At 64.5% G+C, this 56,885-nt stretch carries 53 protein-coding genes, 1 tRNA gene and 1 riboswitch (2 of these 55 cut by a window edge); of the genes, 38 read left to right on the top strand and 16 right to left on the bottom strand.

Features of this window, described 5'->3' with window-relative positions:
- On the top strand, positions 1-978 hold the 3' portion of the coding sequence (locus tag QUV11_RS07630; protein ID WP_300881372.1) for an NAD(P)/FAD-dependent oxidoreductase. It extends 696 nt beyond the left edge of the window; 978 of the gene's 1,674 nt are visible here — the last part of the coding sequence; the start codon falls outside the window, past its left edge; it ends in the stop codon at positions 976-978.
- 88 nt (positions 979-1,066) lie between these two features.
- On the opposite strand, the gene QUV11_RS07625 is transcribed toward QUV11_RS07630, so the two are convergent.
- Together QUV11_RS07625 and folK are read right to left on the bottom strand one after the other, a co-directional pair.
- A tRNA-Lys gene (locus QUV11_RS07625) sits at positions 1,067-1,142 on the bottom strand.
- A gap of 91 nt (positions 1,143-1,233) precedes the next feature.
- Complete coding sequence (folK, locus tag QUV11_RS07620; RefSeq protein ID WP_300881371.1) at positions 1,234-1,728, bottom strand: 2-amino-4-hydroxy-6-hydroxymethyldihydropteridine diphosphokinase; 495 nt, start codon at positions 1,726-1,728, stop codon at positions 1,234-1,236.
- Positions 1,729-1,750: 22 nt separating this feature from the next.
- Here folK and QUV11_RS07615 point away from each other — a divergent pair, with 22 nt between their 5' ends.
- A complete protein-coding gene (locus tag QUV11_RS07615) occupies positions 1,751-2,449 on the top strand; it encodes a uracil-DNA glycosylase (protein ID WP_300881370.1) in 699 nt (232 codons plus the stop codon).
- Between the two features lie 113 nt (positions 2,450-2,562).
- On the opposite strand, the gene aguB is transcribed toward QUV11_RS07615, so the two are convergent.
- From aguB to QUV11_RS07595, 4 genes are all read right to left on the bottom strand, one after another.
- Positions 2,563-3,411, bottom strand: a complete 849-nt coding sequence (aguB, locus tag QUV11_RS07610) for an N-carbamoylputrescine amidase (protein WP_300881369.1) — start codon at positions 3,409-3,411, stop codon at positions 2,563-2,565.
- A 10-nt stretch (positions 3,412-3,421) separates the two neighbouring features.
- On the bottom strand, positions 3,422-4,273 hold the full coding sequence (locus QUV11_RS07605; protein WP_300881368.1) for a methyltransferase: 852 nt from the start codon (positions 4,271-4,273) through the stop codon (positions 3,422-3,424).
- Between the two features lie 93 nt (positions 4,274-4,366).
- Positions 4,367-5,365, bottom strand: coding sequence for an agmatine deiminase family protein (locus QUV11_RS07600; protein WP_300881367.1), 999 nt, complete (start codon positions 5,363-5,365; stop codon positions 4,367-4,369).
- A 10-nt stretch (positions 5,366-5,375) separates the two neighbouring features.
- Positions 5,376-7,025: a M28 family metallopeptidase gene (locus QUV11_RS07595; protein WP_300881394.1), complete on the bottom strand. Its 1,650-nt coding sequence runs from the start codon at positions 7,023-7,025 to the stop codon at positions 5,376-5,378.
- A gap of 273 nt (positions 7,026-7,298) precedes the next feature.
- Here QUV11_RS07595 and QUV11_RS07590 point away from each other — a divergent pair, with 273 nt between their 5' ends.
- From QUV11_RS07590 to QUV11_RS07535, 12 genes are all read left to right on the top strand, one after another.
- A complete protein-coding gene (locus QUV11_RS07590) occupies positions 7,299-7,943 on the top strand; it encodes a sigma-70 family RNA polymerase sigma factor (protein ID WP_300881366.1) in 645 nt (214 codons plus the stop codon).
- A gap of 66 nt (positions 7,944-8,009) precedes the next feature.
- Positions 8,010-10,712, top strand: a complete 2,703-nt coding sequence (locus tag QUV11_RS07585) for a bifunctional [glutamine synthetase] adenylyltransferase/[glutamine synthetase]-adenylyl-L-tyrosine phosphorylase (RefSeq protein ID WP_300881365.1) — start codon at positions 8,010-8,012, stop codon at positions 10,710-10,712.
- Between the two features lie 32 nt (positions 10,713-10,744).
- On the top strand, positions 10,745-11,209 hold the full coding sequence (locus QUV11_RS07580; protein ID WP_300881364.1) for a peroxiredoxin: 465 nt from the start codon (positions 10,745-10,747) through the stop codon (positions 11,207-11,209).
- A gap of 437 nt (positions 11,210-11,646) precedes the next feature.
- On the top strand, positions 11,647-12,315 hold the full coding sequence (locus QUV11_RS07575; RefSeq protein WP_300881363.1) for a M23 family metallopeptidase: 669 nt from the start codon (positions 11,647-11,649) through the stop codon (positions 12,313-12,315).
- 212 nt (positions 12,316-12,527) lie between these two features.
- The gene (locus tag QUV11_RS07570; protein ID WP_300881362.1) at positions 12,528-14,066 is read left to right on the top strand and encodes an acyl-CoA synthetase; all 1,539 of its coding nucleotides are present in this window, start codon (positions 12,528-12,530) and stop codon (positions 14,064-14,066) included.
- Positions 14,067-14,069: 3 nt separating this feature from the next.
- Positions 14,070-15,362 carry a cytochrome P450 gene (locus QUV11_RS07565; RefSeq protein ID WP_300881361.1) on the top strand — a complete coding sequence of 431 codons (1,293 nt, stop codon included), beginning with the start codon at positions 14,070-14,072 and terminating at the stop codon, positions 15,360-15,362.
- Positions 15,363-15,472: 110 nt separating this feature from the next.
- Positions 15,473-16,900 carry an aldehyde dehydrogenase family protein gene (locus QUV11_RS07560; protein ID WP_300881360.1) on the top strand — a complete coding sequence of 476 codons (1,428 nt, stop codon included), beginning with the start codon at positions 15,473-15,475 and terminating at the stop codon, positions 16,898-16,900.
- Between the two features lie 258 nt (positions 16,901-17,158).
- Positions 17,159-18,331, top strand: a complete 1,173-nt coding sequence (locus QUV11_RS07555) for an acetyl-CoA C-acetyltransferase (protein WP_300881359.1) — start codon at positions 17,159-17,161, stop codon at positions 18,329-18,331.
- Between the two features lie 177 nt (positions 18,332-18,508).
- Positions 18,509-19,291 (top strand): SDR family NAD(P)-dependent oxidoreductase, encoded by a 783-nt coding sequence (locus tag QUV11_RS07550; RefSeq protein WP_300881358.1) that lies wholly within the window; start codon positions 18,509-18,511, stop codon positions 19,289-19,291.
- Between the two features lie 48 nt (positions 19,292-19,339).
- Positions 19,340-20,209 (top strand): crotonase/enoyl-CoA hydratase family protein, encoded by an 870-nt coding sequence (locus QUV11_RS07545; protein WP_300881357.1) that lies wholly within the window; start codon positions 19,340-19,342, stop codon positions 20,207-20,209.
- Positions 20,202-20,843 (top strand): TetR family transcriptional regulator, encoded by a 642-nt coding sequence (locus tag QUV11_RS07540; RefSeq protein ID WP_300881356.1) that lies wholly within the window; start codon positions 20,202-20,204, stop codon positions 20,841-20,843. The genes QUV11_RS07545 and QUV11_RS07540 overlap by 8 nt, the downstream gene beginning before the upstream one ends.
- Before the next feature lie 100 nt (positions 20,844-20,943).
- A complete protein-coding gene (locus QUV11_RS07535) occupies positions 20,944-21,282 on the top strand; it encodes a hypothetical protein (protein WP_300881355.1) in 339 nt (112 codons plus the stop codon).
- Between the two features lie 189 nt (positions 21,283-21,471).
- On the opposite strand, the gene QUV11_RS07530 is transcribed toward QUV11_RS07535, so the two are convergent.
- The gene (locus QUV11_RS07530) at positions 21,472-21,894 is read right to left on the bottom strand and encodes a DUF2147 domain-containing protein (protein ID WP_300881354.1); all 423 of its coding nucleotides are present in this window, start codon (positions 21,892-21,894) and stop codon (positions 21,472-21,474) included.
- 104 nt (positions 21,895-21,998) lie between these two features.
- On the opposite strand from QUV11_RS07530, the gene QUV11_RS07525 reads away from it, so the two are divergent.
- From QUV11_RS07525 to QUV11_RS07515, 3 genes are all read left to right on the top strand, one after another.
- A complete protein-coding gene (locus tag QUV11_RS07525; protein ID WP_300881353.1) occupies positions 21,999-23,204 on the top strand; it encodes a parallel beta-helix domain-containing protein in 1,206 nt (401 codons plus the stop codon).
- Positions 23,201-24,226, top strand: a complete 1,026-nt coding sequence (locus tag QUV11_RS07520; protein ID WP_300881352.1) for an SO2930 family diheme c-type cytochrome — start codon at positions 23,201-23,203, stop codon at positions 24,224-24,226. Before QUV11_RS07525 ends, QUV11_RS07520 begins: the two co-directional genes overlap by 4 nt.
- Before the next feature lie 66 nt (positions 24,227-24,292).
- The gene (locus QUV11_RS07515) at positions 24,293-25,165 is read left to right on the top strand and encodes an S-methyl-5'-thioadenosine phosphorylase (RefSeq protein ID WP_300881351.1); all 873 of its coding nucleotides are present in this window, start codon (positions 24,293-24,295) and stop codon (positions 25,163-25,165) included.
- Positions 25,166-25,168: 3 nt separating this feature from the next.
- Here the strand turns inward: QUV11_RS07515 and QUV11_RS07510 are convergent, their stop codons facing one another.
- Complete coding sequence (locus QUV11_RS07510; RefSeq protein ID WP_300881350.1) at positions 25,169-26,029, bottom strand: oxygenase MpaB family protein; 861 nt, start codon at positions 26,027-26,029, stop codon at positions 25,169-25,171.
- A gap of 146 nt (positions 26,030-26,175) precedes the next feature.
- On the opposite strand from QUV11_RS07510, the gene QUV11_RS07505 reads away from it, so the two are divergent.
- The 5 genes from QUV11_RS07505 to QUV11_RS07485 all read left to right on the top strand — a co-directional run bounded on the left by QUV11_RS07505 (position 26,176) and on the right by QUV11_RS07485 (position 33,912).
- A complete protein-coding gene (locus QUV11_RS07505; RefSeq protein ID WP_300881349.1) occupies positions 26,176-28,830 on the top strand; it encodes an EAL domain-containing protein in 2,655 nt (884 codons plus the stop codon).
- Positions 28,831-28,927: 97 nt separating this feature from the next.
- The gene (locus tag QUV11_RS07500) at positions 28,928-30,748 is read left to right on the top strand and encodes an arylsulfatase (RefSeq protein WP_300881348.1); all 1,821 of its coding nucleotides are present in this window, start codon (positions 28,928-28,930) and stop codon (positions 30,746-30,748) included.
- 25 nt (positions 30,749-30,773) lie between these two features.
- Positions 30,774-31,832 (top strand): glutathione S-transferase C-terminal domain-containing protein, encoded by a 1,059-nt coding sequence (locus tag QUV11_RS07495; RefSeq protein WP_300881347.1) that lies wholly within the window; start codon positions 30,774-30,776, stop codon positions 31,830-31,832.
- The gene (locus tag QUV11_RS07490) at positions 31,829-33,490 is read left to right on the top strand and encodes a sulfatase (protein WP_300881346.1); all 1,662 of its coding nucleotides are present in this window, start codon (positions 31,829-31,831) and stop codon (positions 33,488-33,490) included. The genes QUV11_RS07495 and QUV11_RS07490 overlap by 4 nt, the downstream gene beginning before the upstream one ends.
- Complete coding sequence (locus QUV11_RS07485; RefSeq protein WP_300881345.1) at positions 33,490-33,912, top strand: hypothetical protein; 423 nt, start codon at positions 33,490-33,492, stop codon at positions 33,910-33,912. Before QUV11_RS07490 ends, QUV11_RS07485 begins: the two co-directional genes overlap by 1 nt.
- Here the strand turns inward: QUV11_RS07485 and QUV11_RS07480 are convergent.
- The 5 genes from QUV11_RS07480 to QUV11_RS07460 all read right to left on the bottom strand — a co-directional run bounded on the left by QUV11_RS07480 (position 33,869) and on the right by QUV11_RS07460 (position 39,226).
- A complete protein-coding gene (locus QUV11_RS07480) occupies positions 33,869-34,801 on the bottom strand; it encodes an SUMF1/EgtB/PvdO family nonheme iron enzyme (protein ID WP_300881344.1) in 933 nt (310 codons plus the stop codon). The genes QUV11_RS07485 and QUV11_RS07480 overlap by 44 nt on opposite strands.
- Positions 34,802-34,806: 5 nt before the next feature.
- A complete protein-coding gene (locus QUV11_RS07475) occupies positions 34,807-35,403 on the bottom strand; it encodes a TetR/AcrR family transcriptional regulator (protein ID WP_300881343.1) in 597 nt (198 codons plus the stop codon).
- 32 nt (positions 35,404-35,435) lie between these two features.
- Positions 35,436-35,918, bottom strand: coding sequence for a DUF1330 domain-containing protein (locus QUV11_RS07470; protein WP_300881342.1), 483 nt, complete (start codon positions 35,916-35,918; stop codon positions 35,436-35,438).
- Between the two features lie 75 nt (positions 35,919-35,993).
- The gene (recQ, locus tag QUV11_RS07465) at positions 35,994-37,769 is read right to left on the bottom strand and encodes a DNA helicase RecQ (protein WP_300881341.1); all 1,776 of its coding nucleotides are present in this window, start codon (positions 37,767-37,769) and stop codon (positions 35,994-35,996) included.
- A gap of 65 nt (positions 37,770-37,834) precedes the next feature.
- Positions 37,835-39,226: a sigma-54 dependent transcriptional regulator gene (locus QUV11_RS07460; protein WP_300881340.1), complete on the bottom strand. Its 1,392-nt coding sequence runs from the start codon at positions 39,224-39,226 to the stop codon at positions 37,835-37,837.
- A 204-nt stretch (positions 39,227-39,430) separates the two neighbouring features.
- Between QUV11_RS07460 and QUV11_RS07455 the strand changes: the two genes are divergently transcribed.
- From QUV11_RS07455 to gcvPB, 11 genes are all read left to right on the top strand, one after another.
- Entirely contained in the window at positions 39,431-39,565 is a 135-nt protein-coding gene (locus QUV11_RS07455; protein WP_300881339.1) for an aa3-type cytochrome c oxidase subunit IV, read from the top strand.
- A 12-nt stretch (positions 39,566-39,577) separates the two neighbouring features.
- Entirely contained in the window at positions 39,578-40,705 is a 1,128-nt protein-coding gene (locus QUV11_RS07450; RefSeq protein ID WP_300881338.1) for an NAD(P) transhydrogenase subunit alpha, read from the top strand.
- A gap of 275 nt (positions 40,706-40,980) precedes the next feature.
- Entirely contained in the window at positions 40,981-41,196 is a 216-nt protein-coding gene (locus QUV11_RS07445; RefSeq protein ID WP_300881337.1) for a type II toxin-antitoxin system HicB family antitoxin, read from the top strand.
- A gap of 21 nt (positions 41,197-41,217) precedes the next feature.
- Positions 41,218-41,502: an NAD(P) transhydrogenase subunit alpha gene (locus QUV11_RS07440; protein ID WP_300881336.1), complete on the top strand. Its 285-nt coding sequence runs from the start codon at positions 41,218-41,220 to the stop codon at positions 41,500-41,502.
- 68 nt (positions 41,503-41,570) lie between these two features.
- Positions 41,571-43,031, top strand: coding sequence for an NAD(P)(+) transhydrogenase (Re/Si-specific) subunit beta (locus tag QUV11_RS07435; protein ID WP_300881393.1), 1,461 nt, complete (start codon positions 41,571-41,573; stop codon positions 43,029-43,031).
- Positions 43,032-43,036: 5 nt separating this feature from the next.
- Positions 43,037-43,732, top strand: coding sequence for an aspartate/glutamate racemase family protein (locus QUV11_RS07430; RefSeq protein WP_300881335.1), 696 nt, complete (start codon positions 43,037-43,039; stop codon positions 43,730-43,732).
- A 134-nt stretch (positions 43,733-43,866) separates the two neighbouring features.
- A complete protein-coding gene (locus tag QUV11_RS07425) occupies positions 43,867-45,036 on the top strand; it encodes a deoxyguanosinetriphosphate triphosphohydrolase (RefSeq protein WP_300881334.1) in 1,170 nt (389 codons plus the stop codon).
- Between the two features lie 88 nt (positions 45,037-45,124).
- A riboswitch (glycine riboswitch) is annotated at positions 45,125-45,217 on the top strand.
- A 175-nt stretch (positions 45,218-45,392) separates the two neighbouring features.
- On the top strand, positions 45,393-46,529 hold the full coding sequence (gene gcvT / locus QUV11_RS07420) for a glycine cleavage system aminomethyltransferase GcvT (RefSeq protein WP_289619623.1): 1,137 nt from the start codon (positions 45,393-45,395) through the stop codon (positions 46,527-46,529).
- Positions 46,530-46,556: 27 nt separating this feature from the next.
- On the top strand, positions 46,557-46,928 hold the full coding sequence (gene gcvH / locus QUV11_RS07415; protein WP_289619624.1) for a glycine cleavage system protein GcvH: 372 nt from the start codon (positions 46,557-46,559) through the stop codon (positions 46,926-46,928).
- Positions 46,929-46,987: 59 nt separating this feature from the next.
- Entirely contained in the window at positions 46,988-48,346 is a 1,359-nt protein-coding gene (gene gcvPA / locus QUV11_RS07410) for an aminomethyl-transferring glycine dehydrogenase subunit GcvPA (RefSeq protein WP_289619625.1), read from the top strand.
- Entirely contained in the window at positions 48,343-49,920 is a 1,578-nt protein-coding gene (gcvPB, locus tag QUV11_RS07405; RefSeq protein WP_300881333.1) for an aminomethyl-transferring glycine dehydrogenase subunit GcvPB, read from the top strand. Before gcvPA ends, gcvPB begins: the two co-directional genes overlap by 4 nt.
- A gap of 57 nt (positions 49,921-49,977) precedes the next feature.
- On the opposite strand, the gene QUV11_RS07400 is transcribed toward gcvPB, so the two are convergent.
- Positions 49,978-50,475, bottom strand: coding sequence for an isoprenylcysteine carboxylmethyltransferase family protein (locus tag QUV11_RS07400; RefSeq protein ID WP_300881332.1), 498 nt, complete (start codon positions 50,473-50,475; stop codon positions 49,978-49,980).
- Between the two features lie 83 nt (positions 50,476-50,558).
- Between QUV11_RS07400 and QUV11_RS07395 the strand changes: the two genes are divergently transcribed.
- The 3 genes from QUV11_RS07395 (at position 50,559) to QUV11_RS07385 (ending at position 53,983) form a co-directional block, all read left to right on the top strand.
- Positions 50,559-51,203: a DUF938 domain-containing protein gene (locus tag QUV11_RS07395; RefSeq protein ID WP_300881331.1), complete on the top strand. Its 645-nt coding sequence runs from the start codon at positions 50,559-50,561 to the stop codon at positions 51,201-51,203.
- Between the two features lie 203 nt (positions 51,204-51,406).
- The gene (locus tag QUV11_RS07390) at positions 51,407-51,994 is read left to right on the top strand and encodes a hypothetical protein (RefSeq protein WP_300881330.1); all 588 of its coding nucleotides are present in this window, start codon (positions 51,407-51,409) and stop codon (positions 51,992-51,994) included.
- Positions 51,995-52,399: 405 nt separating this feature from the next.
- Positions 52,400-53,983 carry a fatty acid--CoA ligase gene (locus QUV11_RS07385; RefSeq protein ID WP_300881329.1) on the top strand — a complete coding sequence of 528 codons (1,584 nt, stop codon included), beginning with the start codon at positions 52,400-52,402 and terminating at the stop codon, positions 53,981-53,983.
- Here the strand turns inward: QUV11_RS07385 and QUV11_RS07380 are convergent.
- Together QUV11_RS07380 and QUV11_RS07375 are read right to left on the bottom strand one after the other, a co-directional pair.
- Complete coding sequence (locus tag QUV11_RS07380) at positions 53,971-54,918, bottom strand: DMT family transporter (RefSeq protein WP_300881328.1); 948 nt, start codon at positions 54,916-54,918, stop codon at positions 53,971-53,973. The genes QUV11_RS07385 and QUV11_RS07380 overlap by 13 nt on opposite strands.
- A 34-nt stretch (positions 54,919-54,952) precedes the next feature.
- Positions 54,953-55,123, bottom strand: a complete 171-nt coding sequence (locus tag QUV11_RS07375) for a hypothetical protein (protein WP_300881327.1) — start codon at positions 55,121-55,123, stop codon at positions 54,953-54,955.
- Here QUV11_RS07375 and QUV11_RS07370 point away from each other — a divergent pair.
- Both QUV11_RS07370 and QUV11_RS07365 read left to right on the top strand, forming a co-directional pair.
- Positions 55,122-56,267, top strand: coding sequence for an acyl-CoA dehydrogenase family protein (locus QUV11_RS07370; protein ID WP_300881326.1), 1,146 nt, complete (start codon positions 55,122-55,124; stop codon positions 56,265-56,267). The genes QUV11_RS07375 and QUV11_RS07370 overlap by 2 nt on opposite strands.
- A gap of 11 nt (positions 56,268-56,278) precedes the next feature.
- On the top strand, positions 56,279-56,885 hold the 5' portion of the coding sequence (locus QUV11_RS07365; RefSeq protein ID WP_300881325.1) for an enoyl-CoA hydratase/isomerase family protein. It continues 449 nt past the right edge of the window; the window shows 607 of its 1,056 coding nt (coding positions 1-607); the start codon lies at positions 56,279-56,281; its stop codon lies beyond the right edge, outside the window.

Raw genomic sequence — 56,885 nt, 5'->3', positions numbered from 1 at the left:
GTCGATGGCATCGATATCACCACCGATGCGCAGGGCGAGCGCCACGTTCGCGGAGTCCATTTGAGCACCGGCGACTATCTCGAGGCCGACCATGTCGTGCTCGCCATCGGTCACAGCGCGCGCGACACCTTTGCGATGCTGCATGCGGCAGGCGTTCATGTCGAAGCCAAGCCGTTTTCGATCGGGGTAAGGATCGAGCACCCGCAATCGTGGATCGACAAGGCGAGGTTCGGGCACGACGCCGGCCATCCGATCCTGGGTGCGGCCGAATATCACATCTCGCACCACTGCAAGAATGACCGGACCGTCTACAGCTTCTGCATGTGCCCCGGCGGCACCGTGGTGGCGGCAACGTCCGAGGAAGGCCGCGTCGCCACCAACGGCATGAGCCAGTATTCGCGCAACGAGCGCAACGCGAACTCCGGGCTGGTCGTCGCGATCGATCCGGCGCGCGACTTTCCCGGCGATCCGCTCGCGGGAATCGCGCTGCAGCGCCACTGGGAATCCTTGGCCTATGTCGCGGGCGGATCGAACTACCAGGCCCCGGCGCAAAGACTGGGCGACTTCCTTGCAGGACGCCCCTCAGAAGCGCTTGGGTCGGTCGTTAACTCCTACAAGCCGGGCGTGCACATGACCGATCTGGCGCAGTGCCTGCCCGACTATGCGGTCACCGCGATGCGCGAGGCACTGCCCGTCTTCGGCCGCCAGATCCCGGGCTATGACCATCCCGACGTGCTGATGACCGGTGTCGAGACCCGCACCTCCTCACCGATCCGCTTCACCCGCGGCGACAATCTGCAAAGCCTGAACACACGCGGGCTGTTTCCTGCCGGCGAAGGGGCAGGCTATGCCGGCGGCATCCTGTCGGCAGCGGTGGATGGCATCAAGATCGCCGAAGCCGTGGCCTTGAGCCTCGGCGCCAGCCTTGCCCCCTCGGCCGACCGCGCCGCCCGCCCCGCACGATCCTCGAACGTCTGAAAATTGCGCGCTCTGCGCACGCGGCAAGAGCGACGCGGGCAGCGCCCTTGTGCCCGATTGCCTGAGTGCTTGCCTTGCAGAAACGATATGGTGAGCCCTGCTGGGTTCGAACCAGCGACCTACTGATTAAAAGTCAGTTGCTCTACCGACTGAGCTAAGGGCCCGTAAGGGGTGGCGCAGCGGTGTGGCGCCATCGGATGTCGACCGGGGCGCGCCCCGGTGCGGCGTCTCCCCTAGTCGGGCAGCCGGGATGGGTCAAGCCCGCGTGAGCCGGTATAGCAACTGGGCGACACTGCGCCCGCTGACCGGATCACGCAGGCGCGGTGCGATCACCGCCGCGGGCTGCAGCACGAAGCGGCGCTCGCGAAAGGCGAGGTGCGGGATGATCAGCTCGGGATGGCGCGAATGCCAGGTGCCGCCCGACCACCAGATGATGTCGAGGTCGAGTGTGCGCGCCGACCAGCGCTGGCCGCGCCGGGTCCCGAAGCGGGCCTCCAGCGTCTTGAGCAGCGCCAGCAAGGCATCCGGGGCGAGCGCGCTGCGGATCAGCGCGGCGCTGTTGGCATAGAGCCGTTGCGATGGGCCGATCGGGCGGCTGCGGATGGGCGGCGCAAGCGCAAGGATATCGATATCCTGCGCCGCCAGCGCCGCCATCGCGGCTTCCAGCACCCGCTCGGGCGGGCCGATGCGATGGTGCCGACGGTTCGATCCCAGCGCGATCAGATAGGTGGCATGGGTTGTCTCGCGCATGCCCAGCACCTAGCTGGTACGGGTGATCAACGTAAGCCCGATTCCCGATACCGAGCCGCCGCGCGATTGTCCCTTGTGCCCCAGGCTGGTGGCCCTCCGGCACGCGTGCCAGACCGAATATCCCGATTGGTGGAACGCTCCGGTGGCAGCCTTTGGCGATGCCGACGCCTGGCTGGGGATCGTCGGGCTGGCGCCGGGCAAGCACGGTGCCAACCGCACCGGACGCCCGTTCACCGGCGACTATGCCGGCGACCTGTTGTTCGCGACGCTGGCCAAGTTCGGGCTGAGCAACGATTGCTATGACAGCCGGCTGGACGACGGGCTTGCGCTCACCGGCGCGGTGATCATCAACTCGGTCAAGTGCCTGCCGCCGCAGAACAAGCCGACCCCGCAGGAGATCAACACCTGCCGCCGGTTTCTGACCGCACAGATCGCCGCGCTCCCCAGCCTGGGCGTGTTCGTCGCGCTGGGACGGATCGCACACGACAGCTTCCTGCGCCACTGGGGGCTGCGGCTCGCCGATCACCCCTTCGGCCATGCCGCGGTGCACGATATCGGCGAGGGCAGGGTGCTGATCGACAGCTATCACTGCAGCCGGTACAACACGAACACCGGACGGCTGACTGCGCCGATGTTCGAACAGGTGTTCGAAATCGCCTGCGGCGTGCGCGACGGCCGTGCAGCGGGATCAACCCTGGGTCCCGGATCAAGTCCGGGATGACGATTGAAACTTCCGTCACCCCGGACTTGATCCGGGGCCCAGGGCTGCGGAGAACCGATTGCGCAACCGAGGCGTGGTTTGCCAACGGCTGCCGGATCCTCGATGACGTTATGTCAAACGTCCTGCGCCAGCCGCCCGTAAAGCTCCGGCCGGCGGTCGCGGAAGAAGCCCATTCCGGCGCGGTGCATGCGGGCGAGGTCAAGGTCTAGCGTCGCGACCAGCACGCCGGTTTCCTCCGCGCCGTATTCGAGCACCTTGTCGCCCCATTGGTTGGTGATGAAGCTGTGACCGTAGAAGCTCTGGTCGCCTTCCTGGCCGATGCGGTTGCTGGCGATCACCGGCATGCAGTTGGAGACCGCATGGCCCTGCATCGCGCGCTGCCACATCCGGCTGGTGTCGAGGCTGGAGTCATAGGGTTCGGAGCCGATCGCGGTGGGATAGAACAGCAGCTCTGCCCCCATCAGCGCCATCGCGCGGGCGCATTCGGGGTACCATTGGTCCCAGCAGATGCCGACGCCGATCCGCGTGCCGCAGACATCCCACACCTTGAACCCGGTGTTGCCGGGACGGAAATAGTATTTCTCTTCATAGCCCGGACCGTCGGGGATATGGCTTTTGCGGTACACCCCCATGATCTCGCCTTCGGGGTTGATCATCGCCAGCGAGTTGTAATGGTGCGGCCCGTCGCGCTCGAAGAAGCTGGTCGGGATCGCGACCTTGAGCTGCTTGGCCAGCTTGGCCATCGCGCGCACGCTGGGGTGCTCGGCGGTCGGGCGCGCCGACGCGAACAGGGCTTCGTCCTCCACCCGGCAGAAATACGGCCCCTCGAACAGCTCGGGGGGCAGGATGATCTGCGCCCCCTTGTCGGCTGCATGGGCGACCAGATCCGTCACCGCCTCGATGTTTTCGGCTTCGCTTGCGCCCAGCGCGAGCTGCAAGGCGGCGACGGTGATCTCGGTCATCAGTGCAGGCTTACTTCTTCTTGAACAACAGGGTCATGCGGTCGGATTCGCCGATCGCGGCGTACTTGGCCTTGTCCACGTCCTTGAGCGCGTAATTGGGCGGAAGCGTCCAGACGCCCTGCGCGTGGTCGGCCGGGTCCTTGGGGTTGGCGTTGATCTCGCTCTTGCCCGCGAGCACGAAGCCGTGCTTTTCGAACATGGCGATCACATCGGCTTCTTTGAGATAGCCCTTGGATCCATCGACATAGGCGGCAGGCGCATCGGCCTTGGCGCGATGCTGCACGACGCCGACCATGCCGCCGGGGGCCAGCGACGCGTGGATTGCGTCAAGCTCGCTGCCCAGGATGCCCGAACGCTGCAGATTGTGCAGCATGCGGAAGATCAGCACGCGGTCGATCTTGCCCTGCATCTCGGCGGGTACCGCGTTCGCGACATAGGCGTGGATCTTGTCCGCACCCACTCCGGTCGCCTTGGCGGCGCGCTCGGGATAGGCGGTTGGATACGCTGCCATCGTGGCCTTGCGCTCGGCGCTCAGCGAAGGGCTGCTGGGCGATACGCCGAGCGCGACATATTTGCCGTTGGTCGCGGTCAGCGGCGCCAGGATCTTGCTGTACCAGCCGGCATCGGCGGCATATTCGGCGACCACCATGTCGGGCTTCACCTGGAAGAACGCGAGCGTCTCCTTGGGATGGCGATACTGGTCGCGCGCCTTGTCGTCACCACGCAGATCGGCGGCGACGGCGGCGTCAATGGCCGATGCAGCAGCAGCGTCGGTCGCCTGGGCGGCGAAGGCGGGCTGGGCAAAAGCGAGGCAGGGCAGGGCGGTGCCCGCAATCAGGGCAGGGATGATCAAATGGCGCATGGGGGCAATCCTCTTTTAGGTTCTGGGGAATATAGGCAGTAACCTGACCGGCGCTATACCCCGGCCGGGCGAGGCGATCAATCGATCTGCGGGCTAGGCGGAGGTGGGCATCTGCTGGCTGGCGCAATGGAAACTGCCGCCGCCGGCGAGCACCGCATCGGCGCGCAGCCCGATCGTCTTGCGACCGGGGAAGCACGCGGCGATTGCCTCGACCGCGCGCTGGTCGGACGCGGTGCCGTACGTGGGCACGATCACCGCGTGCGTGGTGATCGCGAAGTTCATGTGGCTTGCGGGCTGGACCTTCAGTTCGCCTTCGGCATCGACGCGCTCGACCAGGCCGGGCGAGGGGATGGGCACGACCGTCAGCCCGAAGGCCTCGGCGCGCGCCTTGGCATTGGCATAGACCGCCGCATTGGGGTCATCACCGCCCGCCGCCACCGGCAGCGCCAGCGTCCCCGGCGCGACGAAGCGCGCAAGATTGTCGACATGGCCATCGGTGTGATCGTTGAGCAGCCCGTCGCCCAGCCACAGCAGCCGCTCGATGCCCAGATCGCGATGCAGCCGCGCCTCGATGTCGGCGCGCGACAGATGCGGGTTGCGGTTGGGGTTGAGCAGGCACTGTTCGGTGGTCACGCCCAGCCCTTCGCCATCGACATCGATCGCGCCGCCTTCGAGCACCCAGTCGGCCATCGACTGCGGCAGCCCCGCCTCGTTGGCGAGCGCGTCGCCGATCTCGGTATCGCCCGGCATGACATATTTGCCGCCCCAGCCGTTGAAGCCGAAGCGCCGGGCGTGCAGCACGCCGGTACTGTCGCTGACCACCAAAGGTCCGGTGTCGCGCAGCCAGATGTCGCCGTAATGACGGATGCGGATATCCACCTTATCGCCCGCCATCGCGCGCGCCAGGGCGGCGCACGCCTCATTGGGACACACCAGGCGCGCGGGCTGGCCGCTTTCGGCAACGGTGCGCGCAAACGCTGCGATCTCGGCCTGCGCCGCTGACAGGAAACCCTGCCACTCATCGGCAAGATGCGGAAAGCCGATCCACAGCCAGGATTGCGGCGCCCATTCGGGGGGCATGCGGTACGTCACCGGATTGTCCTTACTGTGCGGTTGCGCGGCTGGCGTCGCGGGTGGCGCGGAATTCGTCGCCTTCGTTCCAGTTGGGCCAGCTTGTCGACATCGCCAGCGAACGCCCGATGCGGTAATAGAGCGAGAGGTCGGCCATCACGCCCGACCAATCCCAGTTCGGATTATATTCGTCCTTGGGGCCGTGATAGCGGTTGGCCGAATAGTCCTTCGATGCCGCCGCGCCTGCCGCAGTGCCACCGTCGATCAGGTCCTCGCCGCCATCGATGTACAGCATCGGGACGCCCTGCTTGGCGAGGCTGAAATGATCCGAGCGGTAGTAATAGCCGTTCTGCGGCATCGGATCGGCGGTCGCGACGCGGTTGGCCGAAGTGAGCGCGGCATCGAGATAATCCTCGAGTTCGGACTTGCCCTTGCCGACCACCGTGACATTGCGCGCGGGCCCTGCCACCAGAAACGCATCCATGTTGATGCCGCCGACCGTCTTTGCCAGCGGATAGACCGGGTTCTGACCATAATAGGCCGAACCCAGCAGCCCCGATTCCTCGGCGGTCACCGCCAGGAACACCACGCTGCGGTCGGGCGCGCCCGCCTTGGCGAAGGTTTCGGCGAGCGCCACCAGCGCTGCGGTGCCGGTCGCATTGTCGACCGCGCCGTTGCAGATGTCATCGCCATCGGCCGCTGGCTTGCAGCGGCCGAGGTGATCCCAGTGCGCGGTGTAGAGCACATATTCGTCGGGGCGCTTGGCACCGGGCAGGATGCCGATGATGTTGTTGGACATCGTCGTGTCGATGGCGTTGGCGAAGGATACCGAGGCCTTGACCCCCAGCGGCACCGGCTTGAAGCCCTTGGCCTTGGCAGCCTGGCTCAACACGGCGAAATCCTTGCCCGCGCTCGCGAACAGCTGTTCGGCGGCGGACTTCTGGATCCAGCCATTGGCCTGGGTCTGGCTGGCGCCCTGGTCGGCGCTCTGCGCGAAGAACTGCGGACCGGTCCAGCTCGATTCGACCACGCCCCAGCCATAGGCGGCGGGCACGGTATCGTGCACGATCAGCGCGGCGGCGGCACCTTGGCGCGCGGCTTCTTCGTATTTGTAGGTCCAGCGGCCATAATAGGTCATCGCCTTGCCGCCGAAGTCGCCGGTCAGGTCCGGGCTGTCGTAATCGGGATCGTTGACGAGGATGACCACGGTCTTGCCCTTGACGTCGAGCCCTTCGTAATCGTTCCAGCCCTTTTCGGGTGCGTTGATGCCATAGCCGACGAACACGACATCGCTGCCCGCAAGGTCGGTGGTCGGTGTCTGGCGGTAGCTGCCGATGACCATGTCGGTGCCATAAGCGAACGACAGCGGGGTCTTGCCGCCTGTGATCGTCAGCGGGCTGACCTTGCCCGCCTCGATGCTGACCAGCGGCACCGCCTGCAACCAGCTATCGCCATTGCCCGGCTTCAGCCCCGCCTTGGCGAAACGCTCGGTCAGCAGCGCGATCGTTTTCTGTTCACCGACGCTGCCGGGCGCCCGACCTTCAAATTCGTCCGAGGCAAGCATCCGGGTCACGTCCTGCATCGTAGCTTGCGATACGGGTTGGGGGGAGACATCCGGGATATCAAGCGATGCCGTCCCCTGCGCGCCAGCCTGGGCAGCGCCAAACAGAACAAGCGTCATGGGAGCGAACTTGAGCAGCGTTTTGATCATGGCAGGCAGGCCTTCCGACCGGAGGACAGGGGTCCGGATGGGCAATCCGGCTGGGCGGCATCTGTGCCAGCTTGCCCCTCGGCAGGCAAGAGGAGCGGGACGAACCGTTCAGGGCCATGCTTGTGATATGCAACGAATTTCCCTATCGCTCGTATCGAAGTTAACATGCGTCAATACGGCGCGGGTCGGACGTCATGTTCATGACCCCGTACAACCCATGCGTGAAGGTCAGGCCCAAAGCTGATGGCGGTTGATAGCCCAGCAGAAACAACGCCGGAAATCGGCGGTGCTCCACTCGACGACGGAGCCTTCAAGGCGCAACTGGCTGCGCTGATCCCGCATCTGCGCGCCTATGGCCGGTCGCTCAGCGGCAACCGCGATGTCGCCGACGATCTTGTGCAGGACACGATGCTCAAGGCTTGGGCGGCGCGCGAACGCTTTGCGGCGGGCACCAACATGCGCGCCTGGACATTCATTATTCTGCGCAACTCGTTCCTGTCACAGCGCCGCCGTGCGCGGTTCACCACCGAGTGGGACGATGTCGTCGCCGATCGCATCCTGTCGATGCCCGCCGACCAGGGCGACCAGCTCCATCTCGCCGATGTCCAGCGCGCGTTGATGCAGCTTCCCGAGAGCCAGCGCGAGGCGCTGATCCTGGTAGGGGCGGGCGGCTTTTCTTATGAGGAGGCGGCCGAAATCTGTGGGGTTGCGCTCGGCACGATCAAGAGCCGGGTCGCACGCGGCCGCGCGGCGCTGCTGGCGCTGATCGACGAGGTGGTCAGCAACGACAGCCGCGGCGAGCGCACCGCCGATCCGATGGCGGCAATTATGGCCGATGTCGACCGGATGAGCGGCGGGCTTCCGGGACGCGGAAACGACAACGATTGAGCCGCCCGGGCATCATCAGCCGATCGATGATTGCGAAGACGCCGGTGGGCGATTAGCACCGCTGGCATGACCACGCCCGACGCTTATACCGACGCCATCGACCGCGCGTGCCGCCATTCGCCGTTTCTCGCGCTCGCGATCGAACGGCACCCCGATTTTCTGCAGCGGCTGCGGCGCGAAGGCGTGGATGCTGCGATCACGGCGATCATGGCCGCTTTTGCCGACACCCCGGTGAGCGAGGCGTTGCGCCGACGCAAGAACGCGCTGGCGATGGTGCTGGCTGTGGCGGATCTCGCCGGCGTGATTGGTGTCGACCAGGTGACGCGCTGCCTGTCAGACTTTGCCGATGCGGCGCTCGATGCCGCGCTGGGCGATGTCTTCGCCAAGCGCACGCCGGGTGAGCCGGTGCGCGGTTTTGCCGTGATCGCGCTGGGCAAGCATGGCGGGCAGGAGCTCAATTACTCGTCGGATATCGATCCGATCTTCATCTACGATCCCGAGACGCTGCCGGTGCGCCCGCGCGAGGACCCCGCCGATGCTGCGCAGCGGATCGCGCGGCAACTGATCGACATGATGAGCGCGCGCGACGGCCATGGCTATGTCTTCCGCATGGACCTCAGGCTGCGCCCGGCGGCCGAGGTCACGCCGCTGGCGATCCCGGTCGATGCCGCGCTGTCGCATTATGAATCGCAGGCGCTGACCTGGGAGCAGGCGGCGTTCATCCGCTCGCGCGCGGCGGCGGGGGACCCGGAGCTCGGGCCCTATTTCATGGAGGCGCTGCGGCCCTTTATCTGGCGGCGCTCGCTCGACTTCGGCACGATCGACGAGATCGCCGCGCTCACCCGGCAGATCCGCGACCATTACAGCAAGGGCCAGCTGCTGGGGCCCGGGTTCGATCTCAAGCGCGGGCGCGGCGGCATCCGCGAGGTCGAATTCTTCACCCAGGCGCATCAGCTGATCCATGGCGGGCGCAACCCCGCATTGCGAGCCCGCTCGACCCTCGACGCGCTGGATGCGCTGTCGGCGCAGGGTATCGTCCCGCGCGAGGAGGCCGCGATGCTGGCAGGGCATTACCGCAGCTTGCGCACCTTCGAGCACCGGCTGCAGATGGTCGATGACCAGCAGACCCACAGCCTGCCGCAGGACCCGGCGGCGCTGGACAATGTCGCTATGCTGCATGGCCTGGCCGATGGGGCTGCGATGATCGCCGCGCTGGAGGGCGTCACGGGCGATGTCGCCGGTGTCTATGACGGGCTGATCGCGTCGCAGCGGGCGGGCAGCGACGATGCTGCGATCACGCTGAGCAGCGATCCTGAACTGCTGGTCGATGCGCTCGCCAGCGCCGGGCTGGAAGCCCCCGAAGCTCTCGCGGCGCGGGTGCAGGCCTGGCGCGGCGGCGCGGTGCGCGCGTTGCGCAGCGCGGCGGGGCGCAAGGCGTTCGAGGCGGTTCTCCCGGCGCTGCTCGAAGCCTTTGCCGAGGCCCCCGACCAGGCGGGCGCGCTCAACCGGTTCGACGATCTGCTGCGACACTTGCCCAGCACGGTCAACGTCTTCCGCCTGTTGCAGGCGCGGCCGGCGCTGATGCAGACGATGGTCGACATCCTGAGCCACGCGCCGCCGCTCGCCGAATCGCTGGCGCGGCGCGGCGACCTGCTCGACGGGCTGATCGATGCCAGCGCCTATGATCTGGTGGGCAGCGTCGAGGAGATCGCAAAGCGCCTGTCGCGCGAGGAGCCGGGCGACGATTATCAGCAAAGGCTTGATGCGGTGCGGGTGCGGGTGGGCGAGATGCGCTTTGCGCTCGGCGTCCAGCTGATCGAGGGGCGACACGATCCGGTCGCGATCGCGGGCGGGTATGCGCGGGTGGCGGAAGCCGCGATCATCCGATTGGCCAATTGCGCGGTGCACGAGTTCACGCAGGTGCACGGCACGATTGCGGGCAGCGAGCCGGTTATTCTCGCGCTCGGGCGGCTGGGCGGCGGGGCGCTTACCCACGCATCCGACCTCGATCTCATCTTCCTGTTCAGCGGCGAGATCGGCACCGAATCGGACGGCGGGCGCCCTTTGGGCAGTACGCAATATTACAACCGGCTGGCGCAGCGGATCATCGCCGCATTGAGCGTGCCGACCGCAGCGGGTGCGCTGTACGAAGTCGATACCCGGCTGCGACCCAATGGCGCGCAGGGACTGCTTGCGGTCTCCTTCGCCAGCTTTGCCGAGTATCAGCGCGATCAGGCGTGGACCTGGGAGCATATGGCGCTGTGCCGGGCGCGCGTGGTCTATGGGTCTGACGAAGCGCGCGCGCGGCTGCAGGGGATCATCGACGAGGTGCTGCACACGCCGCGCGATGCGGGTGAGATCGCTGCCGCCGCGCTCAAGATGCGCACCGACATCGCCAACCACAAACGCCCTTTGGGTCCGCTCGATGTCAAACTGCTCCCCGGCGGGCTGGTCGACGTCGAGTTCATCGTCCACACCCTTCAGCTCCAGCACCGGACCGGCTTCCATCCGGATCTGCGGGCGGCGCTGGCGGCGTTGACCGAGGCCGGGCTGGTTGATGCCACGCTGGCTCCGGCGCACGATCTGATGACGCGGTTGCTGGTGACGCTGCGGCTGGTCGCACCCGACTGCACCGAGCCGCCGCCCGCCAGCCAGGTGCTGATCGCCCGCGCCTGCGGCTGCGAATCATGGAGCGGCTTGCTGGCCGAAATCGACACCGCGCGCGGTCATGTGCAACAGATCTGGCACACGGTTTTTACGACCGGCTGACACGCTCGGCCGGACACAGGAAAGGAAAGACGATGACCGATATTGGAGACACGATCCCCGACGTGGCACTTACCCGGCCCGATGGCAGCGAGGTGCGCGCCAGCGATTATGCGGGCAAAACCTGGGTGCTGTATTTCTATCCCAAGGACGACACCACCGGCTGCACCAAGCAGGCGCAGGAGTTCAGCGCGCAACTGGCCGCATTCGACGCGGCAGGCGTGTCGGTGCTTGGCGTGTCCAAGGATCCACCCAAGAAGCACATCAAGTTCATCGAGAAATACGGCCTGACGGTGCCACTGGCCAGCGACGCGGAAACCGACGGTCTGGCCGAAGCGATGGGCGTGTGGATCGAAAAATCGATGTACGGCAAGAAGTACATGGGCATGGACCGCTCGACATTCCTGGTCGGCAAGGACGGCAAGGTCGCCCGCGTCTGGCGCAAGGTGAAGGTTGCAGGCCATATCGACGATGTGCTCGCAGCGGCGAAGGCGCTGTAAAAGGCTGATCGGCATTTTCGAATCGGACGCGCGATTCTCAGTGGCTCGCTGGGTTTCCAGCGGGCCATTTTTCTGTCGCGCACCGGGGGAAATGGCAGATCCGTGCAATACGCGCGGGAACGGCGGGCTTAGATGAGCCGTGCCGATTCACGCCGGATGGATGTTCAATCCGCGCGCAAGTCCTGAAAATCGGCCCTTTTCGTGTGCGACTAAACGACTCAACGCGTCAACCAAGCGCTTCAACGCGCGATTGGTCGGGACGGGTTGCGGCGCACAAACTTTTGCCTCTACTCACAATCCAACGAAGTCGGAGGGAAGGGGTTCCAACGATTTTTCGGTTTTCTACCCCAGCCTCAATTGAGGTTGGTGGAAAGAAGGGCAGACGCCAAGGCCAACAAGCCGGGTGATTTGCCCGATAAACAAGGTGCTGAATATTCATGGTCGCAACCAGAATCGTCGCAACGGTATTTACCACATCCGCAGCCACCCTGTTGTGCGCTGCATCACCGGCTCTCGCTGACAGTGGTTCAACCGATGTCGCCTCCACCGTTCCCTCGGTCGCCAGCGAAACCCAATTGGGCGCACAGGACACCGAATTCCGCGCGTTGTTCGCGAACTGGAAATCTCTCGAAAATCGCGAAACCGGCCGCATCGCCATTCCCTCGCGCAAACCCGTCGATCATTTCAAGCTGACCAGCCAGTACGGCTTCCGCGCCGATCCCTTCGCCGGCCGCCGCGCCCGCCACAAGGGCGTCGATATGGCAGGCCCGATCGGCACCCCGATTTACGCCACTGCCGACGGCATTGTCGGCCGCGCCCAGTGGGTTGGCGGTTACGGCAAGTATGTCGAGGTCGAGCACGGCGGCGAAATCCAGACCCGCTACGGCCATATGTCGGAAATCCTGGTTCAGCCGAACCAGCGCGTCACCAAGGGCCAGGTCATCGGCCTGATGGGCTCGACCGGCCGCTCCACCGGCAGCCACCTGCATTACGAAGTGCGCATCGCCGGCAACTCGGTGAACCCGATGCCCTTCATCTCCTCGCGTGATTATCTGCTGGCGATCAACGACGGTGGACGCGTGGCCCAGGGCGGCCCCGCCGAATAATCGGAGCGCAGCGCAGCCTGCAACCAGTATTCAGATCCTTCGAGAAGGGCGCCGGATTTCCGGCGCTTTTTTCGTTTGGGCAGCCCGAAATGCGCAGTTTGGCGTTGCTTTAACCGCTCGATTAAACGATGCTCCTGACAAGAACGGGAATCGCCACCGGACCGCGTTGAGCGCCGCGTGAAGAGATTTCGCGAACAGGAGGGAATGTCGCAATGCATCCATCGGTCCATGCCGGGGCGGACGGCGCCAAGGCTGCTGTCATCATGGCAGGTTCGGGGCGTGAGATCAGCTATGACCAGCTGGATCGCCGATCGAACCAGATTGCGCAGTATCTGCGCGGTCAGGGAATCGGCATCGGCGATACGGTGGCGTTGTGCCTGGAAAACCGAGCGGAATATTTCGATGCCGTCTGGGGCGCGCAGCGCTCGGGGCTGATCTTCGTGGCGATATCCAACCGGCTCACCACCGACGAGATCGCCTATATCCTGCAGGACTCGGGCGCCAAGCTGCTGTTCACCTCAAACACGCTCAGCGCGCAGCTGGACGCGATCCGCGGTCATTGCCCCGGCATTCCGATCGCCAATCTGGATGATGCGGCAACGCTGGCCGCCATCGACGCGATGCCCGATACACCGATTGCCGACGAGCGCGCGGGATCGGACATGCTCTACTCGTCCGGCACCACCGGACGCCCCAAAGGGGTGCGGCTGCCGCTGCCCGAGGACGGCAATATCGCCGCCACCAACTCGCTGGTCGCATTGGCCCAGGGCGCGTTCGGTTTCAGCGGCGACAGCATCTATCTGTCGCCCGCGCCGCTGTATCACGCTGCACCGTTGCGCTGGTGCATGACGGTGCACAAGCTCGGCGGCACCGTGATCGTAATGGAAAAGTTCGATCCGGAAAACGCGCTGGCGCTGATCGAAAAATACAAGATCAATGTCAGCCAGTGGGTGCCGACGCACTTCACCCGGATGCTCAAGCTGCCCGAAGAGGTGCGGCTGCGCTACGACGTCTCGAGCCTCAGGTCCGCGGTCCATGCCGCAGCGCCGTGCCCGGTGCCGGTCAAGCAGGCGATGATCGACTGGTGGGGCCCGGTGCTCAAGGAATATTATGCCGGGACCGAGGGCAACGGCTTCACCTTCATCTCGAGCGAGGAGTGGCTGACGCACCCTGGATCGGTCGGGCGCGCCTTGCTCGGGGTCGTCCATATCTGCGACGAGGAGGGCAACGACGTGCCCGCGCGCAGCGAAGGCACGGTCTATTTCGAAGGCGGCGGCAAGTTCGAATATCACAACGACACCGCCAAGACCCGCGAGGCGACGCACCCGCAAGGCTGGACGACCTTGGGTGATGTCGGCTGGGTCGATGAGGACGGCTATCTCTATCTCACCGACCGCAAGAGCTTCATGATCATCTCGGGCGGGGTCAACATCTACCCGCAGGAGATCGAGAACCTGCTGGTCAGCCACCCGCGCGTCGCCGACGCCGCAGTGATCGGCGCGCCGTGCCCGGACATGGGTGAGCGCGTCGTCGCTATCGTCCAGCCGCTCGATCTGGACGATGCAGGCGAGGCGCTGGCGGATGAACTCAGCGGCTATCTGCGCCAGTCGCTGTCCGGCGTGAAGATGCCGCGGCAGATCGATTTTCGCGACGAATTGCCCCGCCATGCCACCGGCAAGCTCTACAAACGGCTGCTGCGCGACGAATATTGGGCCAAGGCCAAGGCCGACGCCGAAATGGCAGGAGGCTGAGCCATGGCGACGATCGCACCTGCCACGCTGCCGGGCGAGATTGCATCGGCGATCGTCAACCCGGTGGCCTATGGCCAGTGGAGCGAGCTCAAGGACAAGTTCCGCTGGGCGCGTGACAACATGCCGGTCGCGCTGGTGCAGGCCGAGGGCTATATGCCGTTCTGGGCGGTGACCCGGCACGAGGATATCCTCGCCATCAGCAAGGACAATGCGCGGTTCTTGAACGCGCCCAAATCGGTGGTGCTGTCACCGGTGGCGGTGCAGATGCTCACCCATATGATCACCGGCGGCAGCCCGCATCTGGTGTCCTCGCTGGTCACCATGGATGCCCCCGAGCACATGGACTATCGCAAGCTGACGCAAAGCTGGTTCATGCCCAAAAACCTCGCGAACATCGAGGCGCGGGTGCGCGAGATCGCGCGCAGTTCGATCAATGCGATGATCGCGACCGGCGGGACCTGCGATTTCGTTCGCGAGGTCTCGGCGCTGTATCCGCTGCATGTCGTGATGCAGATCCTGGGCGTGCCCGACGCGGACGAGCCGCTGATGCTCAAGCTGACCCAGGAGATGTTCGGCGGCGAGGACCCCGATCTCAATCGCGCCCGCTCGGTAGAGCTGACGCCTGAGCAGATATCGCAACTGGTGGTCGACGCGGTGCGCGATTTCGAGAGCTATTTCATGGCGATGGCCGCGGATCGGCGCACCCATCCGCGCGATGATGTCGCCAGCGTCATCGCCAATGCGACCATCGACGGCGAACCGATCAGCGACCGCAATGCGGCGGGCTATTACATCATCGTTGCAGCGGCCGGGCACGATACCACCTCGGCCTCGACCGCAGGCGCGATGTGGGCGCTCGCCGACGATCCCGAACAGTTTGCCCGGATCAAGGCCGACCGCAGCCTGCTGCCCGGGCTGATCGAGGAGGCGATCCGCTGGACCACGCCGGTGCAGCATTTCATGCGCACCGCAGCGGAAGACTGCGAGATCGCAGGCCAGGCCATCGCCAAGGATGACTGGCTGATGCTGTGCTATGTCTCGGGCAATTACGACGAGCGGGTGTTCGACAGTCCCGATCGGTTCGATGCCGCGCGCGGCCCCAACCGGCACGTTGCCTTCGGGGCGGGCGTCCACCAGTGCCTGGGGCTGCATTTGGCGCGGATGGAGATGCGGATCCTGTTCGAGGAATTGCTCGACCGGGTGGAGTCGGTTGAACTCGCAGGCACCCCGCAACGCGCTTCCAGCACCTTTGTCGGCGGGCCCAAGACGCTGCCGATCCGGTTCGTCGCGCGATGACAGTCCCCGGCAAGAGCCAGCCGAATAGTTAGTGGCTTGCGACCGGCAGGCGATGTAGCTTCGCGGCAAAGGCCCATATGCAAACAGACCTCACAGGAAAGGAACATCTCATGGTTCAGCAGTACAGCGTGCTCATCGATGGCAAGCTCGAAAAGCCCGGCAAGTGGATCGACGTGGTCAATCCCGCCAACGAGCAGGTGATCGGCCAGGTGCCCGATTGCGGCGAGGAAGAGCTGAACCGCGCCGTTGCCGCCGCGCGCAAGGCGTTCAAGACCTGGTCGAAGACACCCATCGACGATCGCCGCGCGGTGATCATGAAGATATCGGCCGCGATCAAGGAAAACGCCGATGAGCTGATGCGGCTGCTGACGGCTGAGCAGGGCAAGCCGCATGCGCAGGCGACCGGCGAGATCTACGGCGCCGCCGGGATGGCTGCAGCCCAGTCCACGCTCACCCTGGAAGACGAGATCAACGAGGACAGCGAGACCCGGCTGTCGCGGACGCGGCGCGTTCCGGTGGGCGTGGTCGGCGGTATCGTGCCGTGGAACTTCCCGGTGATGATGGCGATCCAGAAGATCGTGCCCGCTTTGCTCTCGGGCTGCACCATCGTGCTCAAGCCCTCGCCGTTCACCCCGCTGGCGACGCTGCGGATCATGGAACTGGTCGCCGATCAGGTGCCTGCAGGCGTGCTCAACGTGATCACCGGCGGCGACGACCTGGGCCCGATGATCACCGCGCACCCCGATATCAACAAGATCACCTTCACCGGTTCGACCGCAACCGGCAAGCGGGTGATGGAATCGGCGTCGAAGGACCTCAAGCGCATCACGCTCGAGCTGGGCGGCAACGATGCTTCGATCGTGCTGCCCGATGCCGACGTCAAGAAGGTGGCCGAGCAACTGTTCTGGTCGAGCTTCACCAACGCCGGGCAGATCTGTGTCGCGGCCAAGCGCATCTATATCCACGAGGATATCTATGACGAACTGTCCGCCGCCATCGCCGAATACGCCCGCCACGTGAAGGTCGGCGACGGCGCCGAGCAGGGCACCGCCGTGGGCCCGATCCAGAACAAGAAGCAGTATGAGCGCGTGCTGGAGCTGATCAAGGACGCCAAAGACAATGGCTACAAGTTCCTGGTCGGCGGCGATCACGATCCTTCGGTGCCGGGCTATTACGTGCCGATCACCATCCTCGACAACCCGCCCGAAGACGCACGCATCGTCGCCGAGGAGCAGTTCGGCCCGGTGATGCCTTTGATGAAGTTCGCCACCGTCGACGAGGCCATCGCGCGCGCCAATGCGTCGGATTACGGCCTGGCCGGCGCGGTGTGGACCAGCGACACCGACGAGGGCGTACGCGTTGCCGAGCAGCTCGAGACCGGCACGGTGTGGATCAACGAGTTCCTTCACCTGTCGCCGTTCGCGCCGTTTGGTGGGCACAAGCAGTCGGGCTTCGGCGCCGAATACGGCAAGGAAGGCCTGCTCGAGTTCACCTACCCGCAGGTGATCACGGTCAAGCGGGAGAAGGCGGCGGCGTAAGGACTTAGCCCTCTCCCCTTGAGGGGAGAGGGTTGGGAGAGGGGCCTGAACGGTGGTTTCAAAAAGCGACCTTCACTTCGGCCCCCTCTCAACTCCGCCTAATCGGCAAGCCGATAAGGCTGCGTATCTCTCCCCTGAAGGGGAGAGAGCTGCACGGTGCGCCGTTGACGGATATTCCATATCGCTTTAACCGTTCGATTAAATCCGGTGCCGGAGTCGACCCGACACCCTTTGTGCTATTCAATCAGGAGAGACCCCATGGCCCATGCATATATCGTAGACGCGGTCCGCACCGCAGGAGGCCGTCGTGGCGGCCGGCTGGCGGGGGTTCACCCCGTCGATCTCGGCGCGGCGGTGTTCGATGCGATCGCCAGCCGCAATGATTTCGATACCAAGGCGATCGACGACGTCATCACCGGCTGTGTCGGCCAGGGTGGCGAACAGACGATGGATCTGGGCCGCAACGCGGTGCTGGCATCGAAGCTCCCCGACAGCATTCCTGCCGTCACGATCGACCGCCAGTGCGGCTCCTCGCAGCAGGCAATGCAGTTCGCTGCCCAGGCGGTGATGAGCGGCACGCAGGATATCGTGCTGGCGAGCGGCATCGAAAGCATGACCCGCGTGCCGATGGGCAGCCCCGCGGTGCTGTACATGAAGGCCGGCCTTGGCAACTATAAGTCGGCGCGGCTCGAAGAGGCCTTTCCCGGCGTGATGTTCAGCCAGTTCGATGGCGCCGAAATGATCGTCAAGAAGCACGGCCTGACCAGGGAGCAGCTCGACGGCTATTCGCTCGAGAGCCACCGCCGTGCGGCGGCTGCCACCGAGGCCGGCGCGTTCGACAACGAGATCGTTCCGATCGAGATCGAGACCCCCGAGGGCAAGGAATGGCACAAGGTCGATGAGGGCATTCGCTTCGATGCGACGCTCGAAGGCATTGCCGGGGTCAAGCGCATCTCGGAAACCGGGCTGCTGTCGGCTGCCAACGCCAGCCAGATCTGCGATGGCGCCTCGGCGGTGCTGATCGTGTCGGAGCAGGCGCTCAAGGATCATGGCCTGACCCCGCGTGCACGCATCCACCACGTGTCGGTGACCGCGGGCGATCCGGTGATCATGCTCGAAGAGCCGCTGTTCGCCACCGAGCGCGCGCTCAAGCGCGCGGGCATGTCGATCGGGGACATCGATCTGTACGAGGTCAACGAGGCGTTCGCGCCGGTGCCGCTGGCCTGGCTGTCGTATCTTGGTGCCAGCCACGACCGGCTCAACGTCAACGGCGGCGCGATCGCTCTGGGCCATCCGCTGGGCGCCTCGGGCACCAAGCTGATGGCGACGTTGCTCAATGCGCTCGAAAAGCGCGGCGGCAAGTACGGCCTGCAGACGATGTGCGAAGGCGGTGGCCAGGCCAACGTCACGATCATCGAACGTCTGAGCTGAGCTCTATCAATCCTCCCCGGAACGGGGAGGGGGACCGCGGAGCGGTGGAGGGGAAGCGTCCAGGCGCTGTCGCGACTGTTGGCATGACCCCGCTGCCCCTCCGTCAGTCCTGCGGACTGCCACCTCCCCGTTTCGGGGAGGATTGAAATTCGATTCCACTTTCAGGAGAGACCCAACATGATACTCGATTCCAGCATTTCCGCCGTCGTCACCGGCGGCGCCTCGGGCCTGGGTGCGGCCACCGCGCGCGCGCTCGCCGCCAAGGGCGTCAAGGTCGCGATCTTCGACCTGCAGGAAGAAAAGGGCACTGCGCTCGCCAATGAAATCGGCGGCGTGTTCTGCGAAGTCAACGTCACCGACGACGCCAGCGTCGATGCCGGATTTGAAAAGGCCCGCGCCGCGATTGGCCAGGAGCGTATTCTGGTCTGCTGTGCCGGCACCGGCAATGCGATCAAGACCGCCAGCCGCTCGCGCGACGACGGCAGCATCAAGCACTTCCCGCTCGATGCGTTCAACTGGATCATCCAGATCAACCTCGTCGGCACTTTCCGCTGCATCGCCAAGTCGGCGGCCGGCATGATGACGCTCGATCCGCTGCCCGATGGCGACCGCGGCGCAATCGTCAACACCGCATCGGTGGCGGCCGAGGACGGCCAGATCGGCCAGGCAGCGTATTCGGCCTCCAAGGGCGGCGTCGTCGGCATGACCCTGCCGATCGCGCGCGATCTTTCGAGCGAGGCGATCCGCGTCAACACCATCCTGCCGGGCATCTTCAACACCCCGCTGCTCGCCGCCGCGCCGCAGCAGGTCAAGGATGCCTTGGGCGCGTCGGTTCCCTATCCCAAGCGCCTCGGCAACCCCGAGGAATATGCCCAGCTGGCGATGACGATGATCGAGTGCGGCTATTTCAACGGCGAGGACGTGCGCCTCGACGGCGGCATCCGCATGGCGCCGCGTTGATTTGACCTGACCCTCCCGCTTGGGGAGGGTCGAAACGGGAGCAGGGTGATGACCGAGTATACAGCCATTCGCTACGCGGTTGACGACGGTATCGCGACCATCACCCTGTACCGCCCCGAGAAGATGAACGCCTTCACCAACACGATGATGGCCGAGATGATCGACGCGTTCGACCGGATCGATGCCGACGACGATGTTCGCGCGGTGATCGTGACCGGTGAGGGCAGGGCGTTCTGCGCCGGGGCGGACCTGACGCCCGACAGCGGCGGCGGACCATTCTCCAGCGACGATCCGGTCAGTGACCTCTCCGACCCGCGTGTCCGCGACGGCGGCGGGATGCTGACCTTGCGGATGTTCCAGTGCACCAAGCCGGTGATCGGCGCGATCAACGGCGCGGCGGTGGGCATCGGCGCGACGATGCAGTTGCCGATGGACATGCGGCTGGCCTCGAGCGCGGCGCGGTTCGGGTTCGTGTTCGCCCGGCGCGGGATCGTGCCCGAAGCGGCATCCTCTTGGTTCCTGCCCAAGCTCGTCGGCTATCAGCAGGCGCTCGAATGGTGCATGACCGGACGGGTGTTCGATGCGGACGAAGCGCTGGCAGGCGGGCTGGTGCGATCGGTGCATGCGCCGGACGACCTCATCCCGGCAGCGACCGCTCTGGCACGCGAGATCGCCGACAACACCGCGCCTGTGTCCATTGCGCTAACCCGCGCGATGCTGTGGCGGTTGCCGTCGGCGCCGCATCCGATGCACGCGCACCGTGTCGACAGCCGGGCAATCTACACCCGCTCGCGCTCGGGCGATGCCGCTGAAGGCATATCCAGCTTCCTTGAGAAGCGTGCCGCAACTTATCCCGACCGGGTTGCATCGGGCATGCCGGGTTTCTATCCTTGGTGGGATGAACCCAATTATGAATGATGCGCCTCCGGCTCTGGATGGCGAACGCAATGCCCGCGAGCAGCTGATCGAGGCGGCGAGCCAGATCATGCGCGATGGCGACACGGTCGACCTGTCGCTGAGCGAACTGTCGCTGCGCTCGGGGCTCAACAGCGCCTTGGTCAAATATTATTTCGGCAACAAGCAGGGGCTCATGCTGGCGCTGCTCGAGCGCGACATGCGCAATATCGTCAACAGCCTCGATGCCTTGCTCGCCAAGGATTTTGCACCCGACGAGAAACTGCGCGTGCATATCCGTGCCGCGATCGGCACCTATTTCCGCTTTCCCTATCTCAACCGGCTGCTGATGCGGCTGGTCCGCGATGCCTCGCCCGATGTATCGCGCAAGATCGCCGACGATTACCTGCGGCCGATCTCGCTCGCCTATACGCGGCTGATCGACGAAGGGGTGCAGAAGGGCCTTTTCCGGCCGATCGACCCGCAACTGTTCTACTTCACCGTCACGGGCGCCGCCGACCGGTTCTTCTCCGCGCGGCTGGTGCTGCACCACTGTTACGGCCAGAGCGAGATGACCGAACAGATGCGCGACGACTATGCCGACCACACGCTCGATATCCTGATGCCAGGCCTGTTGCGTCACCCTAAAGCCACATAGACACCGGTGTCGGGGTGAACGCCAGATGAACCGCTCGTTACATTAAATCGCTTTACGGTAATAAACTTACAATCGTCGGAAACTTCTGTAGAGAGGCGGGATGAACACGCCCGCCCCCCTTTCGAGTCCCGACCGCAGGTTTGATCGTGAGCACGAACAGCGTCCTGCCGAGATCAGCCTTGCTGACCAGCAGGCCTTCGAAGCTGCCTCGCTGCGGCTGCGTCAGGCCTTGCAGGATGCGGGCGGCGAAGAGCGGAGCGACGATGTTGCAGAGGCGCGGCAGTCGCTGCGCTCGATCGCGGTCAAGCTGCGCGACGCCGGTTTCTGGCGGTCGGACAAGCAGGGACTGCGCACGACCGTATCGCTGCTGTGGGAAGCGGACCGCCATGTTAACGACAAGGCTCTGCTCGGTCACCAAAGAGATCGCGTGCAAAACTGACCAATCAGGTTCTGGGTCTTCATGCCTGCCGGGTCGCAAACGGTTGCAGGCAGGAAGAGGCGGGTCGGTCGCGGCTTTGAGGCAAGTTACGCACCGACCCGCCATTAAATGAACCCATGTTACGGTTTAATGACAGTCGCTATGTCACTATGTAACCGATCCGTTTGACTATTCCTGCGTATCGTGCGGTTACTTGGCCTGGGTCCAGATCTGGGTCTGGCAAAACATTGCGACGCATCCTTCGACATTAAGTTTTCCGCCGCTGGTCGCCGTGACGATCGACCGATAGGTCTTGCCGGTATTGGGATCATAGATCTTTCCGCGCCATTTGCTGCCATCGGCGACGAAGTCGCTGAGGATGGGAAGGCCGACCAGCTTGCGCTTCTTGAGCGCCGGGTCAGGGTTGTTGACATCGGTCGTCACCCCGCTCTTGGTCGGCTCGAGCAGGCGGCTTATCTTGCCGCACAGCGTCGCACCGCACGGCGCAATGGTGACCAGCGCGCGCTTGTCCTTGGTGTACCACCGTCCCGTGATACTATCGGCTGCGAAGGCCGGGGCTGCGACCGCCACGCTCGCGGCCATGAAAATTGCGACAAGGCTGATCACCCGCATATTGTTCTCCATTCGGAATAGGATTAGCCTTGACCCAAGATCCCGCACCAGACGGGCGCCCGATCGGCATGGCCGGTCCGGTGATAACGCGGGGAAGGAAAAGCATGAAGCGGAATTTTGCAGCGATTGTGGCACTGATGGCATGTGCCGCAACATCGCCCTTGATGGCGAAGGACATCCCGGTTGCGGCCGGCGCTGGCGCGCAGGAGCGGCTGCAGGAAGCGCTGATCCTCGCGCAGCCAGGTGATGTCGTCATGCTGGCCGAGGGCCGGTTCGAACTGACCGACGGCCTGTCGCTCGATGTCGCGGGCGTGACGGTCAAAGGCGCGGGACCCACCAAATCGGTGCTCAACTTTGCCGGACAGCTTGCTGCGGGCGAGGGGCTGCTTGTCACGTCGGACAATGTCGTGCTGCGCGATTTCGCGGTGGAAGACAGCAAGGGCGATGCGATCAAGTCCAAGGGTGCCGACAACATCGTCTATCACAACATCCGGGTCGAATGGACCGGCGGGCCGAAGGAAACCAACGGCGCCTACGGCATCTACCCGGTCGAGTCCGAAAACGTGCTGATCGATTCGGTGCTGGTGATCGGCGCGTCGGATGCCGGCATCTATGTCGGTCAGTCGCGCAATATCATCGTGCGCGATTCCATTGCCCGGTTCAATGTTGCCGGGATCGAGATCGAGAACTGCTTCAACGCCGATGTGCATGACAACATCGCGACCAAGAACACCGGCGGCATCCTGGTGTTCGATCTGCCCAACCTGCCGCAACAGGGCGGGCACAATGTGCGGGTATTCGACAATGTGGTGGTCGAGAACGACACCCCCAATTTCGCGCCGAAAGGCAACATCGTCGCCAGCGTGCCTGCAGGCACCGGCGTCATGGTGATGGCCAATCGGGATATCGAGATCTTCGAGAACGTGTTCGATGGCAACGGCTCCTCGAACATCATGATCATCGGCTATCGCCAGCCGTTCGATGATGCCAAATATCAGCCGATGGTGCGCAATGTGCGGATCAGCGATAACGTTCATGGCAAGACCGGCTTCGCGCCGAAGTTCGATGGCGGCGATATGCTGGCCGCCGCCTTTGGCGGCACGGTCCCGCCGATCATCTGGGATGGCGTGGGGGGTGCCGATGCCGGAATCGTCTCAAGCGATGGCGTGCCTGCGCTCAGCCTCGGAATGACCCGCCCTGACCAGCCCATGGAGAGCGCGCAGCCATCACTCGCGAAGCTGGACGGGAACGCCGCGCCCAAGCTGCCTCAGATCGTGATGCCCGAGGCGATGGAGGCGGCGATCCGGTGAGGGCTTTGCGCGTCGCCTTGGCGCTGGCGTGCGTGGCCACGCTGACCAGCGCGCACCCTGCGCCACCGCTGGTCAACGACGATGCGATCACCGCGCCCGGCCTGCCGCGCGCGCTCTCCGAATACCGCTTTTTCACGGGCACCGGAACCGCCAGCCCGTCGCCGCAGTTGATCGGCTATGGCCTGAGGTCACCGCTGTTTTCCGACTATACCGAAAAGCAGCGCTTCGTTTATCTGCCTGCAGGACAGCGTGCCACGGTTCGGGACAATGGCGAGGTGGCGTTTCCGCAAGGTGCGGCGATCATCAAGACATTCGGCGTGGGGCAGGGTGCAGGCTTCCGCCCGATCGAAACGCGGGTGCTGCTGCACCGCGCATCGGGCTGGGAAGCGCTGCCCTATGTGTGGAACGCGGACGGATCGGATGCCGCGCTGAAGGTCGCAGGCACGCGGCTTGCGCTCACCGTCTCGCGCACGTCGGGCGCGGCGGTCGATATCAGTTATGCCGTCCCCAACAAGAACCAGTGCAAGGAATGCCATCAGTCGGGCAGCCAGATCGTGCCGATCGGCCCGGTGTGGATGAACATGGCCTTCGCCGATCCGGAAACCGAAACGCGGTTCATCAGCCGGGCGACGATGCCAGGCACGGCTTTGGCGAAATGGCCCGTATGGGACGATCCGAAAAGCGGCCCGCTGGCCGTTCGCGCGCGCGCGTACCTGCACTCTAACTGCGCGCATTGCCACAACCCGGCGGGCTCGGCGAGCAATTCGGGGCTGTACCTGAGCTATTCGGTTGCCGATGCCGATACCGCGCTTGGCCCCTACAAGCGCCCGGTCGCCGCCGGGCGCGGCAGCGGCGGGCATGACTTCGCCATCGCGCCTGGTGCGCCCGAACGCTCGATCATGGTGCACCGGATGAATTCGACCGAGCCCGGCGTGGCAATGCCCGAGGTCGGCCGGTCGCTGGTGCATGACGAGGGCGTGGCGCTGATCCGGTCCTGGATTGCGTCGCTCCCCGCCAAATAGCCATTGCACCCGCCCCGCCATGGGCTAGTCCAGTTTCCGGAATCATCACACAAAGGGCAAGGCGCGATGAGCGAATGGACGGTCGGTGTCATCGGTGGGTCGGGGCTGTACGCGATCGACGGGCTGGAGGATGCGCAGACGATCCGCATCGACAGCCCGTTCGGCGAAGCATCGGACGAGGTGGTGATAGGCACGCTGCACGGCCATCGGTTCGTCTTCCTGCCACGCCACGGCAAGGGCCACCGGATCAGCCCAACCGACGTCAACGCGCGTGCCAACATCGATGTGCTCAAGCGCGCCGGATGCACGGATATCCTCGCAATCTCGGCGATCGGGTCGCTGCGCGAGGAGCATGCGCCGGGCAGCTTCGTGATCGTCGACCAGTTCGTCGATCGCACGGTCAACCGCACCAAGAGCTTCTTCGGCACCGGCATGGTGGCGCATGTCTCGATGGCAGAGCCGGTCTGCCCGCGATTGTCGGGTCTGGCAGCCGAAGCCGCGCGCGCCGCCGGCGCTCCGGTTTCGATGGGGGGCACCTATCTGGCGATGGAAGGGCCGCAATTCTCGAGCCGCGCCGAAAGCCATATGTACCGCGCCTGGGGTTGCGATGTCATCGGCATGACCGCGATGCCCGAGGCCAAGCTCGCGCGCGAAGCCGAGCTGCCATATGCCTTGGTCGGCATGGTCACCGATTACGATTGCTGGCGCGAGGGCGAGGCGCATGTCGAGGTCGGCGCGATCATCGCGCAGATGAACAGCAATTCGGCCAAGGCGCGGCAGATGGTGATCGAACTCGCCAAGGCGCTGCCGCAGCAGCGGTCTGCCAGCCCGATCGACACCTGTCTCGATTTCGCGCTGATCACCGCGCCCGATGCGCGCGACCCCGTCCTGCTGGCCAAGCTCGACGCCGTGGCGGGCCGAGCCTTGCGCGCAGGCTGAGGGTCACGCCGAGGCGGTCGAGCTGCGCACGGTGCTGCCTTGCGACAGCGCCCAGCGGGTGATCGCGGCCATACCGGTGGTGCCGCCGCGCACCGCGAGCCGCGCGGGCAGCGAGATCGAAAGTCCGTGCATCGATCGTGCCCAGCCGGGCAGCAGATCGACGCCGGCCTGCATGGTCATGTGGTGGAACGGGGCTAGCCTGGGGCTTGCGGCCGGCTGGTGGAGCAGCAGGTCGGCGATCTCGCGGGTGCGTTCGTCGAAGCGCAGCGACGGGCGCGCATCGCGGATGAACTGCTGCGCGGCGCGATACGACCGTGGCACCGGATCGGCGCCCAGCATCGCACCGACCTCGGCCATCTCGGCAAAATAGCGGTCGCGGTCGCGCAGCGACATATGCGGCTTGGAATAGCGGATATAGCTTTCGACGAAGCACAGGCTCTCGGTGACGTGCACCCAGGCCAGCGACTGCGGATCGTTGGCCTCATAGGGTGTACCATCGGGCAGGGTGCCGCGGACATGATCGTGGATCCGTCGGATCCGTGCCATTTCGCCCAGCGCCTGGGCCTTGTCGCCAAAAGTGGTGCGGGCCAGGAACCCCGCTGTGCGCCGCAGCCGGCCGCGCATGTCCTGGCGGAACACCGAATGGTCCCAGACGCCCGCCAGCACCTTCGGGTCGAGCATCTGCAGCAGCAGCGAGGCTATGCCGCCGATCATCATCGCGGTGACATCGCCGTGCACCTGCCAGCAGACCGATTGCGGCCCGAACAGCCCTTCATCCTCGTGCGAGATTTCGATCACCTTGCCGGTGGGGTCGGCGAAGATTCTGCGGATTTCGGTTCCGATGGACTCGCGCAGGTTTTGCATGGCTCCAATATGGGGGCGCACATGCGGTTTGCCAATTGGCAGTTTTGCGACGAGCTGCCAGAGAACCCCCGATTTTACACGGGTTTCGCACCAATCCGGGGCCGTCAGTAACGCTTTGCTAATCGCAACGCTTTATGCGCAGATCCATGTTCGGACAGAAGCGATCAGAACCTGATTATGCCCAAACGCCGTTGATTACCCGCTCGGATCACGGCGTCACCGAACCCCTGAGCGGAATCAACCCCATTTCGGCAACGTCCCTGCTGGCGATCTCGGCCTTGTGGCCCATCGTCATCGGGGTGCGGACGCTCGCCTTGGTCATCACCGTTGTCGCTGGTGGCTTTGCGCTCAGCCAGGTTTCGCTGCCCATCGTGCTGGCCATCCTGCTGTCGATCGTCATCGACGTCGCGATTGTCCTGCCCGCAGTCAGCAAGCGCGCACGGCTGCTTGCAGGGGTGCGGTTTCCACGGCTGCTGGCGACGGTTGTCTGCCTGTCGTCTGCTGCCTACGGCTTTGCGCTGCTCAGCATTGCGCATACTCTGGGGTCGGTTGGCGAGCTGTTCGGCCTGATTGCGCTGCTCGGGGCGCTGCTGCCTTCGCTGGCCGTGCTGGTTCCGCACCGGATGCTGATGTTCCTTGCGAGCGTTGCCACCGCGCTGGGCGTATTGGGTGCCTGCGGCGACGTGCGGATCATGCTGGGCGCGATGGTGTTCCTGCCTGCGATGCTGCTGGTGGCGTTGATCCGCAGCAAGGAAGACCATGATGCCGAAGCCAAGGTCGACGAGCAGAAGCTCAACAACGAACGCGCGCGCTGCCTGCTTTCCGATTATGAGAAATCGGGGCGCGGCTGGTTCTGGGAGACCGACCGCCACGGCCGGATCGTCTATATCAGCCGCGAAGCGATCAGCGCGATCGAGGCCGATCCCGAAACGATCATCGGCCAGCCGCTGAGCGCCGTGATCTGCTCGCCCGGCGTCGAGGGCGGCGGCAGCGAGCGCACCTTCAACTTCCATTTTTCCGCACGCACCGCGTTCAACGATCTGGCGGTGCATGTCGCGCAGTCCAAGGAAGAGCGCGCCTGGTCCTTGTCGGGTGGTCCGTTCTACAACGACTTTGGCCAGTTCGTCGGCTTTCGCGGGCACGGTACCGATCTGACCGAGGTCAAGCGGTCGCACGAGGCGGTCACCCAGCTCGCGCGCTACGATAACCTCACGGGCCTGGCCAACCGTCTCTACATCAAGGAGCTGTTCGAAAAGGCCCTGGCCGGGCATCGCGGCGAACCCAGCCCGTGCTCGCTGTTCCTGCTCGATCTCGACCGTTTCAAGCAGGTCAACGATACGCTGGGCCACCCGATCGGCGATGCTCTGCTCAAGCAGGTGTCCGAGCGGCTGAAGCGCACGATCGGCGACAGCGGTGAAGTGGGACGCGTGGGGGGAGACGAGTTCCAGGTGGTGCTGCCCGGGATCATCAGCGAGGAGCGGCTGGCCGATATTGCCCGTTCGGTGATCGTCAATCTCAGCCATCCCTATATGGTCGAAGGCAACCAGATCGTCATCGGCGCATCGGTGGGCATCGCGATTGCCGATGGCCGCCATGTCTCGGGCGCGGAAACGCTGATCCGTAACGCCGACCTTGCGCTTTATTCGGCGAAGGAAAACGGCCGCGGCATCTGGAAATTCTACAACGAGGACATGCACAAGGTCGCGCACGAGCGCCGCGCGCTGGAAGGCGAGCTCCGCGCCGCGCTGCAGGCCGGCGGAATGAGCGTTGCCTATCAGCCGGTGGTCAATGTCGCTACCGAGACGATCAGCGGGTTCGAGGCCCTGGCGCGCTGGGAGCACCCGGTGCGCGGCGCGATCAGTCCCGGCGTTTTCGTTCCCATCGCCGAGGAGTCGGGCCTGATCATGCAGCTTGGCGAATGGGTGCTGCGCACGGCGTGTGCCGATGCCGCCGCCTGGCCGCGCCAGGTGCGGATCGCGGTCAACGTTTCGCCGATGCAGTTTGCCGATCCCGCGTTTCCGGCGATCGTGCTCAATGCGCTGGCGCAAAGCGGGCTGGAACCCGAGCGGCTCGAGCTGGAAATTACCGAAAGCGTGTTTCTCGACGACAAGCTCGACGCGGCGCGGATCTTCGAACGGCTCAAGGCAATCGGCGTGCGGCTGGCGCTGGACGATTTCGGCACCGGCTATTCGGCGCTGGGCTATCTGCGCAGCGCGCCGTTCGACAAGATCAAGATCGACCAGAGCTTCGTCCGGGGTGCCGCCCAGTCGGGCAGCGCCAACAGCGCGATCATCCGCTCGATCGTCTCGCTTGCCGAGGCGCTCAACATGGAAACCACCGCCGAAGGCGCCGAAACCATCGATGAGCTCGAACTGATCCGCTCGCTCGGCTGCAGCCATGTCCAGGGCTATATCTACGGCAAGCCGGTGGGCCTGAAAGAGGCGAACGAGCGGCTGGCGGGGGTCGACAGCCATGTCGAACCGATCGGCCACCGGCACAGCCGCGAAACGCGCTACAAGGTGCTGCGGACGATCGGCATCCACCATGATGGCTATTGCTATCCGGCCCGGATCAAGAACATTTCGCCCGGCGGTGCGCTCATCGAGGGGCTGTGGGATGTGCCGCAGGGCACCGAATTCGAAGTGGCGCTTGGGGTGAACCTCAAGGTCAAGGCGGTGGCGCGCTGGTCGATCGAAGACCGCACCGGACTGCAGTTCGACATGCCGATCAGCCTCGAGAAATTCCGCCGCTCGACCCCGCCGCCGATCACGAGCAGCGTTCCCGATCTGCTGCGCGCCTGACGCGTCGCACGCCATCGGCCGGTCTTGCGCCCATCATGGATATGTCATAGCGTATGTCAAAATGGCTGTAAGGCCATGTTTGAAGAGAGGCGGGCGCGTGACAGGCATCGGGCAAAAAATCGCGTGGCTGCTGCTCGCCGCGTCAGGTGCCGTGTCGATTGCGCTGGCTGCCCCGCTCGCAATGTCTGGTCCGGACAGCACGGATCCCGTCGCCGCTGCCCCCAAGACAGGCGCGTCACCCAATTTCGTCGTGCTGCTGGCCGATGATCTGGCTTTGATGGATCTGGGCATTTACGGCGGCGAGGCGAATACGCCGAATATCGACATGCTGGCGCAGCGCGGACGGATGTTCACCCGGTATTACACGTCGCCCCTGTGCTCGCCATCGCGCGCGATGCTGCTCACCGGGCTCGACAATCACCGTACCGGGGTCTCGACCATCCAGGAGGTGATCCCTGCCGAGCATATCGGCAAGCCCGGCTATTCGCTGCGCTTCGAGCCGGGCGTCACCACGATTTCCGAGCGGCTGAAGGGGCAGGGCTATCGCACCTACATGACCGGCAAGTGGCATCTGGGCCATGGGCCGGGCGACCTGCCGGGCGATCACGGCTTTGACCGCTCGTTCATCCTCGATGCCTCGGGCGCGGACAACTGGGAGCAGAAATCCTATATGCCGTATTACAAGACGGCGCCCTGGTTCGAGGACGGCAAGCCCGCTACCCTGCCCAAGGATTTCTATTCGTCCCGCTTCCTCATCGACCGGATGATCGACTATATCGACGGCGGACGCGATGATCAGCCGTTCTTTGCCTATATCGGCTTCCAGGCAGTCCATATTCCGGTGCAGGCCCCAGCAGAGTTCACCCGCAAATATGCCGACACCTATCGCGAGGGCTGGGCGGCGATGCGCACCGCGCGCTGGCAGCGCGCGCAGGCGATGGGGCTGATCCCGCAGGGTGCGCCGCTCGCTGAACCGCCCCAGGGCCTGCGCGCATGGGAAAGCCTGAGCACAAAGGAGCAGGCGCTGTTCGCGCGGCACATGGCGATCAACGCCGGGATGATCGAGGCGATGGACCACCATATCGGCCGGCTGGTCGCGCATCTCAAGGCCACCGGGCAATATGACAACACGGTGTTCGTGTTCACCTCGGACAACGGCCCCGAGCCGAGCAACCCGATGGCGGGATCGCGCATGATGGACCTGTGGACCCGCGCCAATGGCTATAGCGTTTCGGCGGACAACTGGGGCGAGAAAGGGACCTATGGGTTTATCGGACCAGAGTTCGCCAATGCCGCAGCCTCGCCGGGCGCGATGTTCAAATTCTACACCAGCGAGGGCGGGCTGCATGTGCCGATGATCATGGCCGGGCCCGGGATCGCCCCGGCGGGGCCGAGCGCTGCGATGACGCTGGTCAGCGATATCGCGCCGACAGTGCTGGCGATGGCCGGCGGCAGCGCGAATGCCGATGCGTTCGACGGCGCGTCGCTGGTGCCGCTGCTCACGGGCGAGGCGGATGCCGTGCGCTCGGCAGACGTGCCGGTGGGTTTCGAGGTCTCGGGCAACGCGGCGCTGTTCAAGGGGGCCTACAAGCTGGTGCGCAACCTCAAGCCCTATGGCGATGGCGAATGGCGCTTGTTCGATATATCCAGCGATCCGGGCGAGACCAGGGACCTGAGCCAGGCGGACCCGGCAAAGTTTCGCGAACTGATGGCGGATTACCGCGCTTATGCCCGACGCAATGGCGTGCTGGACATGCCCGATGGCTATGATTCCACCCAACAGATCGGCATCAATACGCTCAAGAAGATGGCTGGGCACTATTGGTGGGTGCTGGCCGGGGTGGCGCTGGCGATCGTGCTCGGCATTTATGGCCTGGTCAGGCTGTTCCGCCGCCGGAGGCAAGCGCGCGCGGCTTGACCTCTTCATGGTATTGGCATAGCCTATGCCAATAAAAACCATGTCGGAGGATGCGATGCACGCGGTCGAACTGCTCGGGGCTCCGGGATCGCCATATTCGCGCAAGATGCTGGCGTTGCTGCGCTATCGCCGGATCGCGCACCGGATGATCTGGGGCAGCCATATGAACCCGATGCCCGGCTATCCCGCGCCCAAGGTCAAGCTGCTGCCGACGGTGTATTTCGGGGAGGGCGATGCGCGCGAGGCAGTGGTCGATTCCACGCCGATCATCCGGCGGCTGGAGGCCGAGCACGCCGGGCGGTCGGTCATCCCCGAGGACGAACTGCTGCGTTTCCTCGACATCCTGATCGAGGACTTTGCCGACGAGTGGATGACCAAGGCAATGTTCCACTATCGCTGGCATTACAGCGAGGACGCCGCCAATGCCGGGCCGCTGCTGATCTTCTGGCAGGACAGCACCTACACTGACGCTGTTGCCAGACCGATGGCGGATGGCTTTGCCAAGCGGCAGATCGACCGGCTGTATGTTGTCGGCTCGAACGACACCACGGCACCGATCATCGAGGCGAGTTACAAAAGGCTGGTCGGCATTTTCGACCGCATCGTCCAGCGCCAGGGCTTCGTGCTCGGCACGCGCCCCTCGGCGGCGGATTTCGCGATCTATGGCCAACTGACCCAATTGGGCATCGTCGATCCCACGCCGGCGCGGATCATGGCCGCAGCCTCGCCGCGTCTGCGCGCCTGGCTCGACCGGGTCGAAGACCTGTCGGGTCTTCCTGATGGCCAGTGGCTTGGGCTTGCCTCTTTGTGGGGGCATCTGGGCGAGCTGCTCGCCGAGATCGGCCGCGTCTATGTGCCGTTCCTGCTCGCCAATGCGCAGGCCGCCGCGGCTGGAAAAAGCGAGTTCGAGGCGACCATCGATGGTCAGCTTTGGACCCAGCCGGTGTTCCCTTACCAGGCCAAGTGCCTGCTGACGCTGCGTGCGGCGCGCGAGGCCTTGTCCGAAGACGCGAGGCAGGCGCTCGACGCGCTGCTCGCGGGAACCGGATGCAACGAGATGTTCGTAGCGGAACCGGCGGCATGATCCGCAAGGGTCTGATCGCTCTGCTCGTTCTGCTGCTGGCAGGCGGAACCTGGGCATGGTTCAACAAGAGCACGGTGCTGCTGTTTGCAGCGGCCAACTTCGGCAAGCACGATGTCGGGCCCAATCGGGATGTGGCGTGGCAGAGGGGGCCGGATGCGCCCGCGGTGCCAGCGGACCAGCGCCCGCCCAACATCGTCTTCATCCTCGCCGACGACCTTGGCATCAACGATATCTCGACCTTTGGCGGCGGGGTCGCTGGCGGCATGGTGCCGACGCCGAACATCGATCGGCTCGCGGGCGAGGGCGCGATCTATTCCAACGCCTATGCCGGTACCGCGAGCTGTGCGCCCTCGCGCGCGATGATCCTGACCGGGCGTTACCCCACCCGCACCGGTTTCGAGTTTACGCCGACGCCCGACGGCATGGGCCGCATCGTTTCGGCGCTGTCCGACGAAATGGATTCGGGTCTGCCGCCGCTGACCTACAAGGAAGCCGCGGTGGAGGGCGCGCCCAGCTTCGACGGCCAGGGCCTTCCCGGCAGCGAGCAGACGATCGCTGAGATCCTCAAGCCCGCAGGCTATCACAGCGTGCATATCGGCAAATGGCATCTGGGCGATGGACCCGAGTTCGGCGCCAATGCGCAGGGGTTTGACGAGAGCCTGTTGATGGCCAGCGCGCTGCACCTGCCCGAGGACGATCCCAATACGGTCAACGCCAAGCTGCCCTTCGATCCGATCGACAAGTTCCTGTGGGCGCGGATGCAATATGCCAACAGCTACAATGGCGGCGACTGGTTCAAGCCCAAGGGCTATCTCGCCGATTACTGGACCGACGAGGCGATCAAGGTGATCGAGGCCAACCGCAACCGGCCGTTCTTCCTCTACCTTGCGCACTGGAACGTCCACACCCCGCTGCAGGCGACCAAGGCCGACTACGAGGCGGTCGGCGACATCAAGCCGCACCGGTTGCGGGTCTACGCCGCGATGGTTCGCGCGCTCGACCGCAGCGTCGGGCGGATCATGGCGTCGCTGAAAGAGCAGGGGCTCGACGACAACACAATCATCGTGTTCTCGAGCGACAATGGCGGCGCGGGCTATGTCGGTCTCCCCCAGATCAACGCGCCGTATCGCGGCTGGAAGCTCACGCTGTTCGAAGGCGGTATCCGCGTGCCGATGTTCGTGCGCTGGCCCGGACGGATCAAGCCCGGCACGGTGGTGGACACGCCGGTGGCGCATATCGACCTGATGCCGACCTTCGCCAAGGCGGGCGGCGCAACCTTGCCCGCCGATCTTATCATCGATGGCGTCGACCTGCTCGGCGACGATCCCGCCAATCCGGTGGGCAAGCGGCCCGACGACGCAATCTACTGGCAGAGCGCTTATTACAAGGTGGTGCGGCAAGGGGACTGGAAGCTGCAGGTCACCGAACGTCCGGCCAAGACCTGGCTGTTCAACCTGAAGCAGGATCCCACCGAAAAGCGCGATCTTGCAGCAAGCAATCCGGCCAAGGTGACCGAGCTCAAGGCGCTGCTCGCCAAGCACCAGCAAGGCGCGCGCAAGCCGCTGTATCCGCACACGATCGAGGCGCCGGTGGCGATCGACAAGCCGCTGAACGTCAAGTTCAAAAAGGGTGATCCGTATATCTACTGGCCCAATTGATGGCCGACCTGCTGCCTGCGCCCGAGACGCGCTTGCCCGCCACGGCATCGTCGCGATTTCTGGTGCTGTGCGGCGTGTTGTCGGTCGTGCCGGGCGCGATCCATGTCTTTCTGCCCGATGGCGGGGCGGGGGTGATCGCCGGGCTCGATCTGGCACGGGACGGTGGGCGCACCATCGGGCTGTTCGCCTGGGCGGGCGCGACGCAGATCGTCTGGGGGCTGACGATGCTGGCGATCGCTTTGCGTTATCGCGCTCTGGTCCCGCTGGCACTGACGTTGCTGCTGCTCGAACGGACCTTGCACGCGCTCAATTTCTGGGTGCTCAAACCCGGCACCCATCACCCGCCCGAAAGCTACGCGGTGCTGGTCGCGCTGCCGATCATCGCGCTGTTCCTGGCGCTGGCGCTGCGGCATCGCGGATGATGCGAAAGCCGATATGGTTGGAGGAAAAGTCGTTTTCCTGCGGCTGGCGCGCCGCCGGACGATAGCGCGCACAGAAGTTCGCGGCGCACAGCCAGCTGCCGCCCTTGATGATCATCCGGGCCTCGTCGACCGGGCTGTCGGTCCATTCCCAGACATTGCCGATCAGGTCGTGCACGCCGTTGCGGTCGGCAGGAAAACAGGCCGCGGGCGCGGTGCCCGAAAAGCCATCCTTGCCTTCGTCGACCACCGGAAACACGCCCTGCCAGTGGTTGGCGCGCGGCGTGCCGGAATCATCGACCGCGCCCGAAAAGCGGTTGGCCGGATCGGGCAGGCCGGTGCTCGCGGCATATTCCCATTCCTCCTCGGTCGGCAGGCGTCCGCCCGCCCATTTGGCATAGGCGCGCGCATCGGCGAGCGTGACGTGCACCACCGGGTGGCGACCCTTGCCCGCGATCGAGGACCCCTTGCCCTCGGGTTCGCGCCAGGTCGCGCCCTTGCGCAGCACCCAGCGGCCGTTGCGCCCGTCAGCGTCGCGCAGGAACAGCGCTGATCCGGCTGCGGGATCGTCGCTGGTCGCGGCTGTCTCCGCCTCGGTGATATAGCCGGTTGCCTGCACGAACGCAGCGAACTGGTCGTTGGTCACCTCGTGGCTCTGGATCGCAAAGCCGCTGACGCTGAGCCGCATCGACGGGCTCTCCTCGGGATACAGCGGATCGGCGCCCTTGAGGAAGGACCCTGCGGGCAGGGGGATGAAGCGCCCGGGTTCGAACGCATCCGCTGGGCAACCGGGGCGGGTCGCGGTCTGCTGGTCTGGCTGAGCCGCTGGCTGACCGGTGCACGCGGGCAAGGCGAGCGACGCGGCGCACACCAGAACAAGCGCTCCGCGCACAGCGATCAGTCGAGCAATTTGGTGATGGTCAGCTTCACGACATCGGCGGCCTGTTCGATCGACAGATTCTGGTCCTGCCGCAGCCTGCGCCAGGTCTGGAAGCCCGCGCACATCTCGATCGCCGAGAACTGGGTGGCGTTGCGGCGCACCGGCTCGGGCAGCACGTTCTCCAGCCCGGTCCGCTCGAGATGCAGGAAGCGCTGGTAGTTGAGCATCAGATACTGCGAACTGAACCTCCGGATGCTGGCGGCGATCTTGAGCGGCATGATCTTTTCGTAGATCGTCGCACGGCGTTCGAGCAACTGGTCGAGTTGCGCCTGCCAGCCATCGCCGGTGAACGGCTGTTGGATGATGGGCATGATCTGTGCCTCCATCCGTTCGGTCATCTCGCTGTAAAGACTGTCCATTTCCTCGAAGTGGCGAAACACGGTGCGCGCGCTGACACCGGCACGCTCGGCGATTTCGGCAGCGCTGGGTTCCATCTTGCCGCCCATGATGATGTCGAGCATCGCATCGACAATCGCGAGGCGGCTGCGCTCGCTGCGCTGTTTGCGGCCATCGGGATGGGGAGTTGGCGCGGGGTCCTGGGGTGTTTCAGTCATGTAAGACGCCTTAGTCTGCTGCCTTGCGTCTGTCACCCCTTCGCGCCGACCTGCGCTAGGATAGGTTGCAGCCACGGCATGGCCATCGCCTCGGTCGAAAGCACGGTCTCGATGTTGAGCTGCCCGTCGAGGCCCGCGCTGCGGTGCACCGCAATTTCGCGCCATTCTTCGGACATCGACATCCGGACCATATCGCCGCGCTTGGGATAGACGCCGATCGCGACCTCGTCCCAAAGCTCGCCGACCTGACCGAGCGACAGATAGGTAACGTCGGCAGCGAACATTGCGATCCCGCCAAACTTCGGCAGCAGCTGCGAAACCGCGCGGCCATAGATCATATACGCCTCGCGCCCGCTAAGGTCGGTGGCGCGGCCATCGTCATAGACCGCCTTGTCCTTGAACTTGAGCAGGTTGATCATGAAAATCGGGCCGTCGGGCCCCGGCTGCATCAGCCCTGCCATGGTCGCCGGGTCGCCGGGGAAGACCTCGTTCAAGACGGTGAACGGCTGGGGCATGACGCTATCCTCTCACTCTCATTTTAGAGGGCGAGGCTATATATTGGCATAATGCCTGTCAATACATCCGCTGCGTCAGGCAGTGTGATCCAGGATGACCTGCAGAAATGCTTCGCCATAGGCTTCCAGCTTGCGCGTGCCGACGCCGGATATGCGCGACAACGCGTCGAGGCTGCGCGGGCTGCGGTCGGTCATCTCGCGCAGCGTGCTGTCGTGGAAGATCACATAAGGCGGCACACCGGCTTCCTGCGCCAGTTCGCGGCGACAGGCACGCAGCGCCTCGAACAGCGGATTGCTGACCGGATTGGGTGTGTCGCCCGAACCGCGCCTGCCGCGCTTCGCGCGTTTGGGTGGCAGCACCAGCGACAGTTGCACCTCGTCGCGCAGGATCGCGCGCGCCTCTGGACCCAGCATCAGCCCGCCATGCTCATTGGTGTCGAGCGCATCGCGCAGCAGCAGCGCGCGCGCGACCGGCTTGAGCAAGGCGACCTCGTCGTCCTGGACGATGCCGAACACCGACAATTTGTCGTGCCCGCGCTGGGTGACCTTGTCATTGGTCTGGCCGCGCAGCACTGCCTCGAGATGGCCGATGCCAAAGCTCTGCCCGGTGCGATACACCGCCGACAGCAGTTTGCGCGCGGTCTGGGTCGCATCGATGCTGGCAGGCGGGTTGAGGCAGTTGTCGCAATTGCCGCAGGTTTCAGGTGGGCTTTCGCCGAAGTGGCGCAGCAATACGGCGCGGCGGCATTGGCCGGTTTCGACCAGTGCGCCGAGCGCCGAGATGCGCGCGCGCTCGCCGGCCTGGCGCTCGGGCTCGATCTCGCCGATCCGCATCCGCGCGCGCGCGAAATCGTCCGCGCCCCAGAACAGATGCGCCTCGGCGGGTTCGCCGTCGCGGCCTGCGCGGCCCGATTCCTGATAATAGCCCTCGATCGACTTGGGGAGGCCTGCGTGCACGACGAAGCGCACATCGGGCTTGTCGATGCCCATGCCGAAGGCGACCGTGGCGCACATCACCATGTCTTCGCTGGCGATGAACGCATCCTGGTTGGCGCGGCGCACTTCCGGCGGCATCCCGGCGTGGTAGGCGCGGACCTGGCGCTTGCCATCACGGCCCAGTTCCTCGGCAAGCTTTTCGGTGCCCGCACGAGTCTGCGCATAGACGATGCCGGAGCCAGGATTGGCAGAGACCAAATCCCCGATCTGCCGGGTCAGGCCGTCGCGCGGATGCACGGCATAGCGGATGTTGGGCCGGTCGAACCCGGCGATGATCATGCCGTCGCGCTCGATGCCCAATTGCTTGAGGATATCCTCGCGGGTGTGCGCGTCGGCGGTGGCGGTCAGCGCCAGCCGCGGGCGATCTGGGAAGCTGTCGAGCAGTGGGCGCAGCAGGCGATAGTCGGGGCGGAAATCATGCCCCCATTCGGAGACACAATGCGCCTCATCGATCGCGAACATCGCGATCGGTGCGCGGCCGAGGAGATTGCGGAAGCCTTCCGAGCTCGCGCGTTCGGGGGCGACATACAGCAGGTCGAGCTCGCCCGCGCGGAAGCGGTCCTGCGTCTCCTGCCAGTCGGCATCGACCGAGGTCAGGCTGGCGGCACGAATGCCCAGCGCGCTCGCCGCGCGCAACTGGTCGTGCATCAGCGCGATCAGCGGCGAGATGACCACGCAGCAGCCGTCGAGGGCGACCGCGGGAAGCTGGTAGCACAAGGATTTGCCCGCGCCGGTGGGCATGATCGCCAGCGTGTTGCGACCCGCCATGACGCGGCCGACCACCTGGTCCTGCACGCCGCGAAAGGCGGAGAATCCGAAAGTCTCCTGCAAGACGTCAAGGGTGGGCCGAGTCATCCGCCCGCTCTTATGGGCGGCAGCGTGCACAGGGAAGGGAAAAAGCCGCGGGGACGGCGTCGCGGTCAGGCGGCGTTGTCGATGCCCAGTTCGGTGAGCTTGCGGTACAGCGTCGACCGGCCGATCCCCAGCCGCCGTGCGACTTCGGTCATCCGCCCGCGATAATGGCCGATGGCGAGGCGAATGACATCCGCCTCGATCTCCTCGAGCGGGCGGAGGTTGCCGTCTTCGGCATAGAGCTGGATGCCGATCCCGTCATGGCTGGGCGATGCGCGGCGCGGTTCGTCCTCGCCCAGTATCGTGGTCAGCTGCGGAAACTCGGATGTGGTCAGCGCATCGCCGTCGCAGAAGATCGCGGCGCGGAACAGGGCGTTCTGCAGCTGGCGGACATTGCCCGGCCAGCCGAAGCTCGACAGGAGCGACAGCGCTTCGTCGGTAATGCCGAGGCCGCGCATCCCCGGCTGTTCGGCGATGCGGTTGAGGAAATGGCGGACCAGCGCCGGGATGTCGCTGGAGCGATCGCGGAGTGCCGGAATGGTGATCTGCACCGGCGCGATGGCGTAATACAGGTCTTCGCGGAAGGTGCCCGCCTCGACCATGGGTTTGAGTGGCGAATTGCTGGCGCAGATAAAGCGCACATCACAGCGCAGACCGTGCCGTGCGCCGAGCGGACGGATTTCGCCCTCGCGGATCGCGTCGGCGAGCTTGGCCTGCGATTCAAGCGGGATCTGATCGATCTCGTCGATGAACAGCGTGCCGCCATCGACTCGCTGGATCACGCCGACGTGCCGGTCGAAGGCACCGGGAAAGGCACCGCGTTCATGGCCGAACAGTTGCGATTCGATCTGGCCGCTCGACGCGCCCGAACAGGTGACCAACCGCAGCGCCAGCTTCGAGCGCGGGCTCGAGGCGTGGATGGCGCGCGCGATCATCTCCTTGCCGGTGCCGCTTTCGCCCTCGATCAGCACCGGGCTGTGGGTGCGCGCGGATTTGGCGGCGATGGCCAGCGCGGCGCGGAAGCGCGGCGAGGATCCGATCATCTCGTCGAAATCGAGCGGCGCGGCGATCTTCTCGGTCAGCGGGCGCAGCTCGTCGGCATCGTCCTTGCGGGTGGCGGCGTTGAGCGCGGCGACCAGGCGATCGGGCGCGATCGGCTTGATCAGGTAATCGGTGGCGCCCGCGCGCATCGCTTCGACCGCAAGCAGGGGCGAGGTGCTGGCGGTGAGCATCAGAATCGGCAGGGCAGGGCGGCGCGATTTGAGTTCGGCGATCAGCTCGGCGGCTTCGTCGCCCGGCACCCACTGATCGAGGATGATCGCATCGAGCATCATCCCTTCCTGCGTGCCCAGCATCGCGATCGCGGTTTCCGAATCATGCGCGAACACCGTACGCCATCCCGCCTTGGCGGCCAGTGCAGCCACCAGACGGCATTGCGCCGGTTCGTTGTCGATCAGCATCACACGGCGGATTTGCTGATCTGCGTCTGTTCGTTCTTTTGCCATCATGGGTTCGTCTAACGGCATGTGGTAAAAACCCGATTAAAGCTATGCTTGTGCGCACACTAGCGAAATGAGGCTTGCGGGATTGAGCCGCGCCCGCCATTCGGTTAAGGCGAACCGACTTTAATTTCGGCAACATTTGTAATGGGGAAGGCTCTGACCATGGCCAACGATACATCCACCAACAACATCGACTCTGCCCGCCAGACCTATGAAGGCTTTATGGGCTGGATGAAGACCGGCTCGATCATCGCGGCGCTGGTGACAGCGTTCGTCGTCGTTCTTATCGCCAGCTAAGCGGCGACCTGCATGAAAATCGCGGTCCTCAAGGAGCAGGCATCGGGTGAACGGCGCGTTTCGGCGAGCCCGGAAACGGTCAAGAAATTCATCGCGCTCGGCGCGGACATGGCGGTGGAAACCGGGGCAGGCGAGTTTGCATCGGTCTCCGATGCCGATTTCGCCGCTGCCGGGGCCACCGTTGCTTCGCGCGCCGAGGTTCTGGCCGGGGCCGACATCATCTTCGGTGTGCAGGGACCCGACCCTGCCAGTCTTGCCGGCGCAAAGCCCGGCGCGATGATCGCCGCTTCGCTCAACCCGTTCGGCGAGCGCGCCCGGATCGACGCCTATGCGAGCGCAGGCTTCCAGGCCCTGGCGCTCGAGTTCATGCCGCGCATCACCCGTGCGCAGTCGATGGACATCCTGTCATCGCAATCGAACCTCGCCGGATACAAGGCGGTGCTCGACGGCGCATCGGAATATGGCAAGGCCTTTCCGATGATGATGACCGCAGCGGGCACCGTGTCTGCCGCCAAGGTGTTCGTGATGGGCGTCGGCGTCGCCGGGCTCCAGGCGATCGCCACCGCACGCCGTCTGGGCGCGCAGGTCTCTGCCACCGACGTGCGTTCGGCGACCAAGGAGCAGATCCAGTCGCTGGGTGCCAAGGCGATCTTCGTCGAGAACGTCGCCGGCATCGAGGGTGAAGGCGCAGGCGGCTATGCCACCGAAATGTCCGACGAATACAAGGCGGCGCAGGCCGAATTGGTATCGTCGCACATCGCCAAGCAGGACATCGTCATCACCACCGCGCTGATCCCGGGACGTGCCGCGCCGCGGCTGGTTTCGGACGCGCAGATCGCCAGCATGAAGCCGGGCAGCGTTCTGGTCGATCTTGCGGTCGAGCAGGGCGGCAATGTCGAAGGCGCCGTGGCGGGCGAGATCGTCGTCAAGCATGGCGTCAAGATCGTCGGCCACCGCAACGTGCCCTCGCGGCTTGCCACCGACGCCTCCGCGCTGTTCTCGCGCAACCTGTTCAACTTCTTCTCCGCCTTCTGGGACAAGGAAGCCAAGGCGCCCGTCTTCCCCGACGACGACGAGATCGTCCAGGGCGTTCGCGTGACGATGGGCGGCAAGGTGGTCAGCGAAAGGTTGCTGGGTTAGCCGAACGGCTTTGGGATGTTGATGCTGCATATGGCCAAGAGTGACAAGCTCCTCACCCAAATGCGCAACAACCCCAGGGATTGGCGTATCGAAGATATCATAAAGGTGTGTGGGTCGGCAGGCATAGCCTGCACTCCGCCCACCAAGGGATCGCACTATAAGGTGAAGCACATCGCCAGGGCTGAGATATTGACGATACCGGCACATCGTCCGATCAAGCCAGTATACATCCGCGAACTGGTCCAGTTCATAGATGCGGTCAAAGGAAGTTCGAGATGAAGCCACACGATTATGAGGTCGACATATTCCCGCTTTCGCCTGAGGACGGCGGAGGTTTTGGTGCTGTTGCTCCGGATCTGCCTGGGTGTCGTTCGGATGGTTCCACTCCGCAAGAAGCTCTCGAAAATATCTATGATGCCATAGCCTGCTGGCTTGAGGCATCGCACGAAATGGGGCGTGCCATTCCCCAGCCGCGCCGAGCGGCGGCCTGATAACGAAAAAGGGCGAGCTATATGGACTTCATCTCAATCCTCTCGATTTTCGTGATGGCCTGCTTTGTCGGCTATTACGTCGTCTGGTCGGTGACCCCTGCGCTGCACACGCCGCTGATGGCGGTGACCAATGCGATTTCGTCGGTGATCATCGTCGGCGCGCTGATTGCCAGCGCCGAGGCCGGGTCGGATATCGCGAAATATCTGGGTCTGCTGGCGGTGGTGTTTGCATCGGTGAACATTTTCGGTGGCTTTGCCGTCACCGAGCGCATGCTTGCGATGTACAAGAAGAAGGAGCGCAAGTGATGGCGCTGGGGGCAATCATGAATTTCAACCGTCATCCCTTGACCTTCGCTGCGGCCGCGGCCGGCGCGATGACCTCGGTTCCCGCGTTTGCTGCGGGCGGCGAAGGCACCGCGGTGAGCCCCTGGGTTTCGCTGGCCTATCTGGTCGCGGGCGTGTTCTTCATCCTCGCATTGCGTGGGCTCTCGAGCCCCGAGACCAGCCGCGACGGCAACCGTTTCGGCATGATCGGCATGGGCATCGCGGTGATCACCACGCTGATCACGCATGATATCGCCAACATCGTCGAAATCATTGCGGCGATTGCAATCGGCGGCGTCGCCGGTTTCGTGATCGCACGGCGGATCAAGATGACCGACATGCCGCAGCTGGTTGCGGCGTTCCACTCCTTGGTCGGCCTGGCCGCGGTGCTGGTGGCACTGGCCGCGTGGCTCAACCCGGATGCGTTCGGCATTCTCGATGCGACCGGCCAGATCCTTGCGGTCAGCCGCATCGAAATGGGGCTGGGCGTTGCGATCGGTGCGATCACCTTCTCAGGCTCGGTCATCGCGTTCCTGAAATTGAACGGCAACATGTCGGGCTCGCCGATCATGCTGCCGGGCCGTCATGTGATCAACCTGGGCGTGCTTGCCGCGATCCTCGGGATGATCGCGGTCTACACGGTGTCGCCTGCGGGCGGCCCCGGCGAAGGCTGGCTGTTCCTGGCGATCACTTTGCTCGCGTTCATCATCGGCTTCCTGCTGATCATCCCCATCGGCGGCGCGGACATGCCGGTCGTCGTCTCGATGCTCAACAGCTATTCGGGCTGGGCGGCCGCGGCGATGGGCTTCACCCTGTCGAACACCGCGATGATCATCACCGGCGCGCTGGTCGGCTCGTCGGGTGCGATCCTCTCCTACATCATGTGCAAGGCGATGAACCGCAGCTTCATCTCTGTGATCGCGGGCGGCTTCGGTGCCGACACCAGCGGCGGTGGCGCAGGCGCGGCCAAGGTCGACAGGCCGTGGAAGCGCGGCAGCGCCGAAGACGCGGCCTATATGATGAAGCAGGCCGAAAGCGTGATCATCGTGCCCGGATACGGCATGGCGGTGGCGCAAGCGCAGCACGCGCTGCGCGAAATGGGCGACCTGCTCAAGAAGGAAGGCGTCAGCGTCAAATATGCGATCCACCCGGTCGCAGGCCGCATGCCCGGCCACATGAACGTGCTGCTCGCCGAAGCCAACGTGCCCTATGACGAAGTGTTCGAGCTCGAGGACATCAACAGCGAGTTCGCTCAGACCGATGTCGCGTTCATCATCGGCGCCAACGACGTGGTCAATCCCGCGGCCAAGACCGACAAGTCCTCGCCGATCTATGGCATGCCGGTGTTCGATGTCGACAAGGCCAAGACCGTGTTCTTCATCAAGCGCTCGATGGGCGGCGTAGGCTATGCAGGCGTCGACAACGACGTCTTCTACATGGACCAGACGATGATGCTGCTGGCTGACGCGAAGAAGATGGTCGAGGATATCTGCAAGAATCTGGGGCACTGAGCCGCATGCGGAAAATCGGCCTGATCGGCGGGATGAGCTGGGTTTCGACCGAAACCTATTACCGGTTGATCAACAAGGAAGTGCAGAAACGCGCCGGATCGCTGTGCAGCGGTCCGATCGCGATCGAAAGCCTGAACTTCTGCGATATCGCGCAGGTCACCACGCCCGAGGGCTGGGACCATGCGGCCGAAAGGCTGACCGCAGCGGCGCGTTCACTCGAACAGGCGGGCGCCACCGCGATCCTGATCTGCGCGAATTCGATGCACAAGGTCTATGACCGGGTTCAGGGCGCAATCTCGGTGCCGATCCTGCATATCGCCGATTGCGTCGGCGAGAAGATGCAGGCCGATGGCATCAAGCGCGCCGCCTTGATCGGAACGCGCAACGTGATGCTCGAGAGCTTCTACCGCCAGCGGCTGATCCGTCACGGCATCGGCCTGCTGGCCCCGAACATGGAGCGGGTCGAGGAGATCGACCGGATCATCTATGACGAGCTGATGGAAGGCCGGGTGGTCCGCGAGTCGGAGCGGACGATGAAGACCTTCCTCACCAACATCGCCAAGGAAGACGTCGAGGCGGTCGTGCTGGGTTGCACCGAGCTCGAGATGATCATCGACACCAAGGCCAACGTGCTGCCGATCTATGACGGCACAGCGATCCACGCGCATGCCGCGGTCGACTGGATCATGGGCGAGGGTTGATCGTTAACCCGCTTTGCCCGATGGAATGTCCGTTTTCCGGCGAACACCGGACTCCAGGGCGATCTTGCACACTCTGATTCCTGGGCTCCGGCGTTCGCTGGGGAACGGCGATCTTATGGAACGGTATCAGACATATGCACCCCCGCGCTCCTTATGCCTGCGATCCGGCCGCCACGCACGGGCGGCAATATGCCGAGGGCGGAGCCCCGACGCGTGGCCCACGCAGCGCCTTCCAGCGCGACCGCGACCGCATCATCCACTCGATCAGCTTCCGCCGCCTGCGCCACAAGACGCAGGTGTTCGTCGCGCCCGATGGTGATCATTACCGCGTCCGCCTGACCCACAGCCTCGAGGTCGCGCAGATCGGCCGGACAATTGCTCGGGCCTTGGGGCTGGACGAGGATCTGACCGAAGCCCTGTGCCTCGCGCACGACATCGGCCATCCGCCCTTCGGCCATTCGGGCGAAGATGCGCTGGAAGAGGCGATGGCAGGGCAGGGCGGCTTCGACCACAATGCCCACACGCTGCGCGCGCTGCATGTGCTCGAATGCCCCTATCCGCGCTGGCAGGGATTGAACCTGAGCTGGGAAGTGCTCGAGGGCCTCGCCAAGCATAACGGCCCGGTCGGACAGGCGCCCTGGGCGCTCGAGGACATCGACGCGGGCTTCGATCTTGACCTCACCCGCTTTGCCTCGCTCGAGGCGCAGGTCGCGGCGGTGGCCGACGACATCGCCTATGACAATCACGATATCGACGATGGCTTGCGCGCCGGCTTTCTGGCGTTCGACGATTTGCTCGCGTTGCCCTTCGCCGCCGCGCAATGGGACGGGATCCGGGCGCGCTTTGCCGATGTGCCGCCAGAGCGGCTGCAGGCCGAGTTCGTGCGCGACCAGATCGGCCTGATGGTCAACGACGTCATCGCCGCCACCCGGGCGCGAATCACCGATCTGGGTGTTGCCAGCATCGAGGATGTCCGCGCCGCAGGGCAGACGATCGCGGGCTTCTCCGATGCGATGGCGGCGCAGGAGCGCCAGCTCAAGACGTTCATGTACGAACGCGTCTATCACCATCCCCGCCAGCTTGAGGCGGCTGCGCTGGCGCGCGAGGTGGTCGCGGCGCTGTTCGCGGCGTATCGCGCCGATCCGGCGCTGCTGCCCGAGGACTGGCGCACACGGTTGCCCGGCGCAGAGCCGGCGCAGAGCCGCCATATCGCCGACTTCCTCGCCGGGATGACCGATCGCTTCGCGCTGACCTGCCATCGCCAGATTTTCGGCCACGCACCCGAGGGCCTCAGCCACGTCTGACGTGCATATATTGCATCGCAGCGTAATTCGATTGACAGCCCGTTTGGCTTTGGTCATTCCCTGAGCCGTCGATGGGGCGCAAGCCCTTGAAAACGACACGGGAGAGCGCGGGGTGCAAGCCCCGCCACCGAAGGAGCAACCGCCCCGGAATCTCTCAGGTCATCGGGACCGTGTCGTTAGTCGGCGCTCTGGAAAGCGAGTGGCCCTGCCGGGCTGCTCCACCGAAGGGGTAAATGGGGGTCCGCGATGCGGATCATCATGAAAGCTCTCAGGTTCAAGTGACAGAGGGGGTTGGATGTCGGGCAGGGCCACAAGGCCGTGCTGTGCCATTCAGCCTCATGCCACCGGAGCGCCTGATGACCACCGACTATATCGCCGAAATGCTCGAGCGCATTCCCGACAAACTGCTGCCGCTGGACGCCTGGCACCGCGCGCGCGGTGGCCGGATGGTGTCGTTCGCGGGCTATCAGATGCCGGTGCAGTATGAAGGCGTGATGGCCGAGCATCTGTGGACCCGCGAGAACGCGGGTCTGTTCGATGTCAGTCATATGGGCCAGGTGCTGCTCACCGGCGAGGATCCCGACGGTGCGCTCGAATCGGTGGTTCCCGGCGAGATCGCCAAGCTGCCCGTCAACCGCATGCGCTATTCGCTGCTGCTGGGTGACGAGGGCGGCATCCTTGACGACCTGATGGTCACCCGGCGCGAGCGTGACCTCTATCTGGTGGTCAACGGCGCCTGCAAGTACGACGACCTTGCCCATATGCGCGAGACCTTCCCCGACGAGGTGGTGATCACCTTGCTCGACGAGCGCGCCTTGTTCGCGCTGCAGGGCCCCAAGGCCGCCGAGGCGCTGGCCAGCCTGATCCCCGAGGTCGCAGACCTGTATTTCATGCAAGCCGGCGCCTTCACCTTCGAGGGCATGTCGCTGTGGATCAGCCGCTCGGGCTATACCGGCGAGGACGGCTTCGAGATCAGCCTGGATTGCGACCACGCTGCGGCCTTTGCCGACCGGCTGTGCGCGATCGACAGCGTCAAGCCTATCGGGCTGGGCGCGCGCGATTCGCTGCGGCTCGAGGCGGGCCTGCCGCTCTACGGCCATGATCTCGACGAAGAGACCAGTCCGGTCGAAGGTGACCTGATCTTTGCGATCAGCAAGCGTCGTCGCGCCGAAGGTGGATTCGCAGGCGCCGAGCGCGTGCTGGGCGAGCTCGCCGATGGAGCCCCGCGCAAGCGCGTCGGGCTCTCCGTCGAGGGGCGCCAGCCGGTGCGCGAGGGCGCGGAGCTTTTCCTGGGCGACCGCCTCGTCGGCAAGGTCACCTCGGGCGGATTTGCGCCCAGCCTCGGCGTTCCGATCGCGATGGCCATGGTCACGGCGGGCGTTGCAGAAATCGGCACCGCGCTGGAAGCCGAAGTGCGCGGCAAGCGTATCGCAGTGACGGTCGCGGCCATGCCTTTTGTCCCGCACCGCTATCACCGCGTCAATAAAACCTGAACCTTCAAGCACCTACGGAGCCAGATCATGAGCCGCTATTTTACCGAAGAACATGAATGGGTCGAAGTCGAGGGCGATATCGCCACCGTCGGCATCACCGAATATGCGCAACAGCAGCTGGGCGATGTCGTGTTTGTCGACGTGCCTGCCGAGGGCAAGCAGTTCGACAAGGGCGATGAAGCCGCCGTGGTCGAATCGGTCAAGGCCGCTAGCGATGTCTACAGCCCGGTTTCGGGCACCATCGTCGAGGGCAACGACGTGCTCGCCGACGAGCCTGCCCTGGTCAATACCGACCCCGAAGGCGATGGCTGGTTCTTCAAGCTCGAGCTCAGCGATGCCAGCGAGCTCGAAGGCCTGATGGATGAGGGCGCCTACAAGAAATATGTCAAAGGCCTCTGATTTCATTAGCAATCTCTGACGTCACCCTGGCTATCCCGCCAAAGGACATTTGATCGACCATGCGTTATCTCCCCCTCAACTCCCATGATCGTCAGGCCATGCTGGCCACCGTCGGTGCCTCGACGATCGATGACCTGTTCATCGATATCCCCGAGGAAGCGCGGCTGACCGGCCCGATCCACGATCTGCCGATGCACGCGCCTGAAATGATGGTCGAGCGCCACATGAAAAAGCTCGCCGGGCAGAATCTGGTTGCGGGGGAGGTGCCGTTCTTCATGGGGGCAGGGGCGTATCGCCACCACGTCCCGGCGTCGGTCGATCACCTGATCCAGCGCGGCGAGTTCCTCACCGCCTATACCCCGTATCAGCCCGAAATCGCGCAGGGCACGCTGCAGATGCTGTTCGAGTTCCAGACCCAGGTGGCGCGGCTGCTCGGCGTCGATGTCGCCAATGCGTCGATGTACGATGGCTCGACCGCGTGCTGGGAAGCGATCGGCATGGCGCGGCGGATCACCAAGCGCGCGACCGCCCTGCTGTCGTCGGGCCTGCACCCGCATTATGTCGGCGTCGCCAAGACCATGGCGCGGTTCACCGGCGATGCGCTGGTGCACTCCGCGCCGAGCCTGACCGCCGAGACCGACATCGACGAGCTGATCGCGCAGATCGACAAGAACACCAGCTGTGTCGTGGTGCAATACCCCGACATCCTGGGCCGCGTCGGTGATCTCACCGCGCTGGCCAAGGCGACACAGGCCGCCGGTGCGCTGCTGATCGCGGTGGTCACCGAGCCGGTGGCGCTGGGCGCGCTGCGCAGCCCGGGCGAAATGGGCGCGGACATCGTGGTTGGCGAAGGCCAGTCGCTCGGCGTCGGGCTGCAGTTCGGCGGGCCGTATGTCGGCCTGTTCGGCTGCAAGCAGAAATATGTCCGTCAGATGCCCGGCCGGCTGTGCGGCGAGACCGTCGATGCCGAGGGCAAGCGCGGCTACGTGCTGACGCTGTCGACCCGCGAGCAGCATATCCGCCGCGAAAAGGCGACGAGCAACATCTGCACCAACTCGGGTCTGTGCGCGCTCGCGTTCAGCATCCACATGACCTTGCTGGGCGAAAAGGGTCTGCGCTCGCTCGCCGAGATCAACCATGCGATGGCTGTGACCGCCGCCGACCGTCTGGCGAAGGTCCCCGGCGTGTCGGTGATGAACGAGAGCTTTTTCAACGAGTTCACGCTGGTTCTTCCCAAGGATGCGCGCGCAATCGTGCGCGAACTGGCCGATCGCCAGATCCTGGGCGGGGTGTCGCTCGGACGGCTGTATCCGGATGAAGACGAGCTTTCGCACGGACTGATCGTAGCGGTGACCGAAACCGCGACGGTCGAGGATATCGAGGCCTTTGCGGCCGCTTTGCAGGAGGTGCTGGCATGAGCATGAACAACCAGGGCCGCCCGACTCGCCAGTCGGTCGATGACGCAGGCGGCGTCCAGCAGACCAGCACCGGCAACCGCGCGCTGATGCTCGAGGAAGCACTGATCTTCGAGATCAGCGATTCCACCCGCACCGGCGTCGATCTGATGGACGCGCCCAAGGTCGCATCGCGCCTCGGCGGGCTCGAGCGCAAGGCCGCGATCGGCCTGCCGGGCCTGTCCGAGCAGGAAACCGTGCGGCATTACACCCGCCTCAGTCGCCAGAATTATGCCATCGATCTTGGCCTGTTCCCGCTGGGATCGTGCACGATGAAGCACAATCCGCGGCTCAACGAAAAGATGGCGCGGCTTCCTGGCTTTGCTGACATCCACCCGCTCCAGCCGATCCACACCGTGCAGGGCGCACTCGCCGTCATCGACGAACTCGGCGAATGGCTGATCAAGCTCACTGGGATGGCAGGCGTCGCGATGTCGCCCAAGGCGGGCGCGCATGGCGAGCTTTGCGGCATCCTCGCGATCCGATCGGCGCTCGAGGCACGCGGCGACAAGCGCTCGGTGATCCTGGTGCCTGAAAGCGCGCACGGCACCAACCCGGCTACCGCGGCATTCGTCGGCTATCAGGTCGAGGACATTCCCGCCAACCCCGATGGCCGGATCAACCTCGAGGCGCTGATCGCGCGTCTGGGCCCCGATGTTGCGGGCGTGATGATCACCAACCCCAACACCTGCGGGCTGTTCGAGCGCGATCTCAAGACGATTTCGGACGCGGTGCATGAAGCAGGCGGCTTCGTCTATTGCGATGGCGCCAACTTCAACGCGGTGGTCGGCAAGGTGCGCCCGGGCGACCTCGGCGTCGATGCGATGCACATCAACCTGCACAAGACCTTCTCGACCCCGCATGGCGGTGGCGGTCCGGGTTCGGGTCCGGTGGTGTTCTCCGAGGCGCTCGCGCCGTTCGCGCCTTTGCCGTTCGTCGAGCGGATGGACGATGGCCGTCTCGCGTTGATCGAGGAGGAAAGCGCCGAGGACCATCACGCGTCGAGCTTTGGTCGCATGGTCGCGTTCCATGGCCAGATGGGCATGTTTACGCGCGCTTTGGCCTATATCCTTAGCCATGGCGCAGACGGACTCAAGCAGGTTGCCGAGGACGCGGTGCTCAACGCCAACTACATCCTGCGCTCGCTCGAAGACGTTCTCGATGCGCCGTTCGCGGGCGCCGGGCCGTGCATGCACGAAGCCCTGTTCTCCGATGCGGGACTGGCCGATGGCTTCTCGACCATCGACATCGCAAAGGGACTGATCGACGAGGGCTTCCACCCGATGACGGTCTATTTCCCGCTGGTGGTGCATGGCGCGATGCTGGTCGAACCGACCGAGACCGAAAGCAAGGCCGCGCTCGACCAGTTCATCGGCGCGCTGCGCTCGGTGGCCGAGCGCGCCAAGGCGGGCGATGCGTCGCTGCACAGCGCACCGCATTTCGCCCCGCGCCGCCGTCTCGACGAGACGCTGGCCGCGCGCAAGCCGGTGCTGGTGTGGACCGAGCCCGCCGCTGAACAGGCCGAGGCTGCAGAATAGGAGAGGGAAGGCCCGTCCGGCCCAGCGCCAGGCGGGCACTTTCTTGGCTGCCGGAGGTCAGAGCCAGCGGCGCACGCGGCGGCAATAATCCTGATACGGCTTGCCAAATCTCTGGGTTAAGTATGTCTCTTCCTTGGCAATCACCGCGCGGTCGATGGCGATGAACGCGAACGGCACGAACAGCAGCACACCCGCGCTCGCATCCCAGATCGCATAGCCGATATGGATGATCACCATCGCCAGATACATCGGGTTGCGGCTGTGCCGATAGGGCCCGCGCGCGATGATCGCCTGGCTCGGCGTCCACGGTTCGGGGTTCTCGCCATAGGCGCGGAACATGCCGAGCGAGACGATCAGCACCGCAATCCCCGCCATCATCAGCGCAAAGCCGATCCAGCCGATATCGCGGCTGATCGGCATCGCCGGAAGGCCGAGCACCCGGTCGGCGAGCAGCCCGAGCAGGATGAAGCCCAGGAACACCAGAGGCGGCGGAAAGCCGACCGATGGCGCGATGCTGGCATCGATGCGCGGCAACTGAGGCGGTTCGTCTTGCATGATCGGGCCACCGTGGCGGCTCGCATCGGCTGTGGCAAGCTGCCCGATTGCGCGGTAGCCGATATCGCGGCATGGTTCGCTCGATGACCGACCCAAAACCCTGGCTGATCGACGAGGCAGGCGCAGAAGCGCGCCGCCATGCGCCTGCCACCCTGCGCAACCGCGACGCGATCGCCGAGGTGCTGCGCGACCATCTGCCCGCCACCGGCAATGTACTCGAGATCGCCAGCGGCAGCGGCGAGCATATCGTGCATTTTGCGCAAGCCTTCCCGCACCTCGTCTGGCAGCCCAGCGATTGCGAACCCGCCGCGCTCGCCTCGATCGCGGCCTGGGCTGCGCAAGCGGGCGCATCCAATGTGCGGCCGCCTCTGCCGATCAATGCCGCGCAGCCCGGCTGGCCGATCGAGAGCGCCGACGCCATCATCTGCATCAACATGGTGCATATCAGCCCGTGGGATGCGACGCTGGGATTGTTCAAGGGCTGCGCGCAGGCACTCGCGGATGAGGCGCCCATCCTTCTCTATGGGCCTTATCTCGAGGAAGGCGTGGAGACGACAGCCTCCAATCTTGCATTCGATGACTCGCTCAAGGCGAGAAACCCGGCATGGGGCCTGCGCCACCTCGATGACATGGATCGCGTCGCATCGGACCATGGCTTCGCGCGCACCAGCCGCCACGCAATGCCAGCCAACAATCTCACGCTGGTTTATCGGAAGCGTTCGGCGTAGCGCGAGTTGAATCGTTGCTATGTCGGCTTGTGATAGCTGCGAGAAACAAGCTGCCGTTCGGCAAGCGACCCCATTGCTGACATTCGACTTCTTGTGGAATGGGGCGATCGCGCGCGTTGATAGATTTTGTTCAACTCGATTAAGCAGGTGGGACAATTGGCGGCACTAATTACGTTCTCGCTCGGGATCTTGGCATTTCTAGCATGGCTCTATGCAACACGCAGGAGCAACAACAGAATCTGCTTTTTAAAAACAGCTACGGTCTACTTCATAGGGGCGGGCTTGTGGTCGCAATTCCGCAGATCTCGCTCGAAATAGCCATGATAGATGCAGGAGGCACGACCATCAGGACCGTAGCGCTAGTGATGAGTGCAGCTTTCTTCGAAGAGCTTCTTAAGATTGTGGCTGGGAAAACCTACAAGATCCCGCAGAACACTTTCGCTGTCATCGCTCTTTTTGGTATTTATGAGCTTGCACTTTCTAAACCGTTGATAATGCTTTGGGAGAATGACGTTGGGATAAATTCGGTATCCGAGGCTCTCCTGCCAATTCCCGCACTATTCTTTCACACCTTGACTGCCGCAATATACGCGTTTCCTCGGCCACCTCAGCCCCTGCTTAAGTTTACGCTGTGCTTCGGATTACACACCTTCATGAACATGCTCGTGTTCTGGGAGGTGCGCGATTGGCTACTCGTGCTGCTCGCGGTCCCGCTAGGAGGGATGACGCTGGCGATATGGAGATGCAGGCGGAGCAAGGCCGAAAGCTCTCGTGAACAAGTTATAGACTGATGATTGTCCGGTAACCACCTAAAAACAGCCATTCCCGATGCATCGGTAGCTATCCAAATCCGGTCGGGCAGCTATCGGATCAATTCTGCCAAAGCCGGACACCCTTTCACTGGCCCCTTGGCTGCCAGCCCACCTTATCCGTCATCCCGGGCTTGACCCGGGACCCAGGGTTTTAATTCCAGGCAGCGCACGTGATCGCTCTGGGCCCCGGATCAAGTCCGGGGTGACGATGAGGAGTGGGGCGGCTTTCCACCGCGGTGCTGATCGCGATGCCCACCGACACCCTGTCGCTGGTCTATCGCCGGGTTTGACGCAATTCTATTGTCAAGCCGCCCGCATTCCGCCTAGCCTGCCCGCGTAAGCGGCAGGGTCGAAACGGCCCGTCACACGTGTTTGGAGAGAGACATGCTGGCAACCACCGCGCTCGCGCGCACCGATCTGGGATCGACCATTGCCTATTGGGCGCACGAACGTCCCGAGGGCATCGCGCTGGATGACGGCGTCCAGCGCATCACCTATCGCGAGCTCGACGGGCTGGTCGACCGCTACGCCCGCGCCTTTGCCGGCGCTGGGCTGCGGCCCGGCGAGCGGATTGCCTGGCTGGGCAAGAACGCGAGCCTCTATTTCATCCTGCTGGTCGCCGCCTCGCGCGCGGGGCTGGCGATGGTCCCCGTCGGCTGGCGGCTCGCGGTGCCCGAGGTGCGCTATATCCTCGAAGACACCGGCGCCGCGTTGGTTGTGTGCCAGAGCACCTGCGCAGGGTTGGGCGCCACCGCGGGCAAGGGGCTGGGATCGCTGCGTCACACGCTGGTCGAGGGCGATGCCGATACCGCCGATTTGAAATCGTTCGAGGCCTGGGTCGATGCGCAACCCGAGGGCGACCTGCCCGAGGCCGATCCCGACAGGGGCGTGCTGCAACTCTACACCTCGGGCACCACCGGCAATCCCAAAGGCGCGGTGCTGTGCAACCGCAACATGTTCGGCCTGCGCCCCATTATCGAGGCGTCCGATGTCGACTGGTATAAGATCAACCACGAGGATTCGATGCTGGTGATCATGCCGGTGGCGCATATCGCGGGCTCGGGCGTCGGCACGATCGCGTTCTACAACGGCTGCCGCGCGGTGATCCGCGCCGAGTTTTCGCCCGATGCGGTGCTCGATTGCGTCGCCGATGGCGTGACCCATATGTTCCTGGTGCCGACCGCGCTGCAAATGGTGGTCAACCACCCGCGCGCCGCCAGCACCGACTGGTCCCCGCTCAAGCTGGTGATGTACGGCGCAGCGCCGATCCCGCTCGAGCTGCTGCGCCAGTGCATGCAGACCATGGGCGCCGATTTCTGCCAGCAATATGGCATGACCGAAACCACCGGCACCTTCTGCGCGCTGCCGCCCGAGGATCACGATCCAGCTGGCAACGAGCGGATGCGCTCGGCGGGCAAGGCCCTGCCCGGGGTCGAGGTGCGTATCGTCGATGGCGCGGGCAACCCGGTGCCCAACGGCACGATCGGCGAGATTGCGACGCGGTCGCCGCTCAACATGGTGGGATACTGGCGCAACGAGGCCAAGACCCGCGAGACGGTCGACGCCGATGGCTGGCTGCGCACCGGCGATGCGGCGTATATGGACGATGACGGCTATGTCTTCATCCAGGACCGGGTGAAGGACATGATCATCTCGGGCGGCGAGAACGTCTATCCCGCCGAGGTCGAGAACGCGATCTTTGGCCATCCCGATGTGCTCGAGGTCGCGGTGATCGGCATCCCCGACGAGAAGTGGGGCGAGGCGGTCAAGGCCGTTGTGGTGGCCAAGCCGGGGCACGAGGTCGATCCGGCATCGGTGATCGCCTGGGCACGCGAGCGGATCGCGCCGTTCAAGACGCCCAAGACGATCGATGTCATTCCAGAGATGCCGCGCAACGCCACCGGCAAGATCCTGCGCCGGTCGCTGCGCGAGCCCTATTGGCAGGGCCGCGAGCGTCAGGTCGGCTGAACGCTCTGGCGCGGCGGCCGCGAAAGGCGGTGTTCGCGCCAGACGATGTACAGCCCCGACCCGATGATCAAAGGTGCGCCGAACCATGTCGCTTGCACCGGCCAGCGGTCCCAGATCACATAGCCGATGAGTGCCGCCCAAATCAGGCTGGAATAGTCCATCGGCAGCACCACCGATACCGGCGCGAAGCGCAGCGACGATGTGATCGCCAGCTGCGCTGCGGCGCCGAACACGCTGATCAGGGCGATGATGCCCCAGGTTTCCAGATCATGCGGCTGACCGACGAACAGCATCGCGATGCTCAATGGAAACAGCGACGTCAGCGAGAACCAGAACATCGTCGTCACCGATTTTTCGGTCTCGCCCAATTTGCGGATCAGGATGCTGACCCACGCCGTGACCCCGACGCCCGCCAGTGCGACCAGCGCGCCGTTCAAGGGAATATGGCCATCGCCCGGCTGGATGACGACGAAGACCCCGACCAGCCCCAGCGCGATCGCCGCCCAGCGGTGCAGGCCCACCGCTTCGCTGAGCAATATCACCGACAGCAACGTCGCGACGATCGGCACCATGAAGCCGATCGCAGTGGCTTCGGCGATGGGGAGCAAGGTGAACGACAGGAAGTTGAGCGTCATGCCGGTGAGGCCCACCGCCATGCGCGCGGCGTGGGTCCAGGGCCGCGATGTCTTCAGCGCCGCAATCCCCGCACCTGCGAAGGCCACCGGGATCATCAGCGCAAGCCCGGTCAGCTGGCGGTAGAACACGCTTTCGAGCACATGCACGCCGCGGGTCGAGGCGATCTTGACGCAGGCGAACATCGCGGTCAGGCACAGCGCCGCGACCAGACGCGTCAGGATTGCAAACAGCGGCCGGTGAACCGGCGGACCGATGGGGTCGGTGGCTTGCGTGGCAGAAGGGGTGGGAGACAGCGCCATGTCGTTTGGCTGCTATCAGCCTGCACCGGCCGCGTCATCCCTGCTGGGACGGCAGCACCAAGTTTTCTGTACCCGGCGGCATTGCATCGGGGCATTTCTGCACATCATGAGTGAAAAACGGCAGGGTGCACGCTCTGGCCAAAGTCGGGCGATTGCGATAGTCGCCAAGCCACAGTTGAACGAACAGCAGCGACAGGAATGCCATGACCGACCAGTTCGAGCTCACCGAAGACCAGCTTGCCATCCAGGACGCAGCGCGCAAGTTCACCGCCGACCGGATCACGCCCTTTGCCGCCGAATGGGACGAGAAACACATCTTCCCGCGCGACACGATCAAGGAAGCCGCCGACCTCGGTTTCGCCGCGATCTATGTCAGCGAGGAAAGCGGCGGCATCGGTCTTGGACGCCTCGAGGCCGCGCTGATCATGGAGGCGATGGCCTATGGCTGCCCCTCGACCAGCGCCTTCATCTCGATCCACAACATGGCGGCATGGATGATCGACACCTTCGGCTCGGATGACTTGAAGGGCCGCTATCTCCCCGACCTCGTCACGATGGACAAGATCGCAAGCTACTGCCTGACCGAACCCGGATCGGGATCGGACGCCGCCGCGCTCAAGACCAAGGCAGTGCTCGATGGCGATCATTATGTCGTCAACGGATCGAAGCAGTTCATCAGCGGCGCGGGCGCCAACGACGTCTATGTCACCATGGTGCGCACCGGCGAGGATGGCGCAAAGGGCATTTCGTGCCTTGTGGTCGACAAGGATACCCCGGGCGTCAGCTTCGGCGCGAACGAGAAGAAGCTCGGATGGCACAGCCAGCCCACCGCACAGGTGATCTTCGACAACGCGCGCATCCCGGTCGCCAACCGCGTCGGTGCCGAAGGCGACGGCTTCCGCTTCGCGATGATGGGGCTCGACGGCGGTCGGCTCAACATCGGTGCGTGTTCGCTCGGCGGGGCGCAGCGCTGCCTCGACGAGGCGGTGGCCTACACCAACGACCGCAAGCAGTTCGGCAAGCGGATCAGCGAATTCCAGAACACCCAGTTCATGCTCGCCGACATGGCGACCGATTTGGAGGCCGCGCGCGCTTTGCTCTATCTCGCCGCCGCCAAGGTCTCGGCCAATGCGCCCGACAAGACCAAGTTCGCCGCGATGGCCAAGCGCCTCGCCACCGACAGCGGATCGAAGATCGTCAACGATGCGCTGCAACTGTTTGGCGGATATGGCTATCTGCAGGATTATCCGATCGAGCGCTTCTGGCGCGATCTGCGTGTGCACTCGATCCTCGAAGGCACCAACCAAGTGATGCGGATGATCGTCGCGCGCGAAATGCTGCGCCAGTAAGGATGACAGACATGACCAGCGATGTAATCACCCGCGTCGAAGGGCGCACCGGCATCATCAGCTTGAACCGTCCCAGCGCGATCCATGCGCTGACCACCGCGATGTGCCAGGCGATGACCGAGGCGTTGACGGGGTGGATCAACGATCCCGCGGTCGAGGCGGTGATCATCGACCATGCCGAAGGACGCGGCTTCTGCGCGGGCGGCGATATCCGCATGCTCGCCACCAGCGGCGCCAAGGACGGGGTCGAGGCGCGCGCATTCTTTTTCGTCGAATACCGGCTCAACCACCTTTTGTTCGTCTACCCCAAGCCCGTGGTCGCGTTCATGGATGGCATCACCATGGGCGGCGGAGTCGGCCTGTCGCAGCCCGCGCGCTATCGCGTGGCGACCGAGGCAACGCGCTTTGCCATGCCCGAGACCGGCATCGGGCTGTTCCCCGATGTCGGCGGCGGCTGGTTCCTGTCGCGGTTGCCGGGCCGCACCGGGCAGTTCCTGGCGCTGACCGGCGCGCGTCTTGATGGCGCCGAATGCCATGCGCTGGGCCTAGCCACGCACTATCTGCCGTCCGACACACTCGCCAACGCCAAGGCGCAGATTGCCGAACACCCCGACCGGA

Source organism: Blastomonas sp., from assembly GCF_030373265.1.
GTDB lineage: Bacteria > Pseudomonadota > Alphaproteobacteria > Sphingomonadales > Sphingomonadaceae > Blastomonas.
Note: the sequence above shows the minus strand (reverse complement) of the source record. Positions and strands in the feature narration are given on the sequence as shown.

Bases quoted from the DNA above. Each gene is read 5' to 3' on its own strand.
- folK (WP_300881371.1), bottom strand. From the start codon at position 1,728: ATGCGCGAGACAACCCATGCCACCTATCTGATCGCGCTGGGATCGAAC.
- aguB (WP_300881369.1), bottom strand. From the start codon at position 3,411: ATGACCGAGATCACCGTCGCCGCCTTGCAGCTCGCGCTGGGCGCAAGC.
- QUV11_RS07605 (WP_300881368.1), bottom strand. From the start codon at position 4,273: ATGCGCCATTTGATCATCCCTGCCCTGATTGCGGGCACCGCCCTGCCC.
- QUV11_RS07595 (WP_300881394.1), bottom strand. From the start codon at position 7,025: ATGACGCTTGTTCTGTTTGGCGCTGCCCAGGCTGGCGCGCAGGGGACG.
- QUV11_RS07590 (WP_300881366.1), top strand. From the start codon at position 7,299: ATGGCGGTTGATAGCCCAGCAGAAACAACGCCGGAAATCGGCGGTGCT.
- QUV11_RS07585 (WP_300881365.1), top strand. From the start codon at position 8,010: ATGACCACGCCCGACGCTTATACCGACGCCATCGACCGCGCGTGCCGC.
- QUV11_RS07580 (WP_300881364.1), top strand. From the start codon at position 10,745: ATGACCGATATTGGAGACACGATCCCCGACGTGGCACTTACCCGGCCC.
- QUV11_RS07575 (WP_300881363.1), top strand. From the start codon at position 11,647: ATGGTCGCAACCAGAATCGTCGCAACGGTATTTACCACATCCGCAGCC.
- QUV11_RS07570 (WP_300881362.1), top strand. From the start codon at position 12,528: ATGCATCCATCGGTCCATGCCGGGGCGGACGGCGCCAAGGCTGCTGTC.
- QUV11_RS07565 (WP_300881361.1), top strand. From the start codon at position 14,070: ATGGCGACGATCGCACCTGCCACGCTGCCGGGCGAGATTGCATCGGCG.
- QUV11_RS07560 (WP_300881360.1), top strand. From the start codon at position 15,473: ATGGTTCAGCAGTACAGCGTGCTCATCGATGGCAAGCTCGAAAAGCCC.
- QUV11_RS07555 (WP_300881359.1), top strand. From the start codon at position 17,159: ATGGCCCATGCATATATCGTAGACGCGGTCCGCACCGCAGGAGGCCGT.
- QUV11_RS07550 (WP_300881358.1), top strand. From the start codon at position 18,509: ATGATACTCGATTCCAGCATTTCCGCCGTCGTCACCGGCGGCGCCTCG.
- QUV11_RS07545 (WP_300881357.1), top strand. From the start codon at position 19,340: ATGACCGAGTATACAGCCATTCGCTACGCGGTTGACGACGGTATCGCG.
- QUV11_RS07540 (WP_300881356.1), top strand. From the start codon at position 20,202: ATGAATGATGCGCCTCCGGCTCTGGATGGCGAACGCAATGCCCGCGAG.
- QUV11_RS07535 (WP_300881355.1), top strand. From the start codon at position 20,944: ATGAACACGCCCGCCCCCCTTTCGAGTCCCGACCGCAGGTTTGATCGT.
- QUV11_RS07530 (WP_300881354.1), bottom strand. From the start codon at position 21,894: ATGCGGGTGATCAGCCTTGTCGCAATTTTCATGGCCGCGAGCGTGGCG.
- QUV11_RS07525 (WP_300881353.1), top strand. From the start codon at position 21,999: ATGAAGCGGAATTTTGCAGCGATTGTGGCACTGATGGCATGTGCCGCA.
- QUV11_RS07515 (WP_300881351.1), top strand. From the start codon at position 24,293: ATGAGCGAATGGACGGTCGGTGTCATCGGTGGGTCGGGGCTGTACGCG.
- QUV11_RS07510 (WP_300881350.1), bottom strand. From the start codon at position 26,029: ATGCAAAACCTGCGCGAGTCCATCGGAACCGAAATCCGCAGAATCTTC.
- QUV11_RS07505 (WP_300881349.1), top strand. From the start codon at position 26,176: ATGTTCGGACAGAAGCGATCAGAACCTGATTATGCCCAAACGCCGTTG.
- QUV11_RS07495 (WP_300881347.1), top strand. From the start codon at position 30,774: ATGCCAATAAAAACCATGTCGGAGGATGCGATGCACGCGGTCGAACTG.
- QUV11_RS07490 (WP_300881346.1), top strand. From the start codon at position 31,829: ATGATCCGCAAGGGTCTGATCGCTCTGCTCGTTCTGCTGCTGGCAGGC.
- QUV11_RS07485 (WP_300881345.1), top strand. From the start codon at position 33,490: ATGGCCGACCTGCTGCCTGCGCCCGAGACGCGCTTGCCCGCCACGGCA.
- QUV11_RS07475 (WP_300881343.1), bottom strand. From the start codon at position 35,403: ATGACTGAAACACCCCAGGACCCCGCGCCAACTCCCCATCCCGATGGC.
- QUV11_RS07470 (WP_300881342.1), bottom strand. From the start codon at position 35,918: ATGCCCCAGCCGTTCACCGTCTTGAACGAGGTCTTCCCCGGCGACCCG.
- recQ (WP_300881341.1), bottom strand. From the start codon at position 37,769: ATGACTCGGCCCACCCTTGACGTCTTGCAGGAGACTTTCGGATTCTCC.
- QUV11_RS07460 (WP_300881340.1), bottom strand. From the start codon at position 39,226: ATGCTGATCGACAACGAACCGGCGCAATGCCGTCTGGTGGCTGCACTG.
- QUV11_RS07455 (WP_300881339.1), top strand. From the start codon at position 39,431: ATGGCCAACGATACATCCACCAACAACATCGACTCTGCCCGCCAGACC.
- QUV11_RS07450 (WP_300881338.1), top strand. From the start codon at position 39,578: ATGAAAATCGCGGTCCTCAAGGAGCAGGCATCGGGTGAACGGCGCGTT.
- QUV11_RS07445 (WP_300881337.1), top strand. From the start codon at position 40,981: ATGAAGCCACACGATTATGAGGTCGACATATTCCCGCTTTCGCCTGAG.
- QUV11_RS07440 (WP_300881336.1), top strand. From the start codon at position 41,218: ATGGACTTCATCTCAATCCTCTCGATTTTCGTGATGGCCTGCTTTGTC.
- QUV11_RS07435 (WP_300881393.1), top strand. From the start codon at position 41,571: ATGACCTCGGTTCCCGCGTTTGCTGCGGGCGGCGAAGGCACCGCGGTG.
- QUV11_RS07430 (WP_300881335.1), top strand. From the start codon at position 43,037: ATGCGGAAAATCGGCCTGATCGGCGGGATGAGCTGGGTTTCGACCGAA.
- QUV11_RS07425 (WP_300881334.1), top strand. From the start codon at position 43,867: ATGCACCCCCGCGCTCCTTATGCCTGCGATCCGGCCGCCACGCACGGG.
- gcvT (WP_289619623.1), top strand. From the start codon at position 45,393: ATGACCACCGACTATATCGCCGAAATGCTCGAGCGCATTCCCGACAAA.
- gcvH (WP_289619624.1), top strand. From the start codon at position 46,557: ATGAGCCGCTATTTTACCGAAGAACATGAATGGGTCGAAGTCGAGGGC.
- gcvPA (WP_289619625.1), top strand. From the start codon at position 46,988: ATGCGTTATCTCCCCCTCAACTCCCATGATCGTCAGGCCATGCTGGCC.
- gcvPB (WP_300881333.1), top strand. From the start codon at position 48,343: ATGAGCATGAACAACCAGGGCCGCCCGACTCGCCAGTCGGTCGATGAC.
- QUV11_RS07400 (WP_300881332.1), bottom strand. From the start codon at position 50,475: ATGCAAGACGAACCGCCTCAGTTGCCGCGCATCGATGCCAGCATCGCG.
- QUV11_RS07395 (WP_300881331.1), top strand. From the start codon at position 50,559: ATGACCGACCCAAAACCCTGGCTGATCGACGAGGCAGGCGCAGAAGCG.
- QUV11_RS07390 (WP_300881330.1), top strand. From the start codon at position 51,407: ATGGCTCTATGCAACACGCAGGAGCAACAACAGAATCTGCTTTTTAAA.
- QUV11_RS07385 (WP_300881329.1), top strand. From the start codon at position 52,400: ATGCTGGCAACCACCGCGCTCGCGCGCACCGATCTGGGATCGACCATT.
- QUV11_RS07380 (WP_300881328.1), bottom strand. From the start codon at position 54,918: ATGGCGCTGTCTCCCACCCCTTCTGCCACGCAAGCCACCGACCCCATC.
- QUV11_RS07370 (WP_300881326.1), top strand. From the start codon at position 55,122: ATGACCGACCAGTTCGAGCTCACCGAAGACCAGCTTGCCATCCAGGAC.
- QUV11_RS07375 (WP_300881327.1), bottom strand. From the start codon at position 55,123: ATGGCATTCCTGTCGCTGCTGTTCGTTCAACTGTGGCTTGGCGACTAT.